Genomic DNA, 57,671 nt, shown 5'->3' on the forward strand with positions numbered 1-57,671 from the left:
TTGGACTTATTTTCGCAAGTTCTGGATTTACCTTTACTTTGATACTGATTAAAGAGGAGTGGTGCTGGCGTAACTCCGTTAATATGTCGCTTCGTATAAATTGTAAACGTTGAAGCCAAAGCGAAGTTGGACTTTCTATAAGCAAGCTCCCATTTTCAACATTTCCTATACGACAGCCACTGATGTTGTGTTGTTTTAAAACCCTTTGTAGTACTATATCCAATTTAGAAATCAATGATGTGCTCTGCTGAAAATTATTTTTCTTCAGTAATAATGAGATGGGTTTAGGTTGTTTTTTATGTGTTGTCATAACAGCCATCAATAGTGAATTAGGTTTATGAGTATAACGGTTATTTATAATAGGAATGAGATTAAACATAGCTTTTCTATAACAAGATCGACATTTATTTTCATCTGCATATCAACTGTCGCTTTATTGATGACCAGCGCTTGGTTATTACAGTCTCATTATCATCAGCAGTTAATACAGCATAAAATAAATTCACTGAACGAACGAAATGTCATTAAACAACAATATCTTCAATCTATGCAGTCTCAGACTAGCCTGCAACTCCAGTCATTAACTGAAAAAGTAGGTCAACTTCAAGCCCAAGGTATCAAATTAAATAGCTTAGGAGAACGTATTATTGAAAAATCAAACTTCCCTAAAGAAGAGTTTGAAGTTGAATTAAATGAAAATACTGAAGATGATATTCCACCAAGTACCCTCAATAATCCAGCTATAGTTGTGGCGCCAGAACTAACAATTTTAAATAAAAGTGTTTCACAGCTCGCATATCAGTATGAAAAGAGTCAAAATCTACTACAACAGCTTGAAATTACGTTAAACAACCTCCATCTAGTTGAAGAACTGTTTATTTCTGGTCGCCCAGTTCCTAATGAAGGCTCTTGGATTTCCTCGCCATTTGGTACTCGTTCTGACCCTTTTACTGGTCGTTTACGTCGTCATAAAGGCGTGGATATCGCAGGTTATACTGGTATGCCGATTAATGCTACCGCAGCAGGTGTGATAACAACATCTGAAGCGAGAACGGGTTATGGCTTTTTGGTCGAAATTAATCACGGTAGTGGTTTGAAGACTCGTTATGCACACGCATCATCATTGGTTGTTTCTGTAGGTGATGTTGTTGAAAAAGGCCAACAGATAGCCGTGATGGGAACAACTGGTCGCTCTACAGGGCCGCATGTCCATTACGAAGTTATTAAAGATGGCAGGCAAATAAATCCAAATTATTATATACAAAGATTACCAAGCTAAATTACAAATTTTATCCGACTTTTTACAATGAGAAAAGCAAATGATCACATCGATAATAACAAAAATAATAGGCAGTCGAAATGACCGTTATCTAAAAAACCTGCGCAAAGTTGTTAATGAAATTAACAAACTAGAACCTGAAATCCAGGCTCTTTCTGAGCAAGAACTCAAAGCGAAAACTGCTTACTTTAAAGAACGTCTTGCCAATGGTGAAACGATTGACGATATTTTAGTTGAAGCTTTTGCAGTAGTTAGAAGTGCATCTGAGCGTGTTTTTGGTATGCGTCATTTTGATGTGCAGTTAATTGGCGGCATGGTTTTAAATGAAAATAAAATCGCAGAGATGCGTACTGGTGAAGGTAAAACTTTAACAGCAACCTTACCGGCGTACTTAAATGCATTAACCGGTCAAGGTGTACATGTTATTACCGTGAATGATTATTTAGCACGTCGTGATGCAGAATGGAATGCACAACTATTTGAATACTTAGGTTTAACCATTGGTATCAACTTATCTGGCATGAGCGGAGAAGAAAAACGGGCTGCCTATGCTGCTGATATTACTTACGGCACTAACAATGAATTTGGTTTCGATTACCTACGTGACAACATGGCTTTCGAAGCTTCTCAACGTGTTATGCGTGGTGTACATTTTGCGATTGTCGATGAAGTTGACTCAATCTTAATTGATGAAGCAAGAACACCATTGATCATCTCAGGACCTACTGACGGTGATGCAACGCTTTATACTAAATTAAATTCTATTATCCCATTGTTAACAAAACAAGATAAAGAAGATACTGAAGAGTACATTGGTGAAGGTGATTTCACTGTCGATGAAAAAAGTAAGCAAGTATTACTAACTGAACGTGGTCAAGAAAAAGTTGAACGTATTCTACAAGAACGTGGTTTATTAGAAGAACATACTTCTTTATATGCTGCGTCAAGTATCAGTTTATTACATCATGTTAACGCGGCATTACGTGCTCATACATTATTTGAAAAAGACGTTGAGTACATTGTTACTGCTGAAGGTGAGGTTGTGATCGTTGACGAACATACTGGTCGTACAATGCCAGGTCGTCGTTGGTCTGAAGGTTTACATCAAGCTGTAGAAGCTAAAGAAGGTGTTAAAATTCAAAATGAAAATCAAACACTGGCTTCAATTACATTCCAGAACTACTTCCGTCTTTATGAAAAACTAGGTGGTATGACAGGTACTGCTGATACTGAAGCTTTTGAGTTCCAGTCTATTTATGGTCTAGAAACGATTGTTATTCCAACAAATCGTCCTATGGTACGTAAAGATGGTGGTGATTTAGTTTACTTAACTGAAATTGAAAAATACCAAGCAATTATCGAAGATATTAACACGCGATTAGAACGTCGTCAGCCAGTGTTAGTCGGTACCGTTTCTATTGAAAGCTCTGAATTGCTTTCAGAGTTAATGACTAAAGCAAAAATCAAACATAGCGTGTTAAATGCTAAGTTTCATGAAAAAGAAGCAGACATTATTGCTCATGCTGGTGCATTAGGTTCAGTGACTATTGCCACTAACATGGCTGGTCGTGGTACCGATATCGTACTAGGGGGTAACTTACAGAATCGTCTTGAAAAATTAGGTGATTTAACTGAAGCGCAAATTGCCGCTGAAACGGCTGCTTGGAAAGAAGATCAAGCCGCAGTATTAGCCGCTGGTGGTCTTTACATTGTTGGTACCGAACGTCATGAGTCTCGTCGTATAGATAACCAGCTACGTGGTCGTGCTGGTCGTCAAGGTGATGCTGGTGAAAGTCGTTTTTACCTTTCAATGGAAGATTCGTTAATGCGTATCTTTGCTTCAGAAAAAGTGTCTAATATGATGAAAAAATTAGGCATGGAAAATGGCGAAGCCATTGAGCATCCTTGGGTAACCCGTGCGATTGAAAACGCACAACGCAAAGTTGAAGGACGTAACTTTGACATGCGTAAATCTTTATTAGATTTTGATGATGTTGCTAATGACCAACGTAAAGTGGTTTACCAACAACGTAACGGTATAATGGATAGTGAAAACATCACTGAAAATATTGAACAAATTTGGGATGATGTATTCAACGCTTGTATCGATGGATATGTGCCATTGCATTCATTAACAGAACAATGGGATTTAGAAGGTTTAGAAAACCGTTTAAAACAAGATTTCTTAATCGAATTACCTGTTCAACAGTGGTTAGTTGATGATGTTAATTTACAAGAAGAAACTATTCGTGAAAACATACTTGAGCATGCAAAAGCCGTTTATCAAGACAAAAAAGAACAAGTAGGCGAGTCTATTATTGCTGGTTTTGAAAAGTCTGTCATGTTGCAAACAATTGATATGCTTTGGAAAGAGCATTTGTCTGCAATGGATCACCTACGCCAAGGTATTCATTTACGTGGTTACGCACAAAAAGATCCAAAACAAGAATACAAGCGTGAATCATATGAGTTGTTTATTGCGATGTTAGAAAACTTAAAAGCAGATGTCGTAGGTATTTTATCTAAAGTACAAATACAAAGTAGAGAAGAAGCTGAAGCGATTCAAGAAAAACGTCGTGAAGATGAAGCAAAAGCTAATATTCAATATCAACATGCACAAGTAAATGGTGATGGAGAAGCTGAAACTGAAGCAGAAGATGAGTCATCTGATACGTTTATTCGCCAAGATAAAAAAGTAGGGCGTAATGAGCCTTGTCCATGTGGCTCAGGTAAAAAGTTCAAGCAATGTCATGGTAAATTAGGCTAACATCTCGTTAAAGAAGTTTAATTCTCTTTAACAAATAAAAGGTGGTACTTCATTGAAGACCACCTTTTTTATTGTTTTAAAAATAAAAAAAGGAGTAACAATGCCAGAGCAAATAATTAGTATCGCTATCGTGCAAAATGAGCATAAAAAACTACTTATATCTCGTCGTCAAAAAGACCAGCATCTAGCCGGTAAATGGGAGTTTCCTGGTGGGAAAGTAGAGCAAGGTGAGGCGCTTGAAGTGGCAATGTTACGAGAGTTAAAGGAAGAGGTTGGTTTAACGGCAACAAAGTACAGTTTATTTGATTCGTTAAGTTTCCAATATGATGAATTGCATTTACATTTAAACTTTTATTTAGTTACTGCTTATCAAGGTGAAGCGACGTCTCTTGAAGGGCAACAAATTAAATGGGTATCTGCTGCTGAACTAAGTCAATATGATTTCCCTAAAGCTAATTTAACGGTGATTAATAAATTACTCTAATGCGTACAAATGATGCAAAACGAGGGATATTATTGTTTGTTTTACCCGTAAAACGATAAGTAATAACACTGCCGATAGCAGGAGGATTATTTCTTTTCTCATCACTAAATCCAGATCCTATCTTAAAGGTGACTCCCTCTTCATTTTTGACCAGTATCGCACCGAGTAAACCTTTATACTTTCCTTTTCCCGGTAAGTAAGCAATAACAGTAGCCTCTGCATCTTCAAATTTCTTCAGTTTCATTAAGTCTCTGCTTCGCTTTGTTTGATATAAAGCATCTTGGTGATGAAGCATTAAACCTTCACCTTTATCCATCACTACTTTGTTTAGCAAATCAAATAATGCCTCTGTATTGGGGATCTTTTGTTGTTCGATCATTTGTAAATAAGGGCTATTAGTGTCAGCGACTAGTGTTTGCATTTTATTAATACGTTGTTCAAAAGAGACAGTACTTTTAGGAAGATCAAAAATCATAAACTTAATCTGTTTCCAATGCATATTTTTATTATCTTGAGTACGCACAATGCCCGACACTTTTTCAAACTGCTGTCTTGTGATCCAGAGTTCCCCATCCATTTTGGTCGCTGGGAATGATTTAATAAACCATGTTGGCGCTGTAAATACATTACCCTGTTTGGAAATGAGTTGATGCCCATCCCAATAAGCACGAATGCCATCTAACTTTTCACTCACATAATATTGTGTAACATCGATATCTTGTCGATAATTGGTAGCAAGCTGAATGGGAGGAGGTTTAGCAATAGCGGCAGAAATCGACAGTATTAACATAGCAATGCAGTTAAACAAGTAGTAAGTAAATTGACTATTTTTCAGATGAGAAAAGACGATTTTTTGAAAAGCAAATAATGACGTCATAAAAAGCTCCTACACTTGGCAAAATATAAATATTTTTTTAATTCAAGTAATAAGTGTAGGAAGTTTTTAAAAAAGTGAGACTATTTAAATACAATAATGTTTGCTTACTAGCAAATTATTTACAGGTTCTATTGAGTAGATCGTATTTTAGTGTTGAATAAAACGCATCGATAAATCGATAGCATGTACGTGTTTAGTTAATGCGCCAACAGAAATATAATCAACACCCGTTTCTGCGTAACTTAATATCGTTGTATTATCGACATTACCTGATACTTCTAAATCAGCTTGCTGAGGGTTACTTTTATTAATGGCAACTGCTTCTAACATCATCGGAATACTAAAGTTATCTAACATCACACGTTGTGCACCTGCATTTAGCGCTTGGTTAAGCTCATCAATGCTTTCTACTTCAACTTCTACCCAACGCTCTGGATGCTGTTGATTAGCTGCTTCAATGGCTTGTTTGATACCACCACAGGCCATAATATGATTTTCTTTGATTAAATAAGCGTCATATAAACCGATACGATGATTAAAGCCACCACCGCAGGTCACTGCATATTTAGATGCATTACGTAAGCCCGGTAAGGTTTTTCGTGTGTCTAATAATTTACACTCAGTGGTTGCGATTAAATCTGAGTAATATTTGGTTGTTGTCGCAATACCTGAAAGCGTTTGAATAAAGTTTAACGCAGTACGTTCACCTGTTAACAATATTCTTGCAGGACCTTCAAGTGTAAATAAAGGGCTATTAACAGTGATACTATCACCATCTTTTACATGCCAAGTGATCGTCACTTCGCCGCCTAATTGATGAAATACTTCATCAGTCCATGCTTTACCACAGAAAACTGCATCGTCACGTGTAATAACCGTTGCTTTTGAACGTTTATCTTCTGGTATTAAATTAGCGGTGATATCACCTTCTGCAGCAGATAATCCATTTAAATCTTCATTTAAAGCTAAGGTAACACTTTGTGCAATTTCTTGTTCAATCATGGTAAATTTCCAGACAGCGGTAAAAAAAGCAAATATTACCTTAATGGTCTTTGAATACCAATGATCTAAATACTTAACTCTTATAAAATAAGATGCTCTGGGTCAGATTAAAAGATTTAATAAGCCTTAACACTAAAAGTAAAAATGAGAAGTGAAAATAAGATGCGTTTAATAATTGGTTTAACAGGGGGGATCGGGAGTGGAAAATCAACTGTCGCAAAAGAGTTTATTGCTTTAGGTATTGACGTCATTGACGCTGATAAAGTGGCTCGAGAAGTAGTAGAACCTGGACAACCAGCCTTAGCTAACATTGAACTTTATTTTGGTAAAGAGGTCGTAGATGCTAACGGTGAATTAGATAGAGCAAAGCTTAGAAATATCATCTTTAAATCTGATACAAAAAAGCAGTGGTTGAATGAATTGTTGCATCCTATTATCCGTGATACTTTGTTGAAACAACTTGAACAAGCACAAAGCAAATACGTGATATTAGAAGCGCCTTTGCTATTAGAAAATAACTTAACAAAGTATACTGATTACACATTGGTCGTTGATGTTACTGAGGCTTTACAAATCCAGCGTGCAACGCAACGAGACAGTAATTCAATAACCCAAATACAAGCTATTATGGATGCGCAAATCAGTAGAGAGCTTAGGCTACAACAAGCTGATTATATTATTGATAATAGCAGCACAGACCTTGTTGTATTGAAGCAGCAAGTTAAAATGTTACATTTACAGTTTTTATCTATACAAAAGTAAGCTTTTTGATTGTTTAGTGAAGACTCTTTAATGTAACCTTACTTTTTTATAAAATAAATAGACAGCCTTATGATCGCCTTTGAATACCCCTTAACAGAAAAGAGCCGTAGTTATCTACGTTTTGAATCTCTTTTTCTACAAATTAAACAAAGTATTTCACTAGATAATGAGAGTGATGCCGTTACTTATTTTAAGTCTTTATTTGAGCTAATTGAATTAAGTGATCGCAGTGATATTCGACATGATTTAATTAAAGACTTGCGTTCATTATTAGAAGAAATGCAATCATGGTTAAATAGTGAGCAAGCTGATACTGAAGCGATTAAAGTATTAATGGTAGAAATTAGTGAATTAATCAGTGCTTTATTAGTGATGTCTAAACAACTTAAATTTTTTAAAGATAGCCGTTTTTTAACCTCTTTAAAACAGCGATTTTTCATTCCAGGTGGATGTTGTAACTTTGACCTACCACAGTTCCATTTCTGGTTATCACAATCAATTGAATTAAAAAGAACAGACACTAAACAATGGTTTGAATACTTTACTGTTTTAGATCGTGCATTATCTTTATTTTTGAAAATGAAACGTCATCAAGGTATTAAATCGATACAGCAAGCTAAAAATGGTTTCTTCCAAGGTGAAGTAGAGCATGCGTTATTTATTATTTTGAGTGTTGATCCTGCTTTACAAGCTTACCCTATGATCTCTGGGCATAAACATCGCTACTCTGTCAGATTTATGAATGCGAATGCTGAAAATAGCCAAGCTGAGAATATTGAATTCGAACAGACTTTTTGCTAAAACGTCTGCAGATAATCAAAATGTTAAATATTGTTAAAGGTAAGGAAAATAAATGAAGGTTAATTGTCCAACTTGTCAAAAACAAGTTGTCTGGGATAAACAGAGTTTGTATCGCCCATTTTGTTGTAAACGTTGTCAGTTAATTGATTTAGGTGAATGGGCGGATGAAGAAAAACGCATCAAAGGTGAGTCTGTTAGCCCAGAAAATTTACCGCAAAATAAAACAATTTATTTTGAAGAAGATTAATATCTTAGTTGAAAGCGTTAACAAAAAAAATCGTATTAAAAATAAACATAAAACAGATAGACAAAAGAAGATAAAAATATAAGGAAGTATGATGCTATTAAGTGATTTTTTAACAAAATTAAATACACAACCAGAGACAATTGAATTTGCTGACACAATGGCAGTAATTGAAGCAAATTACACGTTTAGTGAAACAGCTTTCACTAATGGTCAACAAAATAATGCTGCAGGAGAAAACTCAGGTTCATGTAAGATTTTTTCGTTTGCACAATTAAATGGATTAACTGAACAACAAACGTTAGCTTGTTTTGGCATCTATTACCGTAATGATGTTTTAGGAAACCCTGATGCAAGCGATCATCAAAATATTCGTCAGTTTATGATTAATGGTTGGTCTGGTATTCGTTTTGATTCTGCACCTTTAGTTAGCAAATAATCGTTAACAAATAACCGGTAGTAATTATACGTTTAGGTAGGGTAGGTCATTCAGCTATGTTAGTAGATAGTATTAATAGATAGTATTAATAGATAGTATTAATAGATGATGTTAATAATACACTTGGATTCAGATCATAAGTAGAGATTGTTTTTATTACAGTCTCAAAACTGCATAACGTTATCTCACCTAAACGAATAAAATGTAGCCCGACACCTAAAACATCGGGTTTTTTATACGCTTTAAAAAAGTAATCTAACCGCCTGCTAACTTAACTTGGTAGCCTTGTTTTTCTAATACTGTTTTAATAATTTCACGTTGGTCTGTTTGTATCTCAATGACGAAGTCTTTTACTGTACCGCCACAACCAGTTCGCTTTTTAATTTCTTTAGCTAACGCTTTAATCGCTTTCTCATCTAGCTGTAAGCCTTTAATTAAAGTGACGCCTTTACCTTTACGACCTTTAGTCTCTCGATGCAAGCGGATAACGCCATCACTCTCAGGTGCTTTTTGTTTCTGTTTTGTCTTTTCTACTTTTCCACCATCTGTAGAGTAGACTAAATTTAATTCACCAAAATCCATAATTATTTCCACCAATTAATTTCTCATCTAGTTTATACCTGTTCCTATTGCAGATGTAAAACACAGCCAAAACTTCTTCTTAAATCGAGGTGCTGACCCGACTAAATTGATCTAAAACAAAGGACTTGTTTATACCTGTTGCTCGCACTGTTTATTGGTTGTTAATGATAATGGTTTGTATTAACTTGCTTGTTATAGCGTTAGCAGGTTCAAAGAATAAACGTATTTTTTGAACGAAAAATAGTAAGGGTCAATCATGATATTGTCAGAATTAAAAGTAGGTCAAACCGCCAGCATTATTAACATTAATGGCATTGAACCTGTGATGCGTAAAAAATTACTTAACCTTGGTTTTTTACCTAAAGCTAAAATACAACTATTACGTGTTGCACCGCTAGGAGACCCTATTGCAATTCGCTGTGCTAATAGCGCTATTGCTTTACGTAAAAGCATTGCTAAGCAAATCATAGTGGAGTGTTGATATGACCTTAAATATTGCAACGATTGGCAACCCAAATTCAGGTAAAACAACCTTATTTAATGCACTTACTGGTGGCCATCAACGTGTCGGTAACTGGAGTGGTGTTACCGTTGAGAAAAAGACCGGGCATTTTATTTTAGATAACGGGAAAAACGTTAAAATAATCGACTTACCGGGTATCTATAATCTTGATAACGATCAACTAGGTACTTCATTAGATGAACGTATCGCATTTGAATATATCATGCAAAATCAACCTGATATTGTAATGAACATTATCGATGCAAGTTGTTTAGAAAGAAGTTTATATTTAACGTTACAATTATTAGAACTGGGTTTACCTGTTGTGATGGTCTTAAATAAAATGGACTTAGCCGATAAACAACATTTAGTGATTAACGTAAACGCATTAAGTAAGCAGTTAGGTTGTCCTGTCATTTGCTTGTCAGCCCATGATCAACAAGCTGTAAATAAACTAATACGTACCTTCACTAGTCTAGATTTAGCCAATTTAAACAATCAACTTATACTTGATTATGGCAATGAATTACAACCAGTTATTAATGAAACCTCACAACTGCTTGATAAGTTAATACAATCATCCGATAAACTTGAAAAATCATTTAATAACCTAATACAGTTAAATAAAAAAGCCTTAGCGATAAAATGTATTGAAGGGGAGCAATCTATTCTCTCAGAGTTTAATGGTGAGGATAAGCACACCATTAATCATCTTAAAAACTCATTATCGATTGATCTGGATTTACAGATAGCAGACGTTCGCTACACTTTTATTTATGCATTAACGCAACAAGCGGTCAGAGAAAAACGCCACTTGAGTAAAACGTTATCTGAAAAAATCGATACCATTACCTTAAATCGTTATACGGGTATTCCTGTTTTTCTGTTAGTTATGTACTTGATGTTCATGTTTGCCATTAACATCGGTAGTGCTTTTATTGATTTTTTTGATATCGCATCGGGCGCTATTTTTGTAGATGAAACGGCCCATTGGTTAGGTGTTATTAATGCACCCGAATGGATTATTAATGTACTGGCTTATGGAGTCGGTAATGGCATTCAAACCGTAATGACATTCATACCTGTGATTGCTTGCTTATATCTATTTTTAGCCATGTTAGAAAGTTCTGGGTACCTTGCAAGGGCCGCTTTTGTGATTGACCGTTTAATGCAATTCATCGGTTTACCAGGAAAATCTTTTGTCCCTATGATTGTTGGTTTTGGGTGTACTGTACCAGCAGTGATGGCGGCAAGAACCTTAGAAAAAGAGCGTGAACGTTTGTTAACCGTAATTATGTCTCCCTTTATGTCATGTGGTGCACGTTTACCTGTCTATGCTTTATTTGCGAGTGCCTTTTTTCCTGAGCAAGGACAAAATATCGTCTTTTTATTGTATTTGATTGGTATTTTGGTCGCTGTATTGACTGGGTATGTATTGAGTAGAACCATCTTGCCTGGAAAAAGCGAAAATATGTTTTTAGAAATACCGGACTACGAAATTCCAACCATTAAAAACACCTTAATTAAAACTTGGCAAAAACTGAAAGGTTTTGTATTTGGAGCGGGTCAAACTATTGTTTTAGTCGTCACTATTTTAAATGTCGTTAACTCAGTAGGTATTGATGGTAGTTTTGGCCATCAAGATAGTGATAGCTCGTTACTAAGCCAAGGTGCTCAAATTATTACACCGATATTATCGCCATTGGGCATTAATAATGATAACTGGCCCGCAACGGTTGGTATAGTGACCGGTATTTTTGCTAAGGAAGCCGTTGTCGGTACGCTTAATAATCTATATTCAAGTATTAATAGTGAAGACGAAATAGAGATTACTTTATTGGGTAAACTTAACGCGGCGATAGCAACTATTCCTGAAAACTTAATGGGGATTGATATTGCCGATCCATTGGGTATCAGTGTTGGAGATCTGACTAATTTAGAAAGTGCAGCAGAAGAACAGGGCGTGGACTTAACTATCTACAGTAATATTAAACAAGCTTTCATTAGCCAAGAAGCTGCTTTTGCTTATTTATTGTTTATTCTTTTATACGCACCTTGTGCAGCTGCGATGGGGGCAATTGTCAGAGAAGTCGGAGTAAGTTGGGCTCGTTTTGTGGCGATATGGTCAACGGCTATTGCTTATATTGTGTCAGTTGCTTATTACCAAGTTGCGACTTTTTCACTTCACCCAATGAACAGTCTGGCTTACTTGCTATCAGGATTATTAATTATTATGACAGTGCTGTATAAGCTAAAGCATAGAGGTAATTTATTAGCAGGTGTGTCTATTAGCACTGAACATAAATTAATCTAGGAAAGCGGAAATGATATTAAAACGGTTATCAGCTTACATACAAAAACAACAACGTGTAGATGAAGTGACTTTATTAAAACAGTTCCATTTAAAGCAAAATGGTCTTGCCCCTATGATCGAGATTCTTATTCGTTCTGGACATGTACAAAAAACAGTAAGCAGTCGTGGTGAGCGATTAACGGCTCAAGTTTTTTATAGTTGGCAGGAGAATCAAGTCATACCGATGACTGTCTTATTATAGATTATTCGCTATAAGTTACTCGTTAGAGGTAAAAGATTATAAATTAAACCCTCATTAAATATTAGCTACTTATAGCCAATCAAATAGCTCATTAAATAAACTATTATTGGACCTTAAATCGCCTTATAGTTGAAAATTTCCTTAAACAACAAATACCTGATGCAATTACTTGCTCAGGTATTTTTTTAGTTCAAATTTGTGACTAGCATCGTCTACTCATAATATGTACAATCCACACCCAATTTATACCGAATCAGTCCAGTCGAGGCACCAATGAGTCAGAAAAAAGTAAACCTGTTAGATTTAAACCGTCAAGGTTTACAAGATTTTTTCACTGAAATGGGTGAGAAACCGTTTCGTACTAAGCAGGTCATGAAATGGATTTACCATTTTGGCTGTGAAGACTTTGATCAAATGACTGATCTCAACAAAGCACTACGTGAAAAGCTTAAGCAACGTGCAGAAATAGTAGCGCCTGAAGTTAAGGTTGAACAACGCAGTGAAGACGGCACCATAAAATGGGCGATGACGGTAGGTAACCAAGAAATTGAAACTGTTTACATCCCTGATAAAGAGCGTGCAACTTTATGTGTATCTTCACAAGTAGGTTGTGCCTTAGCGTGTGATTTTTGTTCAACAGCTCAACAAGGTTTTAACCGTAACCTAACCGTTTCTGAAATTATTGGCCAAGTATGGCGTGCTGCTAAAATCATTGGCGTGATGGGTGAAAGTGGAACGCGACCTATTACTAATGTGGTCATGATGGGAATGGGTGAACCTTTATTAAATCTAAATAATGTCGTTCCAGCAATGGAGTTAATGTTAGATGATTTAGGTTATGCACTGTCTAAACGTCGTGTAACGTTATCAACGTCAGGCGTTGTGCCTGCTTTAGATATCCTAGGTGATAAAATTGACGTGGCTTTAGCTATTTCATTACATGCTCCAAATGATGAACTACGCTCGAAAATGATGCCAATCAATGATAAATATAATATTGCTGATTTCTTAGCGGGCGTAAAACGTTATATTGGTAAATCAAATGCTAACCGTGGCAAAGTGACTATTGAGTATTTATTATTAGATCATGTTAATGATTCAACGGATCAAGCACATGAATTAGCACATCTATTAAAAGACACACCGTGTAAAATTAACTTAATACCCTTTAATCCGTTCCCTGGTAATGATTATACTAAACCAAGTAATAGTCGTGTAGACCGATTCAATAAAGTATTAATGGAATATGGTTATACCGTGATTGTACGTAAAACACGTGGTGATGATATTGATGCTGCTTGTGGTCAGTTGGTAGGGGATGTTATTGACCGTACAAAACGCACTATGAATAAACGTCAACATGGTGAAAATATTAGCGTTCAACAGAACTAATTAAGTTAAAACTTAAAACTGTTCTTGTGCTTTAAGAGTAAAATTCAAGAACAGTTAAAAAAAGCATGCATCAAGTATCAAGTTACTTCACAATAGGATACTTAAAGAAGTTTCCTGTACGGCTTTTAGTTTATGAGGAATGTATGCGTTTTATATTTGTAGCTTTAATATCTGTCTTTTTTATCTCAGCTTGTGTCTCAACCGAAACGACCACTACTGTTAATAGTCCTGGTGGCAAAAAAATGGCCTTCGATCCTGAAGGTGCTGCTGATACGCGCGTTAAGTTAGCGTTGCTTTATCTAGAAAACAAACAAATGCAGCAAGCAAAAGAAAACCTCGATACTGCATTAAAATACCAACCTGATAGCGCTAAAGTTCACCGTATATTTGCTTATTACTATGAAAAAGTGAATGAAAATGATAAAGCAGAGAAATTCTACAAAGAGTCCCTATCATTAGATCCTGACAACGGTGATACTAACCATAACTATGCGACTTTTTTATGTGGTCAAAGTGAATACGTTAAAGCTGAAGAATACTTCTTAAAAGCTATCTCTGCTCCGCACTATACGCGTGTTGCTAGGTCTTATGCTAATGCCGCTATTTGTGCTGAAAAAGCGAATCATAATGACAAAGCTATTTTCTATTATGGTTATGCTTTATCGCATAGCCCTAACAGTAATGAAATAAACTTATCATTAGCAAAGCTAAATATTACTGAAAAAAATTACCAAGCCGCCGTCCTTAATTTATTTGCTTTTCAAAAAGATTCAAAACCAACGGCTGAAAGTTTATGGCAATGGATTCGTTTGAGTTATGCTACAGGGAAGGAGAGTAGTTTATCTCGTTATTCGACTCAACTTTTACAAAAGTTCCCTGAATCAGAGCAAGCCTTAAATTACTTAACGAATAAATACTATGACTGAGCAAACTATGCCTATAACAGAACATGATATGCCTACAACGGAACATAAAATGACGCTTGACAAAGCCCTAAAAAAACATCGCTTAGCGGCTAATTTGTCCGTTGAGGAAATCGCACTAAAACTTAACTTAAAAACAACTGTTATTGAAGGTCTTGAAAATGATCTTGCACAATTGATTGAAGATGAAGTGCACCCAGTTATTTATTTACGAGGTTACTTAGCTAACTTTAGCAAAGCAGTACGTTTACCAAACCTTGAATCATTCCCAGAATATCAACAATTAAGTCGTCCTGGTAAATCAGTAAATACATTAAGTAACCCGTACATTTTGACTAATAAAAAACAATCATCGAATAAGTTTGCATGGTTTGTTTTATTACTTTTTGTTGGTTGTATTACGAGTACCATTTATTACTGGGAAAGCGTTTCTGCTTCATTATTTTCTCAGACGGTTGTTGATACTGAAAATATACATATGCGTTTACCGGAACCTGGTGAAAATAGTTTTATCGATACTTATGCTGAAGATAACGAGTTAGCGGCTGAGCAAGCGACAGAGAATTCATCAGTCGAAAGTCAGGTTGTTGATAGTGAAGAAGAACCGCTATCGACAGAAGAAACACCTGAAGCTGATGCAACACTATAATAACGGGTTAACACTTGCAGAGACTTATTAATTTAGCTTAAAATTAAATCGTTCCATGAAAATTTTAAGCTAAATTAAGCTAAATTAAGTTAAGCATTTTAATATAACGGTTAGTTGAAATAGTGAATGTTACCCGACTTATCAGAACGCTAGACCTGCTAGAACCTATATTCACTAAGGTTCTCGTTTTATTGAACGATTGATTTATCAAATAGCGTAATAACCTTTAACTTTTAAGAGTAAATATAATGAGCCATACCTCTTCGATTATACGCCGCGAGTCTAAACAGATCATGGTGGGCAATGTCCCTGTGGGTGGCGGTGCACCAATTACCGTTCAATCAATGACCAATACTTTAACCACAGATGTTGCGGCAACGGTTGCACAGATCAAACGTTTAGAAGCGGTTGGTGCCGATATGGTGCGTATTTCAGTACCGACAATGAATGCCGCAGAAGCATTTCGTGAAATTAAAAAACAATGCAACATTCCTCTCATTGCCGATATTCATTTTGATTACCGTATTGCGTTAAAAGTAGCAGAATACGGTGTAGATTGTTTACGTATTAACCCGGGTAATATCGGTAATGAACAACGAATTCGTAGTGTAGTTGATTGTGCTCGACACAATAATATACCCATTCGAATTGGCGTTAATGGCGGTTCATTAGAAGCTGATATTCAAGAAAAATATGGCGAACCAACGGCACAAGCGTTAGTTGATTCAGCATTACGACATGTGGATATATTAGACCGTTTAAACTTTGAACAATTTAAAGTCAGTGTAAAAGCATCCGATGCATTATTAGCCGTGGAATCTTATCAGTTATTAGCGAAACAAATTATTCAACCGTTACACTTAGGTATTACCGAAGCAGGGGGCTTACGCAGTGGTAGTGTTAAATCTGCTGTAGGGCTTGGTCTGTTATTATCACAAGGTATTGGTGATACATTACGTGTTTCATTAGCCGCTGATCCCGTTGAAGAAATTAAAGTCGGTTTTGATATCCTAAAATCACTGCGTATTCGTAGTCGAGGCATTAACTTTATTGCTTGCCCAACTTGTTCTCGTCAAGAGTTCGATGTCATTGCCACCGTTAACGCATTAGAAGAACGTCTTGAAGATGTTGTTATGCCAATGGATGTGTCGATTATTGGTTGTGTTGTTAATGGTCCAGGTGAAGCATTAGTGTCAGATATTGGTATTACTGGCGGTAAAAATAAAAGTGGATTTTATGAAGACGGTACTCGTCAACGAGATCGCTTCGATAACGACAACGTGATTGATCAATTAGAAGCAAAAATCCGTGCCCGCATCAGTCGTAGTGATGAAAGCCAAATTATTGTAAAAGGGTAACTTTTAGACTGATTTGAGTTTGAATGCTCAATGACTTAACTAAATGCAGTTTTAGATTGAGCGTCATTAAATGAAAGTTTAATGACGCATTAAAGTAGAAGTTAATGATTGCTTTAAGCTAAAACACTAAATAAGCCTAAATGTTTTTGATATTTGGGCTTTTTATTAGCCTTAAAACAAGCAAAGCTGAGTTGCATTGTTCCATCTAGCCACAAACTTCCTTATAATGAATCTCAATTTTATTATCAATACATCTCGAATGTATTTTTATTCATCGACAGAATTCGGAAATCATTGTGGCAAAGAAGATACAAGCTATTCGTGGTATGAACGATACCCTTCCTGAACAAACCCCTGTTTGGCAGAAATTAGAATCGTTAATTAGACAAACAGTCAGCAGTTACGGTTACTCTGAAATTCGTATGCCAATCGTAGAAAGCACGCATCTATTTAAACGTTCAATTGGTGAAGTGACTGATATCGTTGAAAAAGAAATGTACACTTTTGAAGATCGTAACGGTGATAGTTTAACCTTACGTCCTGAAGGTACTGCATCATGTGTACGTGCAGGTAACGAGCATGGTTTATTATATAACCAAGAACGTAGAATGTGGTACATCGGACCTATGTTCCGACATGAGCGTCCTCAAAAAGGGCGTTACCGCCAATTCCACCAAGTTGGGATTGAAACATTTGGTATTGCCAGTGCAGATATCGATGCAGAAGTTATTTTATTATCAGCTCGTTTGTGGAAAGCATTAGGCATTCAAGATCATGTTGAACTGCAATTGAATTCACTAGGTAGTAATGAAGAGCGTAATGCTTATAAAGCTAAGTTAGTTGAGTTTTTACAATTGCATGAAGATAAGTTAGATGATGACAGTAAACGTCGTATGTTAACTAATCCATTACGTGTTTTAGACAGTAAAAATGAAGCGGTTCAAGCAATCTTAGAAGATGCACCGAAACTATCTGATTATTTTGGTGACGAAACAGCTGCACACTTTGCAAAAGTTCAAGCTTATTTAGATGCTGCAGGCATTAAATATGTGATTAATGAACGCATCGTTCGTGGTTTAGATTATTACAATCGTACCGTATTTGAGTGGGTAACATCGAGCTTAGGTTCACAGGGTACTATTTGTGCTGGTGGGCGTTATGATGGTTTGGTTGAACAACTTGGTGGTAAAGCAACACCTGCTGTTGGTTTCGCAATGGGCTTAGAGCGTATTATTTTAATGCTTGAAACCTTAGAATTGAACGACGATGTTAAAGGGGATGTTGATATTTACAGTATTTTAGTTGGTGAAGGAACAGATATCGCAGGATTTAAAGCATCAGAACTGATTCGTGACCAACTACCGCATTTGAAAATGATGCATCACTGTGGTGCTGGTAACTTTAAAAAACAAATGAAACGTGCCGATAAAAGTGGCGCTTCAGTTGCCTTAATTATAGGTGAAAGTGAGTTAGAGAGTGGCTGTGTCACAATTAAAGACTTACATGGGAATTCAGAGCAACAAACCGTTGCAATTGACAGCTTAGTTAAGGTATTACCTACCTACTTTGCATAAGCATATTCATCAAAAAACAGATTAAGTAAGGAACACACGTGGTTGATATTATTGAAGGTTACGAAACAGAAGAACAACAAGTTGATGCAATTAAGAAATGGTGGGGTGAAAACGGAACCATGCTTATCGTGGGAGCTGTTATTGGTCTAGCTGGTTTATGGGGATGGCGTTACTACGGTGAAACCGTATCGACTAACCAAGAGAAAGCATCAACGGAATTTGCACAAGTATTGGTTAAATATGATGCTAAAGGCGAAGATCATAGCAGTGCAGAAATGCAAACATTCATTGCAGACAATAAAGGGAATAGTTACGCAACACTAGGTTCTTTGCTATTAGCAAAAGAAGCGGTTGAAGCGGGTGACTTTGCCTTAGCAAAAACACAATTAACTGATCTACTAGCAAGCAATGAGTATGCACCTTTAAACCCTGTTATAGAGTTACGTTTAGCACGTGTGAATACAGAATTAGGTGATTATGATGCTGCATTATCAACGTTAAACAACATTACAGATGAAGGCTTTTTAGTCAAAGCTAATCAAAGTAAAGGGATTGTTTATTTAAAACAAGGTAATGTTGAATCTGCACGTGGTGCATTTCAAGACGCAGTTGACGCAAGTGAAGGTCGTGTTGACCCAATCTTACAATTACAGTTAGATGATTTAGCCGTTGCTAAAGCAGATATTGCTCCAGCACCTAAATTAGATGCTGCGCAATAAACTGAGATAATATAATGATTAAATGGGTTAAAAATATAACTGTCATTGCTAGCAGCGCGTTAATATTAAGCGGTTGTTCTATTTTCAGCAGTGAAGAAGATGTTGTTAAAATGGCTGAGCTACCTGAATTTCAAGCAACGTACAAACCAGTCATTGCTTGGTCAACGAGCATTGGTAGTGGCGTGGATAAATACTATTCACAACTTCAACCTGCCGTTGATGAAAAAGCCGTTTATGTTGCAGCTCGTGATGGAGAAGTGAAAGCACTTTCTGTTAAAAAGGGTAATAAGCTATGGTCAATTGATCTAGGCGATCATAAATCTAATACAGCTAACCGCTCAGCACGTTTATCTGGTGGTATTGGTTTAGGTATTGATACCCTTTATATCGGCACTGAAAATGCTCAAGTGTTTGCATTAGATGCAGAAAAAGGTGATATCAAATGGCTCAGTAACGTCTCTGGTGAAGTGATTGCTCAACCTGTTTACGATAATGGCTTCGTTATTATTCATACTTCTCGTGGTGAATTAACTGCTTTAGATAGCAAAACAGGTGAAGAAGTTTGGACACTAGCAAACGCACAACCAAAATTAACATTACGCGGCAGTGCGACACCAAGCATTTCTCAAGGTGGTGTTATTTACGGTCGAGCTGATGGTTATGTTTCTGCTGCTTTATTAGAATCTGGTCGACCACTATGGCAGATCCCTGTTGCGAGACCTTACGGTGCAACGGAATTAGATCGTTTAGCCGATGCAGATATGAAGCCTATTGTTGTTAACGGTACTGTTTATGCTTTAGCTTACAATGGTAACTTAGTCGCTATCGACTTGCTAAAAGGCGAATTATTATGGACGAAAAAGTACGCTGGTTACAATGATATTAGTGTGTCAGGACGTGATATTTTCTTAACGGACTACCGTGGTTACGTCTTTGCCATAAATCGTAATGATGGTGAACAGCGCTGGGTTAACAAAGAGTTAGCTTACCGCAATGTAACTGGTGTGACCGTTGCAAATGATTTCATCGTTGTGGGTGATGCTGAAGGTTACTTGCACTGGATTGATCGTGAATCTGGTCAGTTTGTTGCACAACAAGATCTAGACTCTGATGGTTTATATATTGAACCTATTGCAACTTCTACTCACCTTTATTTACAAACACGCAGTGGTGATTTAATTGCCATTGAAAAACCGATATTAAATGTAGAATAATTTAATACGTTTTTACGCTATACTGTAGCCCCTTGCTGTGCATGGGGCTTTTTTAGTTTTAAAGGATATACAAAATATATGTTACCAGTCATCGCTTTAGTAGGTCGCCCTAATGTAGGTAAATCTACTCTTTTCAATCGTTTAACTCGCACCCGAGATGCGATCGTTGCCGATTTCCCCGGTTTAACGCGTGACCGTAAATATGGTCAAGCTAAAGTTGAAGAACTTGAATTTATCGTTATTGATACCGGTGGTATTGAAGGCGATGAAAAAGGCATTGATGCATTAATGGCTGAACAATCATTGATTGCAATAGAAGAAGCCGATGCGGTGCTATTTTTAGTTGATGCGCGTGCCGGATTAACAGTTGCAGATGAAGCTATTGCATCGCATTTACGCAAGCAAAACAAAAAAGTAATGGTCGTTGCCAACAAAACGGATGGTATTGATGCTGACTCAATGTGTGGTGAGTTTTATGCTCTTGCACTAGGTGAAGTTTTCCATATCGCCGCTGCTCACGGTAAAGGTGTGCGTCAAATGATTGATGCGGCACTAGAAGAATTCCAAGAAGAAAACCCTGTTACAGACGAAGTGGACGAATATGAATTCGCATTAGATCATGATGACGAAGACGAAGATAAAATCGCACAAGAGCAAGCGCGTTTAGCGGCTTTACCGATTAAACTTGCACTTATTGGTCGTCCGAACGTAGGTAAATCAACACTGACAAATCGTATTTTAGGTGAAGAACGTGTATTAGTATTTGATATGCCAGGCACGACACGTGACAGTGTTTATATTCCAATGGAACGTGATGGTCGTGAATATATTTTAATTGATACAGCCGGTGTTCGTAAACGTAAAAAAGTAAATGAAACGGTTGAGAAATTCTCAGTAATCAAAACGTTAAAAGCGATTGAAGACTCAAACGTGGTGTTATTAATTATTGATGCACGCGATGGTATTGCAGATCAAGACTTAAGCTTACTAGGTTATACCCTAAACTCAGGTCGTTCATTGGTTATTGCAGTGAACAAATGGGATGGCATGACTGAGTATGATAAAGAACGTGTTAAAACAGAATTGGATCGCCGTTTAGGCTTTATCGATTTTGCAAAAATTCACTTTATCTCGGCATTACACGGTACAGGTGTTGGTCATTTATTTGAATCAGTAGATGAAGCTTACACCTCATCAACTAAACGTATCTCAACAGCAATGTTGACGCGTATTATGGGAATGGCGACAGATGACCATGAGCCACCAATGGTTGGTGCTCGTCGTGTGAAATTACGTTATGCACATGCGGGTGGTTACAATCCACCATTAATCGTTATTCACGGTAATCAAGTTAAAAAATTAGCTGATTCTTATAAACGTTACTTAATGAACTACTTCCGCCGTACATTAGAGATCATGGGGACGCCGATCCGCATCGAGTTTAGAGAAGGTACTAACCCATTTGAAGGACGTCGTAACAAATTAACGCCGCATCAAATGTATAAACGCCAACGTTTACTACGTAACTACGCTAATAGTAAAAACAAAAAATAATATGTCATTGCTTTGCACTGATTGCCAATCAGAATTACAACGCAGTGGGGAATTAAAACGCCACTGTGCTCATTGTGATAGTGATTTCATGCTTCATGTGGATTGTGCTGAATGTCATCAGCCATTACAACGCTTAAAAGCGTGCGGAGCAGTGAGTTTTTGGTGTGACCAGTGCAATGAGTTGAAAAGTAAGTCTACGGCTGTTTATAGCCTTGTTAAGCAGGATGTTAGATAGAATATTAGACGACTTATGACCTTCTACTGGCGAGTTAATAGTATTACTAACAAAAAAGGAGTGATTTATCACTCCTTTTTTGTGTCTTACTGATAGTCATTTTAAATGTCTAATTTTTTGTACTTCGCTCTGTTGTACTTTCTTTTATAGAAATAAGCTCATTAGCTTCACTTTATTTTATGAAGCTGTACTTTTAGCTGGGATGATTTCAAATACTCTAATGACTTGTTGAACACCTTCAACATTACTGGTTACCTCGGTCGCAAAATCAGACATCTCTTGTGTTACTTGACCAATTAAAAATACCTCTCCATTCTCCGTAACCACTTTAATCTTTAAAGGATTAATTTTGTCATGGCTCGTTAATTTACTTTTTACCTTAGCGGTTAACCAACTATCTTTAGTTTTTTGAATAAGACCAATCGGCTGGTTAATACGTAATTGATTATAAACACCAACTACACCCGGTACATTATTTAACTCGTTTTCAATCTCATTACTATTGGCTTGTGTATCGACTTGGCCTACTAATAATAAGTAACTATTATTAGCGATGATATTAATACGAATATTGTCGTTATAAGCTTTTGAAGCAATCACCGCATCAATCGCTTTTTCAGACAGGTCATCATCTTTTACTAATTGCGAAATACTACGTTCGTCACTACTTACCGCTACCGCAGTGCCTGCGGCTACAATAAGGCCTCCTGCACAACCTTGCAACATAAAGGCAGCTAATAAAATTGAAAATAGATAAGGCTTGAATGTCATAATTTATCCTAATACTGTGGAAATAATTGTTGATCGATGAGGTCACTTAAACAGTTTACTACTAACATGTGAATCTCTTCAATTCGTGCCCCTTTATCACTTGGCGCTCGAATCTCAATGTCATCCGCACCTAATAAGCCGGCAATTTCACCACCATCAACACCGGTCATCGCAATAATATGAATATTCTTACTTAATGCGGTTTCTACTGCTTTTACCATATTACGGCTATTACCACCGTGACTGATAGTAATTAATACATCACCCGGCTGTGCTAATGCTGAAATTTGACGAGCATAAATTTGATCAAAATGGCTATCACTAGCAATTGCTGACACTAATGATGAATCGGAAGTGATCGCAATAGCAGGTAAAGCAGGGCGGTCTGTTTCATACTTATTTAATAAATGTGAAGCAAAAATTTGTGCTAGCCCAGCAGCACCACCATTACCGCAAATAAGTAGCTTGTGGCCGTTGATTAAACAATCTTTAAGTAAAAGAGCGGCGGCTTCTATTTGCTCTGGCAGTGCTTCTGCTGCAACAATCTTAGTTTGAATGCTCTCTGCAAAGTGAGCTTGAATTTTTTCGTTAATCATGTGGCTTATTACTCTTGAAATGCATCTTGTATCCATTGTGGCTGTGTTGTTTTTTCGTTGATTGCAACGACATCAAAACGGCAATAGGGCTCATTATCTAATTGTGATAAATAATGCTTTGCCGTTTTAATTAATTTTTTTTGTTTTTGTAGTGTAACTGATGCTGTTGCACCACCATAGTCTTGATTCTTGCGGTATCTTACTTCAATAAACACTAAAGTGTCATTATCAGACATGATTAAATCTATTTCACCATACCGACAATAAAAATTTTGACAGACAAGCAACAAACCCTGCGCCTTTAAAAACGCTAAAGCTTGTTGCTCATATTGAACACCAATAGAATTACTGGCTTGAAATAGGCGAGGTAGCTTCAACTAAATTACCATCTTGAAAGGTTGCCCAACTTAGCTTACTTTTGATCGTATTACGTGCATCTAATGTTATTTCTCCGACTAACCCTTGGAATTTATAACCTTCAACCACTTCTAAAAGTTTTAACTGTTCAATTAAGCTGTAACTGTCATTACCTAATGCAAATAAACGCAATGTACTAAGACGTTGTTGTGGCCATACTGCTTGCACTTTTTCATTCATTTTGGTTTTATCTTCGAGTAAAAAAGCAACATCAGAGAAAGTAATACCCGTTAACTCTTTATCCTGTGTATTAGTAAAGTCTTTTACATGACTACGTGAGCTTGCATATAAAGGAATTTCTTTTGCAAATGGACTAATAGCAACTGACATAAATGGTTTAATGAACATTAATTGTTTACGTTTACTAATGATATAAATAGCATCAACATCGGCACGACTTCTTACTTCTTGCTCTAACTTTCTGCCTAACACCGTTTGCATTTGATGGTTACGTTCTTTACTTTTGTCCGTTTGTAACGCTTCAGCAAGAAATTTTCCATAATCAGTATCTTTAGAGAAAAAGTGTGTTTCAGCAGGATACAGTTCAAAACCATTACCCGACGCTTGTTGTGAACGACTTAGCTCTTTCCAACGCGCTTCAAAAGCAGCGGATGTTCTTCGCCCAAAGTCTGAGTTAGGTGCAAATATTAAAGGTTTTGTGTGTTTGTCTTGGAAAATCATTTCAGCCGCTTGTTCAGCTTCACCCTCTGGTGAAAGTGGGAAAGCATAATGAATTGATGACGTTGCACTACCATCTTTAGTCGGGAAACTATTTAACGCTAACACAGGAATATCTCCCACTAACGGTAAAAATGCTTTTAAATTAGGTTTCAATAAAGGACCAATAACAAAGTCTATTTTCTGATTATGAAGTTGATCTGCAATTTCTTGCATGGTCATCGTATTCGTATCAAGGAATAAGATGTGAGGTGGGGCAGTAATAAAATCTCTATCTATTATTCTGTTGCTAGCGACTGGGCTATCGTCTTGTACATCACCATCAATAGTAATAAAGCTTGAGTTACTTGAACCATTCGCTTGTTCTGCTTGTAACTGTTTCTTTGCTTCTGCTTGGTTATAAAACGCATAACTAATACCGTATTGTATTGCTTGAGCTGGTTTTTTGAATCTACCCGTTAAAGGTAACAATACTGCAATTTTAGAAGGCTGGTATGGTGTTGCCTCTGCAAGGTTAAGTAATTGTGATGGCATGTATTTTAATGCAGGGTGACTTGGGTAAAGTAATTTCCAAGCATCCACACCACGTATCAACTGATTAGTGCGTAATTGATAACGGTGATAAACACTCGCAAGTGCATACCAACCTTGTTTAAAGTTATCGGCACCAGGTGTTGAAGATACTTTTTCAAAACTATTTAACACGCTTGAATCTAACATGTTCAACTGTGTTAACAGTAGGTCATTGTATTGTTGTCTTTGCTCATCACTTTTTAATAAAGGCGTTAATATAAATAAAGTATCAACGGCTGCTTTAGGTTCTTTTTTACGAACATGTAGATCTGTCTTTAATTTTAGATAATGCAACTTAGCTTGATCAGACAACACACTCATATCAATACTTTTAACAGAAACCATAGTCTTATCTAATTGGTTTTGGGCGTATTGGTTATCAGCTATTAATAAAATAAGATGATTTTTTTGTTGAGCATTTAACGTTTTGTTTTGTAAGTATTCAATCACTGAATCTGCTAGAACATATTTACTTTCCTTAGTGAGCGCTTGTACCGCTGCTAATTGCCATTCAGTATTTTTAGGCTCTTTCACGACTTCTGCTTGTTGTAATAAATATTCAGCTGTTTCATAAAAGTCAGTAAAAAGAGTCGGAGCATTTTTCTTATCTTGTCCTAACCCAGAACAAGCGGAAATAAGCAGAATGCTCATCGCCATGAAAGAAAGATGTACAGCTCGTTTAGATATATTTGCAATGGTCAATTTTTTGTCCTTTTTAATCAAACTAATTCAAGATAAGTTTTCAGATAGGTATCAAGATACCTATAGTGTAATATTGCAGACCTAGTTAAACAATCCTTAACACTTTAATAGAGTCAAATATGTCTGAAAAAAATCAATTAAATAACGAAGTAAGTGCAAAATTGTATATTGTCGCCACTCCTTTGGGCAATATCGGTGATATTACTTACCGTGCCGTCGAAATATTAAAAAACGTCGATTTAATTGCAGCAGAAGATACTCGCCATAGTGGTAAATTATTAAGCTACTATCAAATCAGCAAACCAACTTTTCCTCTTCATGACCATAATGAGCGTCAACGTGGCAGTGTATTGATTGAAAAAATCAAAGCTGGTCAATCTGTTGCACTGATCTCAGACGCGGGAACGCCATTAATTAGTGACCCCGGTTATCATTTAGTTAATGAATGTCGTGAAGCGGGCGTTGATGTTGTTCCTGTACCAGGTGCTTGTGCAGCAATTACCGCACTTTCAGCTGCTGGTTTACCATCAGACCGTTTTTCTTTCGAAGGGTTCTTACCAGTGAAAGAAAAAGCTAAAACAGAAAAATTGACTGCATTAGCACAAGAAACACAAACCATGATTTTTTACGAGTCACCTCGTCGTATGCAAGATACGGTAAAACATATAATTAATATCATGGGTGCGGACAGAAAGTTAGTCGTTGCGCGTGAGCTCACTAAATTATTTGAATCATATTACGTATTACCAGCTGGCGAAATGTTGGAGTGGTTAGAACAAGACACAAACCATTGCCGTGGTGAATTTGTATTAATGGTGGGAGGGGCAAGTAAAAATGAAAACGCTTTATCAGTAGAAGCGATTAAAACACTGACATTATTGAAAAAAGAGTTACCCCTTAAGAAAGCCGCAGCGATAACTGCTGAAATACATCACCTTAAGAAAAACGATTTATATAAATGGGGCTTAGAGAACTTATAATTCTTTTCTCGTATCACTGCAAAGCGCTTGTTATCTATAATGGTTTCCGTATAATCCGCCGCGGAGTTGGCTAGATCGTCGCCGCTTTTATTGTTTAGGTAGCTTGCTATCTAGGGAGTAAGAGGGGAGGAAAGTCCGGGCTTCAGAGGGCAGGGTGCCAGGTAACGCCTGGGTAGCGCGAGCTAACGACAAGTGCAGCAGAGAGGAGACCGCCTGCTAATTTATTAGTAGGTAAGGGTGAAAGGGTGCGGTAAGAGCGCACCGGCTAGTGGGTAATCATTAGTGCAAGGTAAACTCCACCCGAAGCAAAACCAAATAGGCTTCCTGAGGCATGGCCCATGCTGGAAGCGGGTAGGTTGCTTGAGCCTGTGAGTGATTGCAGGCCTAGACGAATGACGATTCACGACAGAACCCGGCTTATCGGCCAACTCCAACCATACCAAAACTGTTTTTTAATCAGTCACTTAAGGCTTCTCTCTAAAGGAGGAGCCTTATAGTGTTTCACAATCAAGTTCACAATCAAGTTCACAATCAAGTTCACAATCAAGTTCACAATAAACTGCCAAAATACTTAGAACTTCGTGGTTCTACATACTGTTTTCGTATTCGAATGCCTACTAAATTATCTAACCACCTAATTAGAAAAGAAGTTAGATTATGTTTATTAACTAATTCATCCTATAAAGTACTAGGATATTATGGTCAATTTGAGCCTTTGATTAATAAACTAAAGTTATTAAGGTTTTCTTATGTTGATTTTGAGCATAAATTGAAAGTCGCAGAAGGTATTATTAACGAGTCTTTTGTTGGCGCTCTGCTTATACTTAAATAAGACTGTTCGGTAAATAATATAGTTATACCAATCACACTAATTGAGTTATCTATTTTACTTATTAAAATAACTTATTTCTTCGTTGTAAATTTCGTAAAGGGAACAACCATTTAGCTCAACTTTCGCCTTGAACTAAGTCATTTTTCCTGCGCAAAATTTAGATCACTTATTTAATGTAATCGGTATTATTTAACATAAAGAGTATTTCCACATCCGTACCTATTATTTGAATAATTTAGATTCCAGACTTTGTATGTGTAATAGAAAGTATGAATACTTTAAAATTAATCACACAAATGCCAACTAGTTTTAACCCTATTAAGTTCAGAATATGTGTCGAGCAAATTATAAATAAATAAAAAGTGTATCTATGGCAATGCCTTAACCGAAAATCAGGTTAATTTAAAAATCAAATAATTGATTTAAATAATTAGATTTTTTAAGGAATTATGTCTATTTTTATTATTAGCTATATTAATGGAGTTTTTTGATAATGAAAATATTTACACGAAAGAAGATCCAACACCAATTAAATTTTGCAGTATCACTTTTAATATTACTCACACTCACTATTATTGGTCTTGTGAATTACAATTCAACATTAAATTTAATGCGTGAAGAAACAGAAAAAACAATTAGCTCTAATTTATTCAGTAGCGCCAATTTGGTATCCCCTTCATATGACTTGAATATTAAAGTCGTCAAAGCGCTCGTTTATTCTCTTCGTAAAGAAATCGAATCAGATTTATCCATTTCAAGCCAGGATTCAACCATTCTCTTTGGAGAAAATTTACCTAATTTGAATTTTAAAAATAACCTATTAGCAGGCAAGTTTGAATTAATTGATAAGTTGACCCAAGAATATGATTTACCGATAACTATATTTCAGAAAACTGAAAATAATGATTTTTTGCGTGTATCCACTTCATTGAAGAATGATAAAGGTGAACGAGCATATGGCACTCTACTAGGAAAAGAAAAACATCCGGGTTATCAGACTTTAATGTCAGGTGATAGTTATTTTGGTATGGCTAATCTTTTTGGAACAAATTATGTGACAGCTTATGTTCCTTTAAGCATTAGTTCAGAGAATGTAAATGTCATTTTATTTGTAGGGTTAAAAGTAGATAGTACTTTGGCTTCGCTAAATGATGCTATGAATAAATTCTCACAAGATAGCTTAGGGGATATGTATCTGTTCGATGCTAAAAATTCATTACTTAGTGACTCAGGTGAGCCTGAAAACTTAAAAGAAATTCAAGCGCAAATTAACACCCAAAGCGACGGTGAATTGCATATCGGAGGAGATAATATTTATTACAAGCATCTTAAAGGGTTTAATTGGACTTTAGTCATGGTAGTGAATGATGAAGAAATGGCTATGATTCCTAACCAACTCGGTATGAATACTGCTGTAATAGGTGGGATTGCAATTGTAAGTATTATTATCGTCTTATCATTATTAACTACTTATATTTTTAAAGATTTTAAGCAAGCATTTAAGACACTAAAACTAGTTGGTGGTGGACAAGTGAGTAATCTTCATTTGGTATATGATGAACACTCACAAAAAGAAACGGATGTATTAATTCATAATGTTGACTTAATGTCGCAAAAAATAAAAGAATTAGTACAAGATGTACAAACGATTGCAGAAAAGACAGATTTTACTGCTTCAACTGTACTTAAACGCTCTACAGATCAGATTAATGCTAATCAGAGTGTTGAAGATCGTATGCACTCTGTAGCAACGGCAATTGAAGAATTAACAGCTTCATTTGCTGATGTTGTAGAGCGTACTGCGGTTGCCGCATCTGCTACAACAAGTGTTAGTGGGGCATCGAAAAATGCATTTAATACAATAACAAGTCTATCTACTTATATTTCAACAACGAAAGGGAGTATCGATAACTCTGTTAAAGTTATTGCTAAGTTGTCAGATAGCGCAACTAAAATTACAACGGTTGTAGAACATATTAATGCCATTGCTGAACAAACTAATCTATTAGCCCTTAATGCTGCAATTGAAGCTGCACGAGCAGGTGAGCAAGGACGTGGTTTTGCTGTTGTAGCAGATGAAGTCAGACAACTAGCACAGCGTACACAAGAAAATATAGTTGATATTCAAAAAGTTATTAAAGAATTACAATTACAAGCTCAAAATACAGTTGATAGCATGGGGCATGTAACAAACGCTATTGTAGACGTTGAATCAGATGCAGCTAAAACACTTGAACAGTTTAGTTCTGTGAATACTGAAATAGAAGGTATAAGTGAGCAATTAACTTCTATTGCGACAGCTGCAGAGGAGCAGAGCTCAGTGACTAATGAAATTGCATCTATGCAAAATAATGTGAAAGATTTTATGAGTATTGCAGTTGGTATCTCATCAGAAGTTCATAATTCTGCAGCAGAAATTAAAGAAAATTCAGATAATTTAATTTTAACAGCAGGTAGGTTCAAATAGTACATTAGGATTTTGTACAACAAATTGTGTTACATTTGGATCGGTATTTTTATTTGATGCCACTCTTAACACTTATATATCAACTAACTTATTACTGCGAGAGTTAGCTTATCGGCTAACTCCAACCATTTTAAAAGCCGCTATCTAATTATTTAGATAGCGGCTTTTTCATTTCTATACGTTTAATTCACTATTAAATCACTTGATGATTACAGGGCATTACAGAAGTGCGCGAATGAGGATATACGGCAGAGCCTAGTTTATCGTTCAGCTCCAACCATTTTAAGAACTGCTATCTAATACCAATCTAAGTAATTATCTAGTCATTTATGCTTCTTAAAATGAATGCTAGTTTCGTTGTTGATTTTGTAATGAGAATAACGAGTTACTGCAATCAACGCCTTGCTATCATCCATTTCCCCTAACGCCTAAATAGACCATTTATTTATCCAGATTAGTATAAGTAATTAGGTAGCGGTTTTTTCGTTTCTATAGGTTCAGGTTTTCATTTAAAGAGAGTGAATTCATACATTTTGCACTTTTATATTTTACTAATACAAAGAATAACTCACATATTCAGGTTAAAAAACTATCGAGTTTATGTTTTTCAACTACTCTATTTGGAGTAATTTCAAGTTAAGTTAAGTTACTTATTTTTAATCGAATCAATAATAAGAAAAACAGGATGTTATGAAAGTATTAAACCATTATTCAATCAAAGTTAGGTTAATCATATTAGCAATTTTAGGATTAGTGGGGATGTTAGCTGTTACAGCACAATCATTAATACAAACGAATGATATTTTATTATCTGAGAAACAACGCCAAACAAAGCATCTAGTTGAAGCTGCACATAGCCTTATTGAAGCGAGTCATAAAAAGTTTATAGACGGCAAAATTTCAGAAGAACAAGCTAAAGCTGAAGCTATTTCAACAGTGATGGAAATACGTTACGACGATGGCAACTATTTTTGGATAAACGATGAAAATGTGGTGATGGTTGCACATGCAGCAAAGCCTACACTTAATGGCAAAAACCTATCTAAATTAGCGGATCCTAAGGGTAAGCTTTTATTTGTTGAGTTTGTAAATCTAGTTAAAAAAACACCTGAAGGAGGTATAGTTGATTACCTATGGGAAAAACCAGGTAGTGAAAAACCAATTCAAAAAATCTCTTACGTTAAAGGTTTTACGCCATGGAAATGGGTTATCGGTACAGGTATTTATATCGATGATGTAGAAAGCTTAATGTGGAGTTCGGTGAAGGGCTTAATTATTGAATTTATTGTGATTACTTTACTTATTATTATTCTCTCATTCTTCATTGCACGAAGTGTAATTATTCCGATTAAAATAACTATTGATGCACTTTCTGATCTCGTAGAAGGGGAGGGGGATTTAACACGACGCTTACCTGTTAATGGTAAAGATGAAATGTCTGAATTATCGCACTTATTCAATCAGTTTATTACAAAAATTCAAGGCGTGGTTGAGAAAGTGCAAGAATCAGCAGAATTAATTAAAGTTTCATCACTTAATCTCTCTGATTTAGCACAGGAGTCATTGATAAGTAATCAACAACAAAATGCCGAAACAGCACAAATAGCAACAGCTTCAAATGAAATGTTAAGTACAATTAATGAAATAGCGAACAGTGCTCAAACGGCCTCTAATTTAGCTGAAGGCGCGAGTGATGAAGCTAAAATAACTAAATCTATCTTCAACAAATCAGTTAATTCAGTACAAGTGTTATCCGGTGAAATAAAAGGGGCAACAACTGTTATTACTGATTTAAATAATGAATGTGCTTCGATTGATTCCGTTTTATCAGTAATTGAAGCTATTGCAGAACAAACCAACTTATTAGCCTTAAATGCAGCCATCGAAGCTGCTCGAGCAGGTGACGAAGGAAGAGGTTTTGCTGTTGTTGCAGATGAAGTACGAACACTCGCGGGTAGAACACAAGTGGCAACACTTGAAATTAATGAGATTATTTTACAGTTACAAACTAAAGCAACTGAAGCTGTGACTGCTATGTCTAAAAGTGCCGAAATTGCAGGGGATACTGTCACTCAATCTAAAGAGGCCAGTGATTCTCTTGATTCTATCGCCGATGCTATCATGTCAATTTCAGATGTTAACCACCATATTTCAACCGCTTCAAATGAACAATCAACAGTGACGCGTGAAATTGATGAAAGAGTAACGGCTGTTGCTCAGTTAGCACAAGAGTCTACAGATCGATCTGTAGAAACAAATAAAGGCAGTGATGAAGTAAGTAAATTAGGACTTCAATTAACTGACTTGATTAAAACTTTTAAAGTTTAAACTTTAGCTAACATTATAGAGAAAAGACCTATTATATTATTGAATATAATAGGTCTTTTTTATGGTGGAAAGTTAGCGCACGTCTGAAGCTATTAACCTTTTATATATCGGTTAATTATGGTGACTATTTACATTGTTATACCGATTACATTAAATAAGTTATCTAAATTTTGCGCAGGAAAAATGACTTAGTTTAAGGCGTAAATTGAGCCTTTCTAAGATTCACTTCCTTAAAACAGCTAACTGCGTACCAGTAATTGATGAACCATCAAGTGACTCCCATGTTGCTGGTGGATCAAAATAAGAGACTAAATGGTTGCCTTTATTATCACTTAAAATCGCGCGTGGCCCAGCAAATGCCGATTTTGCTTTTGCTTCATTGGTTGTATCTACTTTGCACTCCCAAGTGATGTTACCTTTTGCAGTAGTAAACATCGCGACTTGATTTCCTGCTGATACACGCACTTAATTTGGTAATTTATCTTGAGAGAAAGTACCTGCATATGACTGTGTTGTTATTGCCATTAAAGCAGATGCTGCTGTTATTTTTAGTGCTTTTAATATGTATTGAGTTTTCATTGTCGCTTTCCTATTAATTGATTTCGAATGTGAAAAGCAGTTAGTTTGCTACTGTTAATAGGTACTACAATTGGCAATGTATTTTGGATGCAAAAAGATTAAATAAATTTCAATTATTTTTTGCATCTGATTTATTACAAATAAAAAGACGATTTTTTCGGTTGTATTGTACTAATAAAAAAGCGAATAATAGAAAAATGATTGCAAAAGAGGGAACAAAAGCTTGTTCCAATATTTCTCTATATTTTTTAGCCCAAAATAAGGCAAAAAAGACGTGACTGGTGAAAATAAGATATAACCAAAAAACAATTCTTTTTGCCCATAATTTTCCCATAAAGGCATAAGCGGTTAGGTTTCCTAGTAATATCGATAAGGTTAAAATAGCCGTTGGTATAATAAAGTGACGTCCTATAACAAAAGTCTGAATGACACCCAATATTAGTAAACAAGTTATAAAAGCGGTTACCCATTCTAAACTATTTCGGTAACTAAACTTTGCTGGTAAACAAACTGACATGGCGAGGACCCTTAAAAATTTAGTGCTAACCGTTGTTTACACCTTGATTCTACATAGTAACATTTAACAGTAATCTGAATAAATAGCTGAGTTTTCCAATACTACAATGAAAAGTTTTTTATGTTTTAATAACTTACATTTTTTAGTCAGTTACATTAAGGTTGAAGAGTAGGTTTTTAAATAAAATGTTTAAGCATAAGACACTAAAGAAATAAGCTTCTCTGTAAAAATTTTAGTGTCTTGTTGAAGTGGTTAAGGTAATTGTTAAGGTAATTGTTGAAGTGCTTTTTGGGGGAAGCATTGAAACAGTTCAATACCAATGCCCCCCTGAATTAAGATTTTAATCTGTTAGGGGCATCGGCATCTTATTTGTGGGCTTAGCTTAGCTTAAAGCGATTTACCATGTCTGCTAGGCGTGTATTAGCAGCGGATAAACTCTCTGTACTTGCTGAGGTTAATTGTCCGTTTTGTGTCAACTCATGCACCATATCCTGAATCGATGCCATGTTGTAACTGATTTGCTCTGCCACTTGGCTTTGTTCTGACGATGCGGTTGCAATATGAGAACTTAACTCGTTGATCTCGATAATCGAACCTGCCATTGAGTCTAATCCTGTGCCTACACTGATAGTATTATCCGTTGTGTTTTGACAACTTTCTTTGGTTGTATTCATGGCATTAACGGCTAATGCAGCATCATCTGTTAGCTTGGTTAATAGCTCATTAATTTCAGCGGTGCTTTCTTGTGTTCTTGCTGCAAGTGAACGAACTTCATCGGCTACGACGGCAAAGCCTCGACCTTGTTCGCCAGCTCGTGCTGCTTCAATCGCTGCATTCAACGCTAACAAGTTTGTTTGATCTGCAATTGCACCAATCACACTTAACACTGTAACAATTTCCTGTGTATTTTCATGCATGGTATTAATACGTTGAGAAGCCACTTCCACTTCATTCACTAAAGCTTGTACGCTTTCAGAAGATGAAGCGACCAATTGTTTTGAGATCAACGCTTCATCGCTGGCTTGTTGTGTACTCAGCGAGGTTTGCTTAGCATTTTCTGCAACCGTATTTGCAGAAGCGCTCATTTCGGTAATCGCTGCGACAGCTTGCTGTGTTTCGCCTGCATGAACGTTAAGTGCTTGATCGTTAGAAGCTGATACTTTATGAAGTTGCTCAATGCCATGTGAAATTTCAGCTGATGAAGTTAAAATTTCAGACATCATTGTTTGTAGCTGACTAATAAAGGTATTTACTCCCTGTGCAATATCGGCAAGATCGTCATTACCTTCAACATTTAATCGCTGAGTCAAATCTGCATCACCTTTGGCTAAATCAGCAATACGGTGTTTTAAAGATATAATTGGCGAATAAATTTTTGCGAGAGTGAGTATTAATAAAATAATAGTTAATATGATTAAGCTACTAGCCGTCACAATAGAAGACATTAGTTGTTCCTCTAAAAATGCGTAAGCAATCGATTTATCAATATCAATAACCACATGCCACTGTTTACCACCAAGTAATTCAATGTTGGAGTAAACAACTTGTTGCTCATTGCCGTCTTTTTGATAATTAAATTCACCTGAACCATTGTTTAATACTTGTTGCTCAAGTTTTTTATTGGCAATACGCGCACCAAATTTTTCATTACCAGAGGTGCTAATTAACCCTCCTTGTCCATCATAAAGGGAGATCACCGCTCCTTCAAAATGAACTTTTTTGATAAAAGGGTCAACCGCTTCTAGAAAAATATCACCGCCGATAACACCATTGTTTTCAACGTCTAAAAAACTAAACATATATTTGTCAGAAATACCTTTATCGAAATAAATATCGGTAATCATTAAACGGTTAGCCGCTTTAGCGTCTTGATACCATTCTTCTTGAGTTGCATCATAATCAGCAAATTGACCACCATTACCCATGGTTATCCCTGCTTTATCTGCAAAATTCACAGCATCTAAAGGGGTTGATGCAACTAGCAGTTTTGCTATTTCTATTTTCTTTGATGAATCGTCACTGTTCAATAGCACTTTGGCACTGTTAACCACTTTTTTATTGCTATCAAGCCAGGTGTTTATATTGTTTTTGATGGAGTCTAAAGCGTCGGTCGCTTGGTCATGGACAGAATTTTCGCTTTCTTCGCGGGTATTTGAGTATGAAACCCAGTTTGATACTAATAATGATAATGCAACGAACAACGTTGCAGAAAGCATTATGCGTTGTTTAAAACCGATAGAATGAATCACATATATTCCTTTAAGTGAATGTGTTGCTTTGTAAATTAATGTTCTTTGAATTGAGTGTAGAACAAAAAACTAACATGTAAAATTGAAACAATAGAGTCTAAAATTATAACTATAAAGATATTATAAATTACCCTTAATGAGTATTTATTTTTAAACTTCTTATTGTGTATAAGAAAATTTTTTTAATGCCTCTTATATACCAATATCTTATTTTATTTTTGTTAGAGCACTCGTATAGTAGTGGTTTATTGATTAATTTTATTTTGAATTATCAATGTTATTGAATAGAACATGTCTTTTTTTAGATGAGATATCATGTCTATTGAATTGAGTATAGCTATGTTTCGAGAAGGTAATTAATAACTCATTACTTCATACCCTATGACATTGATAAAACCATTAATAAGTCTCACCACACTGTATTCAGTCCTTTATCAAACTCTTTACTCAATTCTTTATTTTATATATTACCTGATTCACTTGTTGCACATTTTATCCTCGTCAACTGTTCGAATAACGCTCACTTTATGTTGGTTATTATGTCGTTTCAATACTAAAAGTTGTTTATTTTTCACAAAAATTTATGGGTTTTATTCTTACGTATTTTGGTGAATATAGGTTTAAATAATTTTTTTGTTTATTTATTGTCATTTTATTTTTAACCTCTCACTGCACTATTGTTGGCCTTATAAGTATTATTTTAGGAGGTTAATTAGTGGGTGTTTGTTAGTGATTATATTCAGTTAAATTGTTTTTATTGAACTTTATCAACACTTTGATCTCTACTTTAACGTTCAATTTAATATTGAACAAAGAAGTTAAAGTGTGACTTGTCATTTCTAAAAGTATGATTAATGTGATGCTCTTTACTTTTGAGCGGACTAATTGTTGCTAAATATCTTAGTTTATTCAATTCTTAGCGCCGCGTTTTAAACCGTGTAATAACAAGTTTTATTTAAATAATGGGAGGACGGTGTAATACCAGCTCTTACTGGAAAATAATCAAAGGAATATTTATGAAATTGAATACGAAACTTAGATATACAACAACACTTGTTGCAGCTGCATTATCTGTGGCTGCTATCCCAGCTGTGAATGCGGCATCAGTCAGTATTGTTAATGCTGGGTTTGAAGATAGCTTTAAAAGTGGTTGGGTAGATACTGATCCTTCTGCTATTTCTAGCGATGAACGTAGTGGTTCTAAAGCTGCTAAGATCACAGGTGATGGTGGTAAATTTGAGCAGGATGTTACTGTTAAAGCAAATACCGATTATGTCTTAACGGCTTACATTGCTGGTTATGGTAAAATCGGAGCATCGGTTGATGGCACTCGTTATACAAGAACAGGCGGTGGCAATGATTATGAGCAAGTTTCTGTGTCTTTTAACTCTGGCTCTTCTACTTCAATTACTATTTTCGGTAATTACTACAACGAGGAAGGGCGTTTTGATGATTTCGCACTTGAAAGTAAAGGTACTACTGAAACTGAAACCGAAACAGTAGCAGGTGATACATGTACAGGAAACAGTGCTTTAGTTATCTCTTCTACATCTGATGATGGCACTAACGACGGTCATGGCCCTGAAAATACCATTGATAAAGATACCGCTGATGATTCTCGCTGGTCTTCAAAAGGTGATGGAAAAACAATTACTTATGATTTAGGAGCAAAGGCTTCAGTCAAGGAACTTGCTGTAAAATGGTATAAAGGTAGTGAACGAAGTTCATATTTCGATATTCATACATCGACTAATAATAGCAACTGGACTTCAGTATTATCTGGTGGGATTTCTTCTGGTGGAGATTCAAGCTATGAGACGATTGATGTTACAGATACTGAAGCGCGTTATGTTCGAGTGACAGGTAATGGTAATTCTGAAGGCTCTACTTGGAATAGTATTGTTGAAACAAAAATTTTAGGCTGTACCGATGGATCAACTGCTGACACTGACACCGATGATACAAGTGGTTCTGATTCTTCTGATAATGTGACCGTAGCGCCTGGTGATGCTGAATATCCTTCTGATTTAATGAGTAACTATAATCAATGGAAAATTACTTACCCTGATGGTGTAGAAGACAAAACACTTTTAAAAGCTAGCAATGAATATTTCTATGTTAACGACGAAGGCAATGGCATTGTATTTAGAGCACCAGTGAGATCAAATAACGGGACTACACCAAACTCTGACTATATCCGTTCTGAACTTCGTGAACGTACTACAGATGGTAAATCAGATATTTACTGGACGACTAGCGGTACTCATGTTGCTTACTCTAAACAAGCGATTACGCATTTACCACTTGTAAAAGACCATTTAGTCGCGACTCAAATCCATGGTAACAAAGATGATGGTATTGATGATTCTATGGTATTAAGGCTAGAAGGTGAGCACTTATTCTTAAGCTTTAATGGCGGTAAGTTAAGATCTAATCTAACAATTAAAGAGGATTATAAGTTAGGTACCATTCATGAAGTTATTTTTGAAGTGGTTAATGATAAACATTACGTTTATTACAGTGAAGACGGTGGTTTAAACGCGGCTTATACTGCAGGTAATGCTAGTAAATACTTAGTGAAAGATGGTTCTAGTGATTATGTGATGGACCTTAATTATGATAAATCATACTTTAAAATTGGTAACTACACTCAAACGAACGCAGATGAAGAAAGTAGTTCTACTGACGATGAAGATAACTATGGTGAAGTTGTTGTTTACGATTTCTGGGTTAACCACGAATAAAGTTAACTTCATCTCTATTTAGGTTAGTCGACGTGATTGTACGGCTGGTTAAATTAGAAAATAGTTATTTTAAAGCAGACCAATGGTCTGCTTTTTTATGGCTGAAAGGTTATTCATTTTATTTCTTTGAAGATAAAGTGGATATTTATAAGCTCCCAATGTTGGCTGAATTTTAACATAACTTGTTTATGTTCTATTGCTGCCTTGTTGTGCTTTGGGCTTTTTCATTTTAAGTTAAATGACAGATTTTAATCTGAAGTAACTGTATTTTTACCATTCTTTTTAGAAACATATAAAAAGGTATCCACTCTTTTAAATATTGAGTCCTTACTATCCTGGCTAGTGACTTCTGTTAACCCTATGCTCAATGTTAATGTAGGTTTGTTATTTGTATTAAGGCTTAAGTCGATATTTTTTCTGATATGTTCAATGGCTTGTTTACTATTTTCCAAGTTTGTACTTGGGAAGATAATAATAAATTCTTCTCCACCTATTCTAAATAACATATCGCCATCTCTTATGTTCGACTTTAATGCGTTGGCTATATTCTTTAAAACGGTATCCCCAAAACTATGTCCGTAATTGTCATTTATCTTTTTAAAATCATCAGCATCAAAAATAGCGAGAGAAAAAGTAGTACCGTACCTTTTATACTGAGATATCAATTTTTCTATACTTTCATCGTAAGCTTTTCGATTCTTAATGCCTGTTAAAAAGTCGGTGTAGGATAGACTTTTATTGATGTTAATTTGTTTGTGTAAATTGTTTAACGTTTTATTATAACTACCAATTAAATCACTAATATCTTTGATTGAAGAAGTCTCATTTTCTATCATTTTATTATCTTTAATCATATTTGTGATGGCGCTGATTTTTGATGTTATCTCTCTTTTTTTATAATATTCAAACAAAGTTAAAACAAGCAAGATCAGGATACTTATAAATAAAAAGGTATTTAGGTTTGCTCTTAAATCACTGTCTAATGGTGCTAAAGGAAAGGATGTTTTAATAAATAATAAGGTATCGCTTTTTTCACCAAATAAAGAGCCAGTAGAAGAGTAGAAGTTTAGCGTGTTTTTCTTCTTATCTGTAAAGCTGATTAATTTTTCATTTAATGGAATAAGTTTTACTAGTGTTTTATTTAAGCTTATTTTTCTAGTGTCTGAGGTTGCTAATTTTTCTATTTCTTTATTTTTTAATGCTAGGTTTATATCAGAAAGAAACCTTTGTGTAAGGGCTTTAGTATATTCATTATGCTCAGCCTTAGACTTAAAATCTTTAGATTTTATATTAATATCTTGGATAAAAAACTCAGTCGCCAAGTATAAGTTTGTTTGGCTAGTTTCAGTGAGTAAATAATGTAACTGTTTGTTTATCTCTTTACTGTAATCCAAAGAGAAGCCTATCTGTAGAATATACTTGCCATCATCTGAGACCTTAATTAAATACCTTTTTAACCTTGAATCAAGGTCCAGTTTAGGTGAAGAAATATCTAGTTTAATGGTTTTATTGAATATTTTATCAAAGAGCTCTTTGACACTTTTAAATTGCCCTAAGTTAAGACCTATTTCTTTTTCGTAGGATGCTTTTTCAATAATATAGTCTTGGTTTATCATGAAAATGTCATACTTTCCAAAATTCACATTTCTATTTAACTCATCTTCCATTTTTTTTAAATTTAAATGTTCTTTTTGATTGTTATATAGTGTTGATAATTGCTCTAGTTTGTCGATGTTTTGACCTTCAGCTTGGATAAATTGATATTCGAGCTTATCGAATATAGATCTGAATTTTTCTCTCATCTCTAATGATTTAGTGTAATTTGAATTTTTGAAGTTTACTGACGTTATTTTATTGGAGGCGGTATATTGATAGTATAAACCAGAGAAAACAATGATAAAAAGGCTGGCAAAAAAGAAGGCATTAAATGCCTTTAAGCTTATTTTTTTATTCAAAAAATCATATATCCGCATAAATTATCAAAATAGAACTAGTTATCATTATTATTGCTTCATCTTTATAAAAGTTAATAATTTGATACTACATGAATACTTAACAAAATAAAGTCTTCATGTTCGTTCTGTATCCCATCCTAGATGCTTTATAAATAAGCCTTTATGTCATTTTTAGGTGATTTTTTTGTCTATCTGCTTGTCTGTCTATCTGCCAATATTAAAAAATTAACCTACTTTATTTTTATGGGTTTTATTTAAACTTGTTATTAATTGTGCCATTTACTTTGCAAGTCTCATGCTTAATTTTAGTGTTTTAATCGATGTAGTTAACACTGGATTAATTATTCGATATCGTGGCGTTACTTCTAATTAAGGTCATATTAGTCCTTTATAAAATGAACTTTTTATATTTATTTTTCTATTTTCATATTTATATTCAGTAGGTTAAGTTTATTTTGTTGACGGGTTTTATTATTTAAAAAAATAACGATTGTCGAAGCTGAAACTCGATCTATAATGCGCCTGATTTTACTACTGTAAAAGTGTAGATAGGCTAATTGAAAGTTATCAATCAGGATAACGACATTGTGATGAAAGGGTTTAAAAATGAGTGATGTGTTGAGCATTGTTTTATTAATATTAGCAGGTGCTATATTTGCTATGTCTGAAATTTCAATTGCTGCGGCTAGGAAAATAAAGCTGCGAGTAATGGCTGATGAAGGTAGTAATAAAGCGTTGGAAGTGATTGAACTGCAACAGCAACCGGGTAATTTTTTTGCAATGATGCAGATTGCATTAAATGGTATTTCTATTCTTGGCGGTATTATCGGTGAGCAAGCGTTAACTCCTTATATTCGTAATATGATCAGTGTCTTTTATCAAGGCCCATTATTAGGCGAAGTGAGCTTTGTGCTTTCTTTTGTTTGTTTAACCTCTTTGTTTATTTTGTTTGCTGATTTATTACCTAAACGCTTAGCTATTATTATGCCAGAGGCGGTTGCTATACGTATCGTGTCACTGATGCGCTGGATAACCTTTTTGTTAATGCCTGCTGTATTTTTGTTTAATGGTTTAACCAATATAATGTTACGTTTATTCCATATTCCTACTGAGCGCACTGAGTTGGTGACCACCGAAGATATTATCGCCATGATGGATGCTGGTGCGGAAGATGGCAGTCTGCAAAAGCAAGAATATCAACTAATTGGTAACGTATTCGATTTAGAAGTCAGTACCATTGGCAGTGTGATGACACCACGAGATCAGATTATCTTTTTTGATTTAGATGACAGTAGTGACGAGATCAGTAAAAAGATTATCGAGCAACCTCATAATGATTTTTTAGTGTGTGATGGTGGCTTGGATAAAATACGCGGCAGCATTGAATCGAAAGAGATTTTGCGTTTAGTACTGAAAGGCGAGTTAGCACAAATACACCCAACAAAAGTCGACAAAGACCTTTTTTATCTTCCAGAAACATTAACGTTATCTGAAGCGTTAAATGCTTTTAAAGTGGCTGCGCAACCTTTTGCTGTGATCGTCAATGAATACGCCACGGTAGTAGGGCTTGTAACCGTTAAAGATTTGTTGAGTAGCTTTATGGGGGAGTTAATTACCCATCAAGACGAAGAACAAATAGTGCAAAGGGATGATTCGTCTTGGTTGATTGAAGGTTTAACGCCAATTAATGATGTGATGCGTTGTTTATCGATTGAGGAGTTCCCTAACCGTAATCAATATGAAACCATCGCGGGCTTTATGATTTACACTTTAAAGCGTTTACCTAAGCGTACTGATAATTTTATTCATCAAGGTTATAAGTTTGAAGTCTTGGACCTTGAAGGGGTACGTGTAGAGCAAATTTTAGTGACTAAATTAAAATAGTTACGCCCAAGTAGCTTAACCCAAAGAGCTAATTGTTATTCAATTAACTAAACAGCTTAACTCAAAGAACTAATTGCTATTCAATTAATCCAGCCACTTTATGGTCGTGGTTGGATTAATTGATGAGTTATTAATACCAAAATTTTTAATAGCTCTTGTAAATACTTCTGCCTTGTTATCTTTTCGTTTCTTTTTTGACCTTTATTTCTCCCTTCTAATCGATAAAAGTGTATAGGTAGCTTGTCTGTACAATTTTTTTGATTAATAACGCGAAAATTATTATCTAGACGTAATCCCTTTATTGCCTAATAATCCGCCCGAAATTTATGCCAGACTGTACTTTCAGTTTTCTGGAACACTATTACTCCTACATTACAGAGAGATCTAAATTTGCAACATTCAACTGATATGGACCGCATTCGCGCGGAATACAATGTTCGTTACTGGAGCCAAGGTTTTTATGGTATTAACGACCAAGGTGAAGTGTACGTATCGCCGCGCAGTGGGTGTGATCATCAGGTGGCATTAAGTGACATTGCAGCGCAATTAGCAGAACGTAATTTAAGCATGCCTGCTTTAGTGCGCTTCCCTCAAATATTACACCAGCGTGTGCATAATATTTGTGATGCTTTCAATCAAGCGATTCAAGAAGTGGATTACGATAACCGCTATTTATTGGTTTACCCAATTAAAGTGAATCAACAAAAAGAAGTGGTTGATGAAATTTTAGAAAGCCAAGCTGGATTAGAGCATAAGCAATTAGGTCTTGAAGCGGGCAGTAAACCAGAACTATTAGCTGTATTAGCATTAGCGCAAAAAGCGAGTTCAGTGATTGTATGTAATGGTTACAAAGACAGAGAATATATTCGTTTAGCGTTAATTGGTGAGAAGTTAGGGCACAACGTTTTAATTGTTTTAGAAAAGTTATCTGAACTTGATTTAGTGTTAGAAGAAGCACGCTCATTAGGTGTTAAACCTCGTATGGGTTTACGTATTCGCTTAGCATCACAGGGGGCTGGTAAATGGCAGTCAAGTGGTGGTGAGAAATCTAAATTTGGTTTAGCAGCATCTCAAGTATTAACGGTTGTTGAGCGTTTAAAAGCAGAAAACCAATTAGATACATTACAACTTGTACATTTTCACTTAGGTTCACAAATGGCCAACATTCGTGACGTCCGTAATGGGGTTAGTGAAGCAGCACGTTTTTACTGTGAATTACGAGCGATGGGTGTGCCATTAGATTATTTAGATGTGGGCGGTGGTTTGGCTGTCGATTATGACGGCACACGTAGCCAATCTCATAACTCAATGAACTATAGCTTAGCGGAATACGCTCGTAATATTGTGATTACGATCAGTGACATTTGTAATTTATATGAACAACCTAAACCGGTGATTATTTCTGAGTCTGGTCGTTCATTAACAGCGCATCATGCGGTATTGATCACCAATGTTATTGGCGCAGAAACCTATAAGCCAGAACAGTTTGATGCACCTGCTGAGCAAGGTTCTTTATTGCTACAAAATATGTGGAACAACTGGGAGTTATTGTCTGGTGGAAGTGATGACCGTGCATTAATTGAGATTTATAACGATACGCAAAGTGACATAGTAGAAGTACACAATCAATTTGCGACGGGTGTGTTAAATCTTCAAGAACGTGCTTGGGGTGAGCAAGTTGCTTTACGTATTTATTATGAATTGAGCTTACAAATGAGCACTAAAAATCGTTTCCATCGTCCGATTTTAGATGACTTAAATGAGCGTTTAGCGGATAAGTTTTTTGTTAACTTCTCACTATTTCAATCATTACCTGATGCGTGGGGCATTGATCAAGTATTCCCAATTTTACCGTTGTCTGATTTACACAGAGCAGGTGAGCGTCGTGCCGTACTGTTAGATATTACTTGTGACTCTGATGGTGTTATCGACCAATACGTTGATGGACAAGGTATTGAAACAACATTACCTGTGCCTGCATGGTCTGCTGATAAACCTTACTTAATGGGGTTCTTCTTAGTCGGTGCTTATCAAGAAATTTTAGGTGATATGCACAACTTATTTGGTGATACGCACAGTGTGGTGGTGAATGTACAAGAAGATGGTAGCTGGAAGATCGATTCATTAAACGAAGGCGATACCGTTGAAGATGTAATGAAGTATGTGCATATTGATGTGGAAGCGATTCGTGATAACTACCGTGCTTTAGCGTCATCACGCGTGTCTGTTGAAGAACAGCAAGCTATTTTAGATGAATTAGAGCAAGGTTTAGCGGGTTACACTTACTTAGAGGGCTTTTAAATGTCAGCTTCATCTAATGATCACCCTAACGGTGCGTTTAGTGATTTATTCACTAAAGAGGATTTCTCTTTATATTCTAATGCGATGACGTTTATGCGTCGTCCTTTAGTAAAGAATCCGTTAGCGAAAGAACCTTTGGCTGAAAATGCAGATGTGGTTGTACTTGGTGTGCCATTTGATATGGCAACATCAGGTCGGTCTGGTGCTCGAATGGGGCCTGATGCAGTACGTCGTGCCTCGGTTAATTTGTCATGGGAAAGTAAAAAATTCCCATGGGAGTTTAAACTGTTCGAACATACTAATGTGATTGATGCTGGCGACTTAGTATTTGATTGTGGCGATGCTGAAGACATGACACAGCGTCTTGAAGCCGCGGCGGATCAAATATTAAGCAGTGGTAAAATGTTGCTCAGTTTAGGAGGGGATCATTTTGTCACGCTACCTTTATTACGTGCTTATGCAAAGCACCATGGTGAAATGGCATTAATTCATTTTGATGCTCACACTGATACTTATAATAACGGCAGTCGTTATGACCATGGCACTATGTTTTACCATGCCCCTAATGAAGGATTAATTGATCCTAAATCATCGGTTCAAATTGGTATTCGTACTGAATATAAAAAGCAAGGTCATGGCTTTAATGTGATTAATGCAATGGAAGCGAACGATTTATCGGTTGAGCAAATAGTGTCGCAGGTAAAAGCGATTGTGGGTGATAAACCTGTTTATTTAACCTTTGATATTGATTGCTTAGATCCTGCTTTTGCACCGGGTACGGGTACGCCTGTATGCGGTGGTATTAGCTCGGATAAAGCATTAAAAATCATTCGTGCACTGCAAGGCATTAACTTGGTGGGAATGGATGTAGTTGAAGTATCACCTGCTTACGACCAAAGTGAGATCACTGCGCTTGCTGCCGCAACCATTGCGTTAGAGTTGTTGTATGTTTGGACAGCGAACAAGTTATCTGCTGTTTAATTATCTACCGATTATCCGTGGTTTATAGCAGTGTTTCTATATAAGACTTCTGTCTAGAAATACTATAGAGGCGATATAGGAGTGATATTGAAATGCTTCTATATAAAACATTGCTTGCTGAGTTTTGTACCTTAAATGGTAACTGGTATATATTTATGCCCGAGCTTCTAAATTAGAAGTTCGGGTCAATAACGTGTTAATCAGTATTTTCTTTATTAACTAAGACATTAACTAATACAGCTGTCTCATTAAATATGTTTATAAAGCTCTTTTATAAGCAATTTATTTATAAGAAACCTATTTATAAGTAACCCATTAAAAATTATTATCTAACAGGGCTTTTAACACTCTACGACGAGATATTACACCCACCACTTTATTGTTTTCATTGATAACAGGGTAGGTTTTAGGTTGAGGGCCAACCATCTTTTCTGCCAGTGAGAAAATCGTTTGATCTGCCTTAACACTCAACACTTCTTTACGCATGATATCTTGAACTAAACCGATACGTTGGTTGTGATAAGCAAATTGAGTCGTGACATGTAAGCATTCCTGTTCAGAAATCCAACCAAGTAGCGTGTTATCTGAGGCAATGACGGGTCCGCCTAAGGCTTCTTTTTTGATGAGCTCTATTGATGCGGTGATGACAGGCATGTCTTCATATATCTTCGCAAAATTAACATCCATATAATTTTTTACGATCATCTCTTTCATTTACAAAACTCCTTTTTATATTATTGTATGAAGAATAGTGCTTATTAATAAACTATGCAACATAACAGTTTTTGGAACGTGTTTAAGTATCTCGGTATTGGTTTTATATCTATTAACTGTCATTTTTACTCTTGAATGCAGGCTTTAGAATTCAAGATTAAAATTAACTTTTGATACAATTAGAGTACGCTAATTGTATCGCTTGATTACTTGCTCTTTATGTTTTCTGGCTGATATTTTTATTTTTTTCTTGTTAAAAAATCATTCACTGATCTATTCTTTTTACCTTAAGTCGATATAAAGAATACTTTTCTCTAATTTATATCAGCAATAAATCTGATATTAGTTATGTCTTCAATTTATGATAAATAATTGAATTAAAAAGAGGGCTGCTAAGGTCTTTTAATAATAACGATATCCAGTAAGTTTATTTAATTATACTTAATTTATGAAGACCAATACATGACCTTTAGCTACCTGACCACCACGGCAACGACGCGTTTTAGTTTCTTTTTTTGGTTACTATTATGCATTGTTGCGTCTATGGGGCTAGGGCAGCTTAAGTTTGCAGTAGATTATACGAGTTATTTCTCTGAAGATGATCAGAGATTTAATCGCTTTCGAACATTTCAGCGTGACTTTGCTCAAGATGATCAACTGGTGATTATTATTGAGTCCAAACAAGATAATAATATTAAAAAACATTTGCCGTTTATTAAAGACCTTACTTCTGCTTTATCTGATCTGTCTTTTATTAAAAAAGTGGGTGGTTTTAAAGAAAGTTACTTTAATCCATTATCTAGCGCATTACCGGTAGGAGGTAAACAAAACCCTGCATTAACAGAGTTTGTTGCAACGGATAATAGTGCCGTGTTATTAACTCTTTCCTTTAATCAGCACGATGCAGTCTCTGATTTTTTAACTCAATTAAATAGCGCGAGGGATTTAATTAATCGTCAAATGACGCAATACGATCCTAAATTAGAGGTTTACTACTCAGGAGAGCTCGCACTTAATTGGCAATATGCTGAGGTATTGAAACATGATTTGATCTGGTTCTTACCCGGATTAATACTTTTACTCTGTATTATGTTGTGGCTAGTGATACCAGAAAAGTGGTGGATAGTTGGCATTGCAAGTTCATCATTTGTGGTTTTGATTTGTACGCTGGGTTTAGCTGCATGGGGGCATTTTACTATTGCCGCTATTAGTGCTTTTGTCCCTGTCATTATTATTGTATTAAATGTGGCTTATGCAATGCACTTGTATTTTGATTGGCGTAACGCATACGCTAATATCTACGGTAATACATCCTCTGATAGTGTGCTTAATTGCGATCCTAAACAAGCTGCTTTAACCGCCTTAATAACGTCGATGAAACGTAATTTTAAACCTTTATTTTGGGGAAGCATAACCACTGCTTTTGGTTTTATTCTATTAAGGTTTAGCCCATCCCCTCCCATCCAAGACTTTGGTGCAATGGTTGCTTTTGCTGTACTGATTAGCTTTCTTGTTAACTATTCTGTTTTAATTACCTTTGCTCGTTTAGCTCATTATAAAGTAATTTCAATTATTAATTTATCGCATTTTTGCGGACATTTATATCGGTTAGGTTGGTATTATCGACGGGCTGTGTTGATTATTGTTGGTACATTGACGTTGCTGGCTGCAATTAGTTTAAGTCAATTACGCTTTGATGATGATGCGGCTAATTATTTTCCTACTGATAATGTATTTAGTGTGTCTAAGCAAGTAATGGAAACAAAGTTTAATGGGATAAATAATATAAATTTTGTTGTTGATACTAATACTGAATTAGGTATTACTGAGTCATCCTATATTAAAAAAATTAATCAATTTAGTCGTTTCTTAACAAAGCAAGATGAAGTTATTAAAGTACATAGTATCGTTGATTGGCTTAAATGGTATGGGGTAGGGCAACATCAGTTTAAGCAAATATTAACCGGTAATACGATACAAACGTTAGGTATTGAAAGGCTGGTTAATGTAGACAGCAGCGCTAGTTTACTTCGAGTTAATCTTGTGCCAATGAAAGCCAGTGAACTTATTGATTTTGAAGATAAAGTCTTAAGTTATTTAACATCAAATAATTTACATACATTGATTTCTCCTCCGCTTAGTCAACAGCTTGTGTTTGCTCATTTAAGTCGTGAAAATTCATGGACCATGTTGAGTTCATTTATAGCTGCATTATTACTGCTTTTGACCTTGTTAATATTTCTAAAACGCTCGTTTAAATTAGCTTTGTTAGGGTTATTGGCGAACATGCTTCCGCTTGTGTTGGTTTTTGGATTTTGGCAATTCATTGGAGGCAGTTTAAGTTTAGGGTGTGCTGTGGTGATGGGGATGATTTTAGGCATTATTATTGATGATAGTTTACATTTATTATTAAAAGTGAGTGAGAGTGAGTCAAGTGAAATAGATTCTACACTTAATGGATTTCGGGAGGTAATGCCTGCTATTACTTTTACTAGTATTTTATTAGTTTTAGGGTTTTCTTTAGGTCTTAATTCAGATTTTTTCCCTATTATTGAATTAAGTTTTCTCTCTTTGTTAACTATTTTTATTGCTTGGTTGTTTGACTTCATTGTATTGCCCGTTTGTTATCGTTTGGCAATGCGAGGAGAACGTTAATGCATAATCAATCTTCCCGTTGTTTTCCACTACCTAAAATAAGTCAGGCCGCATTAGACAAATATATACTATCTGATAATGCTAATGGAAAAAGAATAGAGAAATGGATAGCCTTGCATGCTAAGAATGTTAAAACATGGAAGATAACTGATCAATATGCACTGGCACATCTTATTCCTTTAATATTGTGCGGTGAGCAATCGGCTCAGCTTGTATTTAATCAAGAAATTAATCGTTTATTTAGTGAAAACCAAGACGATAATCAAACGATGATTAAAAGCTTACTTGAAGTGGAAGCTGATGAGCATCGGCATGATCAAGCTTTACAAGCAATACTTAATGCGCTACCTGCCATTGAAAATAAGCGTCATATTCAACGTCAAGCACAACGTTTTTATGCTCAACTTGGACGTGGAGAAGACCGTTGTCAGCATTTTATTAAAATTGCCACTTTAGACGCTTGTGTAACGCAAGTAATGCATGAGTTTGAACATTGCTTATTAGGCGTCAATCATCCATTTTCTAATCTTTGTGGACTTATTAAAAAAGATGAAGCTAAGCATGTTTATGTCGCGAGGCATCATGCTCAAGCTTTAGGTGCCACCTCTGCAATGTTTAGGAAAGAGCAACACTCGGTAAGTCATTTATTACATCAGTTACTCGATACTCAAGTTGAGCATTTTCACTTTTTGGGTGTAGATTTAAATAAAATATTCACAAATTTGGAGAGAAAATGGCAGTAACTTTTGCCCCGTACAACCTAAATTTACTCGCAATTAGCGCTGTATTACCGCCACAACATGTTACTAATCAACAGTTAATTAGCGCATTAGAAACATTGTGTGGAAAATCTGCGGCCAGAAAAGCAAGTATAATTGCTAAACGATTAGGTATTAAAGAACGCCATTTAGTACGTGATTTAACTAAACCTTTAAGCGAATGTTTACCTTCGAGTATTGATATGAGTTTAACTGCATTAAATGATGCATTAACACAATCGAATATTTCCGTCGAATCAATCAGTTACCTACTTAGCCATACTTGTACTCCTCATACTCAAGTACCTCCTAATGCTGCTTGGGTTGCTGATCAAATGGGCTTAATCAGCCCTTATCTTGAATTACGTCAAGCTTGCACAGGCTTTGCTAATGCGTTGCAAATAGCTAGTGCGTTTAGTGCCACCGATTCTCGACCTATTGCTATTGTAGGATGTGAGACTGGGTCTGTATATTTTGATATTAATGAACAGTTTATTACTACCTCTCAAATGGTTAATTATATGCAAATGGGGGATGGGTGTGGGGCTGTGATTGTTCAAACTGCTACAGACCCAAGACAACTTATAAGCGATATTTATATTGGACAGATTGGGCATAATAAACAACCAGGCTTTTATCTAGATGGTGGTTCAAATACAGTTGGAACAGGTAACATGGCTCGCTTTCATCATAATACTCAGGCCGTTAAAGATAATGGTGAACAACTATTTGAATTAGGCTTAAAAGCAGTATTATCTCGTGGTTATCAGCTTGATGACTTTCGCTATATTTTACCGCACCAAGCCAATGGTCATATTGATTTGATGATGGCTAAGAAGTTAGATGTACACCCTGATAGGATCGTTAATGATGCACAAGTTCTTGGGAATTTAGGGTCAGCTGCAATATGGGTTAGCTTAGCAAGATTAGTTAATTCAAAAAAATTAAATGCAGGTGATAAAGTATTGGTGTTAGGTGCTGAAGCGACTAAATACCTTTATGGTGGTTTTGTTTATACTCATTAATTTATACGTCCGTTACGATTCAATGTTAAAAATTCAGCAAGCGGTGAAGTGAACAGATTCTAGGCAAAAAGAGGAAGATCTAACGGATTAAATCGACACTTTCTAACAACGAAGGTGTTTACTTCGCAGTTTGCCCTTTGGGTCGTTAGCTTGAAAGCCAACTCTGCGTTGCCACCTTCGGTAAGGACTCGCCATTGTCATCATGTTATACCGATTACATTAAATAAGTGATCTAAATTTTACGCAGGAAAAATGACTTAGTTTAAGGCGTAAATTGAGCTAAATGGTTGTTCCATTTACGAAATTTACAACAAAGAAATAAGTTATTTTAACAAGTAAAATAGATCAGTTAATTAGTGTGATTGGTATTACGCCTTGGTTTAGAGTTCAAACTAACGAATGAACAATGAATGGTAATGAGTATAGACATAATAGATTTTGAATGACTCCTTGTCCTCTTGATATTTAATTAATAGGCTTAACGCTCGCCCAATGAAGTTGTAAATAATTTCCTTTCAATTTAGTAAATCATCATGGTATTTCTTTTGATATAACCAAAAATTATTATCATGATAATTAATCATAATTTTATATTTTCAGTGGCGAGCGTATCTTATGGCTTATGGAAATGATTAAACACTTCTCATCATGCCAATTTACATTAAATATAGAATTTAAATTTTGCGTCGATAAGACATCAATTTAAGGTGTAAATTGATGCTGCATTTACAAAAATTACAACTAATTAGTGGTTTTTTTAGCTAAAAAAGTAGACTTGAAATTTATTGTAATGGGTTTTGAAGAAGAACAATTCCAGACTATGAACTATTTAAGTTCCAATGGCTTTTTTAAAGGTAAATATAATGACTGACTCACTATTTCAACCAATCCAATTAGGTAAATTTTCATTAAAAAATCGTATTGTGATGCCACCAATGACCCGCTCTCGTGCAACTCAACCTGGTAATGAAGCGAATGACATTATGGCTGAGTATTATTCACAAAGAGCTGGTGCAGGACTTATTGTGAGTGAAGGCACACAAATCTCTGCATTAGGTCAAGGCTATGCTTGGACACCTGGTATTTACAGTGAAGAACAAATTGCGGGTTGGAAAAAAGTAACCGATGCAGTACATGCAAAGGGCGGTGTGATGTTTGCTCAGCTTTGGCATGTTGGTCGTGTGTCACATTCAGACAATACGGGTGGAGTACAGCCTATCTCTTCTTCTGCTTTGAAAGCAGATAACGTTAAAGTTTTTGTTGATAATGGAGTGGGTGCACCAGGCTTTGTTGATGTGGCCACTCCTCGTCAAATGACTAAAGCGGACATAAATAATGTTATTGAAGAATATCGTCAAGCCGCACTCAATGCGATAGAAGCCGGTTTTGATGGTATTGAATTACATGCTGCCAATGGTTATTTAATTAATCAATTTATTGACTCTAATGCCAATAATCGCACCGATGAATACGGTGGAAGTATTGAAAATCGTTTACGCTTTCTTGGCGAAGTGGTTGCTGCAATGGTTGAAGCAATCGGTGCAGGCCGTGTTGGTGTACGTTTAGCACCGTTTACTTCATTAAATGGGACGGTTGATGAAACGCCTGTTGAAACTTACAGCGCAGCTGCGGCATTATTGAATACACACAATGTTGTGTATATTCATATTGCAGAAGTGGATTGGGATGATGCGCCAGAAACGCCATTATTATTCAAAGAAAATGTACGTGCAGCTTATCACGGTATTTTAATTTATGCTGGTCGTTATGATGCTGAAAAAGGTGAGCAGGCATTACGAAGTGGTTTGGCAGATATGATTGGTTTTGGACGTCCTTTTGTGTCTAATCCAGATTTACCAAATCGTATTAAACATGGTTATCCATTAGCAAATCATCATCCCGATACATTATTCGGTGGCACTGAAAAAGGCTTAACCGATTACCCAGAGTATGATCAATAGCTTTTTATAACGACTACCTGATAACGATTACCTAATAACGACTATGTAACTTCTAGATAGTCGTTACTAGCCTTATTTTCATCTCTACTTAACTTATTTGTAATCTATTTATAGTCCATTCGCTATTCACTTCTTCATTTCCTTTAAGTTGTTGCTAACTTATTTTTATTAATTATTACTTTCTATATCCCTATTTGAATAGTTTTTTAACTTGTTGATTTTATATCAATAAAAAGTTGGATTTAATATATTGTATAAAATATAATGCGAGTGATTATCATTTACTTTAAGGTGTGAAATAGAATTATATGGATATTAGATTAACGAAAGCTTTTGTACTGTGTTCTGTTGCTGCTTTAACAGCTGCTTGTAATGACACAACGACTGAAGAAGCAGTAGTAGTGAGTGGGCAATTAAATGTGCCTGTTTCAGGGGTAAATTATCAAACTGATACGCTTTCTGGTACGACTGATGAATTAGGTTCATTTGAATATCGAAATGGCGAGAGTATTACCTTTAGTTTAGGTGAATATAGTCTTTCAGCTGTTGAAGCTAGCGATCAAATAACGTTGGCTTCTTTAGTAGGAGAAGAAAGGTTTCAAGAAACTCAAACGGTTAAATTATTAAAAGCGATGATCGCGCTTGATGATGACGACGATGTTTATAACGGACTAACATTGGATACGACAGGGTTAAATGAGGCGAGTGCTGAGTTTGCTAGTATTTCTGATATTGAATACTCAGAGATTACCAATGGATTAGGGGACGCTAAAGTTTATGCTTATTTGAAATGGATGAACGTTGATAACACAATCATGATGTCTGCTGGCAACCACCATACTCTAGGGTTATCGGCTGAAGGAAAGCCTTTTAGTTTCGGTGAAAACTATGCGGGTATTGTTTATGCGGAATCGCCTAGCCGTTATTGTGGTAGTGAGTTACGCAATAAATTAGGTCGTGAATCTGACCAAGATCTTGAGCCTGGTACTGAGCTTGATGAAGAAGGTAGAGATACTTTAACCGATGAAGAAAATGAATGTTATATCGAAGGTAATATTGTACGCCAATACGGCCTTTATAATGCAAATCCTGGTTGGATGACGTTAACCGATGACACTTTAACGTTCAATAGTGTTTCTACTGATCAAGTTGATGGTGCGTTAGTGACTAGCGAAGGGAGATTGTTTGTTTTCGGTCCCAATTATAGCGGTGAGTTAGGTACTGGCAATGAAAGTCCTGTTACAACACCTATTGAAGTGATTTTACCCGATGAAGAATTGGCTGTTTATGCAACGTCAGGGACATCCAGTAGTTATGTTGTTACACGTTCAGGAAAAGTCTATTCAGCGGGCGATAACGGCAACCTACAATTAGGTCGTTCAGAGGAGTCATCTGACGATCAAAATACGTTTGGTTTAGTACTTATTCCAGAAGACGAAGCGATTGTTGATGTTGCAGTACGTGATCATCATGTTTATGCCTTGACTGAAAATGGTGATATCTACTCTTGGGGAAATAACTCAAGTAATGGTGAGCTTGGTGACGGTAGTGTTAGTGTGGATCGTTCGACCCCATTAAAAATATTAGAAGGTAAAGATATTATTGCTGTTGAAGCGGGAGCTGATTTTGGCTTAGCGGTAGATAATGCGGGTACAGTTTATGGTTGGGGCTACAACGGTTATGGTGCATTAGCACAAGGTACACCGAGAGTGAGTGGCACTATTTATAAAATATCTGATATTGAAAATATATTAATACCTGAAGTGATTGTTAACTTGTCGACAGGATCTGATGCTATGGGAAGTGACCGAATTATAGGTTTCCAAGGTGGAAGTCGTAATGCGCAGGCGATTAGCTTAAATGGTGATGTTTACTCTTGGGGTGATATGGGAACAGGTTATTTTGGTAATGGTTATGAGGTTGATGAATCAGGTATCGAACGTCAAATCTCTATTCAACCAGTCAAAGTCGCTGATTTAGATGCACCTTTTATTGTTTCAATAAGTGCAAATACCTCTAGCCACTTTGCAGTAAGTGAAGATAATATTGTTTATACTTGGGGCTCTGGTAGTGATGGTCGATTAGGTGTTTCACAAGATATTTGCGCAGAAGACTCGCTTAGCTTGTACAGCGAAGAAGCCTCATCATCTGTTTGCTATACACCGATTGAAGTGTCAGTAACGCCTTAACTATTAACTATGAAGTATAAAACATAAAAGTACTAAAGGTGGAAAGCGAAAGTTTGCTACCTTTTGGGCTATATTTCTAAATTATTAAGACCTATCAGTCATTTTTTATTGATAGGTCTTTTTTGCTAATAGGCTTTTTAATAGTACTTTTTTATCGTTGTTATTTTTCATTCTTAGTTATTCATTCTTTATTTAAAATTGCAGCAGTACATAGAATTCTCTACACTTTCCTACGTTATGACTAAATCCCTAACCGCTCTTAATAAATAAGCTTAAATAGGAAGTAAAATGTACAACATGGACTTATTTTCCGATCTTGAAGACTCGCCTATTAATATCATCAATTACGATGGTGTTGTTGAGTATCATGGATTGTTAATTCCTTTTGAAGAAGCCAATGATTATTTTGATGCGCTGCTTAACACCATCCAATGGAAGCATGACCAAGCGAATATATTAGGTGAAGTGATTGTGACTAAGAGAAAAGTGGCTTGGTATGCTAATGAATCTTTTAATTATACTTATTCCAACATGACGAAAGTGGCCTTACCTTGGACACCTGAGTTGTTAGCGTTAAAAAAGAGGGTAGAAGAAGCAACCGGACATCAGTTTAATTCCTGCTTATTAAACCTCTATAGTAATGGTGAAGAGGGGATGGCTTGGCACCATGATGGTGAAACAGACTTACAAAAGAATGGGGCGATTGCTTCATTAAGCTTTGGTGCAGAACGTAAGTTTTCTTTTAAGCATAAGGTGAGCCAAGAAACTACTTCATTGTTTTTACAACATGGTAGTTTATTAGTGATGAAGGGTGAAACACAAACCCATTGGTTACATCGATTACCACCCACTAAGAAAGTCACTACAGCGCGTATTAATTTAACGTTTCGTACTATCGATCAAAACTATTAAGCTATTAGCAGGTAAATAAAAGGTAACTAACAGATATTATCCAAGCTTTATTATCGTACTAGACCACTACAATCAGTTAAATTAAAAACACCAAACGTATTAGGTTCGGTGTTTTTCATTACTTTTAATGAGAGCTTAATCAGGCTTTATTTAACCTTAATTTCACCTTCACTTAAGCTTTTTAATAAATATTAAAGCTCTTTGTATTTATCAAATACAATATGCGAATAAGCATTCACAGGTTTTTTAGTAATAACGGGTGCTGATTCACTATTAAGTAAAATATCCACTGTGCGATCAAAAGCAATCGGATCTAAGTAACCCATTTCTGGACCTGAACCCAATAGTTTTGCCACTTCAGTCATCATACGCGTTTGATGATGTTCTGTTTGTGCGCCCGTATCATCGTATTCTAATACGATCATTGCGGCTTCTTTAGGATGTTCTGCTGCCCATTTCCAACCTTTCAATGAAGCTTTTAAGAATTTAGCGTAGTTTTCTACTTTTTTAGCGTCTTTTAAATCTTCTTCTAAAACGTATAAACCATCTTCTAAGGTTGCTACGCCTTCTTCTTCGTATTTAAACAGTACTAGCTCTTCTGGTGTTAAACCACCGTCCATGATTTGTCCATATTCGTTATAGGTCATGGTTGAAACACAATCTGCTTGTCCTTGGAAGATGGGGTCAACATTAAAGCCTTGTTTAAGTACGGTTACGCCATCGTCACCACCGGTTGTCGGGTAACCAAGTTGAGACATCCAGCTTAAGAATGGGTATTCATTACCAAAGAACCAAACACCTAATGTTTTGCCTTTAAAGTCAGCGGCAGTTTTAATACCACTTGATTTTAAACAGGTTAACATCATGCCCGATTTTGCATAAACCTGTGCAATATTAACCATTGGAAGACCTTTCTCCCTAGTGGCTAAAGCAGAAGGTAGCCAGTCGACAATCAAATCGGCACCACCACCAGCTAACACTTGAGCGGGCGCAATATCTGGGCCTCCTGGTTTAATCGTTAAGTCTAGTCCTTCGTCCTTGTAAAAGCCTTTTTCTAATGCCGTGTAATAACCTGCAAATTGCGCCTGAGTAACCCATTTAAGTTGCAATGTGAGTTTGTCCGCTGCGCTAGCGCTGAAGCTTGATGCCAATAAAGCGGCACCTGTTGCGAGTGTGATTAGCGTTCTTTTCATAGTGTATTCCCTTTTCTATTAATAGGATAACATTAACGACTGTTATTACCTTCTCGGTACGAGGGGTGCCAAAACAGTAATGATTTTTCTAATAAGGCAAGTGCCCCATAACTTAATGAACCCGCGATAGCGGCCACCACAATCGTGGCCCATACTAAGTCCATATTCATTCGACCAACTTCAGTCGAAATTCTGAATCCCATGCCCACAATTGGCGTGCCAAAAAACTCGGCTACAATGGCGCCTATTAATGCCAAAGCAGAATTAAGCTTTAAAGCATTAAAAATAAACGGTAGGGCATGGGGTAATTGATTTTTAAAGAATATTTGTGATTTTTTAGCGGCATAGGTATGCATTAAATCTTTATGTAATGCATCGGTTGACTGTAAGCCTGTGAGTGTATTAATAAACATAGGAAAGAAGGTCATTACGACGATCACGGCGGCTTTAGATTGCCAGTCAAAACCAAACCACATCACCATGATCGGTGCGATCCCAACAATTGGAATAGCTGACATAAAGTTACCTAAAGGCATTAAAGCATCTCGTAAAGCTTGGTTTCTGACCGCCCATTGTGCAACGATAAATCCCGATGAACATCCGATGATATAACCTGCTAATACCGCCTTTAAGTATGTCTGTTTAAAATCAGCCCATAACATTGGAATATTATTAATTAAGGCATTAAAAATGTTACTTGGTGCGGGCATTAAAATAGGTGAAACAGCATAGCCTTTGATAACGCTTTCCCAAGTTAGTAGTAGCATAAAAGCAAATAAGCTTGGAATAAGTACTTTA

49 protein-coding genes and 1 other RNA gene (2 of these 50 cut by a window edge) are annotated in these 57,671 nt (G+C 36.0%); 35 read left to right on the forward strand and 15 right to left on the reverse strand.

Features of this window, described 5'->3' with window-relative positions; translation table 11 throughout:
- A protein-coding gene (locus V6255_RS03550) for a DciA family protein (RefSeq protein ID WP_341626905.1) crosses the window boundary here: on the reverse strand, positions 1-379 show its 5' portion. It extends 155 nt beyond the left edge of the window; only the first 379 of its 534 coding nucleotides appear in the window; it begins with the start codon at positions 377-379; the stop codon falls past the left edge of the window.
- A 60-nt stretch (positions 380-439) separates the two neighbouring features.
- Between V6255_RS03550 and V6255_RS03555 the strand changes: the two genes are divergently transcribed.
- From V6255_RS03555 to mutT, 3 genes are all read left to right on the forward strand, one after another.
- Complete coding sequence (locus V6255_RS03555; protein WP_341626906.1) at positions 440-1,279, forward strand: M23 family metallopeptidase; 840 nt, start codon at positions 440-442, stop codon at positions 1,277-1,279.
- Between the two features lie 40 nt (positions 1,280-1,319).
- Positions 1,320-4,046 (forward strand): preprotein translocase subunit SecA, encoded by a 2,727-nt coding sequence (secA, locus tag V6255_RS03560; RefSeq protein ID WP_341626907.1) that lies wholly within the window; start codon positions 1,320-1,322, stop codon positions 4,044-4,046.
- A 100-nt stretch (positions 4,047-4,146) separates the two neighbouring features.
- Positions 4,147-4,530, forward strand: a complete 384-nt coding sequence (gene mutT, locus V6255_RS03565) for an 8-oxo-dGTP diphosphatase MutT (protein WP_341626908.1) — start codon at positions 4,147-4,149, stop codon at positions 4,528-4,530.
- Here the strand turns inward: mutT and V6255_RS03570 are convergent.
- Positions 4,514-5,407 carry a DNA ligase gene (locus V6255_RS03570; RefSeq protein WP_341626909.1) on the reverse strand — a complete coding sequence of 298 codons (894 nt, stop codon included), beginning with the start codon at positions 5,405-5,407 and terminating at the stop codon, positions 4,514-4,516. The two genes, mutT and V6255_RS03570, sit on opposite strands and share 17 nt — an antisense overlap.
- 147 nt (positions 5,408-5,554) lie before the next feature.
- Positions 5,555-6,409: a carboxylating nicotinate-nucleotide diphosphorylase gene (gene nadC / locus V6255_RS03575; RefSeq protein ID WP_341626910.1), complete on the reverse strand. Its 855-nt coding sequence runs from the start codon at positions 6,407-6,409 to the stop codon at positions 5,555-5,557.
- A gap of 162 nt (positions 6,410-6,571) precedes the next feature.
- Between nadC and coaE the strand changes: the two genes are divergently transcribed.
- From coaE to V6255_RS03595, 4 genes are all read left to right on the forward strand, one after another.
- On the forward strand, positions 6,572-7,171 hold the full coding sequence (coaE, locus tag V6255_RS03580; protein WP_341626911.1) for a dephospho-CoA kinase: 600 nt from the start codon (positions 6,572-6,574) through the stop codon (positions 7,169-7,171).
- Positions 7,172-7,240: 69 nt separating this feature from the next.
- Complete coding sequence (gene zapD / locus V6255_RS03585) at positions 7,241-7,972, forward strand: cell division protein ZapD (protein WP_341626912.1); 732 nt, start codon at positions 7,241-7,243, stop codon at positions 7,970-7,972.
- Between the two features lie 52 nt (positions 7,973-8,024).
- On the forward strand, positions 8,025-8,219 hold the full coding sequence (gene yacG / locus V6255_RS03590) for a DNA gyrase inhibitor YacG (RefSeq protein WP_028869794.1): 195 nt from the start codon (positions 8,025-8,027) through the stop codon (positions 8,217-8,219).
- A gap of 91 nt (positions 8,220-8,310) precedes the next feature.
- Entirely contained in the window at positions 8,311-8,655 is a 345-nt protein-coding gene (locus tag V6255_RS03595; RefSeq protein ID WP_341626913.1) for a HopJ type III effector protein, read from the forward strand.
- 255 nt (positions 8,656-8,910) lie between these two features.
- On the opposite strand, the gene yciH is transcribed toward V6255_RS03595, so the two are convergent.
- Positions 8,911-9,237 carry a stress response translation initiation inhibitor YciH gene (yciH, locus tag V6255_RS03600; RefSeq protein WP_160061032.1) on the reverse strand — a complete coding sequence of 109 codons (327 nt, stop codon included), beginning with the start codon at positions 9,235-9,237 and terminating at the stop codon, positions 8,911-8,913.
- 256 nt (positions 9,238-9,493) lie between these two features.
- Here yciH and V6255_RS03605 point away from each other — a divergent pair, with 256 nt between their 5' ends.
- From V6255_RS03605 to V6255_RS03660, 12 genes are all read left to right on the forward strand, one after another.
- Positions 9,494-9,718, forward strand: coding sequence for a FeoA family protein (locus tag V6255_RS03605; RefSeq protein ID WP_137297324.1), 225 nt, complete (start codon positions 9,494-9,496; stop codon positions 9,716-9,718).
- A gap of 1 nt (position 9,719) precedes the next feature.
- Positions 9,720-12,053, forward strand: a complete 2,334-nt coding sequence (feoB, locus tag V6255_RS03610) for a Fe(2+) transporter permease subunit FeoB (RefSeq protein ID WP_341626914.1) — start codon at positions 9,720-9,722, stop codon at positions 12,051-12,053.
- A 10-nt stretch (positions 12,054-12,063) separates the two neighbouring features.
- The gene (locus V6255_RS03615; protein ID WP_341626915.1) at positions 12,064-12,294 is read left to right on the forward strand and encodes a FeoC-like transcriptional regulator; all 231 of its coding nucleotides are present in this window, start codon (positions 12,064-12,066) and stop codon (positions 12,292-12,294) included.
- 273 nt (positions 12,295-12,567) lie between these two features.
- Entirely contained in the window at positions 12,568-13,686 is a 1,119-nt protein-coding gene (locus V6255_RS03620; protein ID WP_341626916.1) for a bifunctional tRNA (adenosine(37)-C2)-methyltransferase TrmG/ribosomal RNA large subunit methyltransferase RlmN, read from the forward strand.
- Positions 13,687-13,829: 143 nt separating this feature from the next.
- The gene (pilW, locus tag V6255_RS03625) at positions 13,830-14,612 is read left to right on the forward strand and encodes a type IV pilus biogenesis/stability protein PilW (RefSeq protein ID WP_341626917.1); all 783 of its coding nucleotides are present in this window, start codon (positions 13,830-13,832) and stop codon (positions 14,610-14,612) included.
- The gene (locus V6255_RS03630; protein WP_341626918.1) at positions 14,605-15,258 is read left to right on the forward strand and encodes a helix-turn-helix domain-containing protein; all 654 of its coding nucleotides are present in this window, start codon (positions 14,605-14,607) and stop codon (positions 15,256-15,258) included. Before pilW ends, V6255_RS03630 begins: the two co-directional genes overlap by 8 nt.
- 248 nt (positions 15,259-15,506) lie before the next feature.
- Complete coding sequence (ispG, locus tag V6255_RS03635) at positions 15,507-16,616, forward strand: flavodoxin-dependent (E)-4-hydroxy-3-methylbut-2-enyl-diphosphate synthase (RefSeq protein WP_137297330.1); 1,110 nt, start codon at positions 15,507-15,509, stop codon at positions 16,614-16,616.
- 296 nt (positions 16,617-16,912) lie between these two features.
- A complete protein-coding gene (gene hisS, locus V6255_RS03640; RefSeq protein ID WP_341626919.1) occupies positions 16,913-18,190 on the forward strand; it encodes a histidine--tRNA ligase in 1,278 nt (425 codons plus the stop codon).
- 38 nt (positions 18,191-18,228) lie between these two features.
- Positions 18,229-18,909: a tetratricopeptide repeat protein gene (locus V6255_RS03645; protein ID WP_341626920.1), complete on the forward strand. Its 681-nt coding sequence runs from the start codon at positions 18,229-18,231 to the stop codon at positions 18,907-18,909.
- A gap of 14 nt (positions 18,910-18,923) precedes the next feature.
- A complete protein-coding gene (bamB, locus tag V6255_RS03650; protein ID WP_341626921.1) occupies positions 18,924-20,123 on the forward strand; it encodes an outer membrane protein assembly factor BamB in 1,200 nt (399 codons plus the stop codon).
- A 78-nt stretch (positions 20,124-20,201) separates the two neighbouring features.
- Positions 20,202-21,677 carry a ribosome biogenesis GTPase Der gene (der, locus tag V6255_RS03655; protein ID WP_137297334.1) on the forward strand — a complete coding sequence of 492 codons (1,476 nt, stop codon included), beginning with the start codon at positions 20,202-20,204 and terminating at the stop codon, positions 21,675-21,677.
- A 1-nt stretch (position 21,678) separates the two neighbouring features.
- Complete coding sequence (locus V6255_RS03660; RefSeq protein ID WP_341626922.1) at positions 21,679-21,912, forward strand: zinc ribbon domain-containing protein; 234 nt, start codon at positions 21,679-21,681, stop codon at positions 21,910-21,912.
- A 177-nt stretch (positions 21,913-22,089) separates the two neighbouring features.
- On the opposite strand, the gene V6255_RS03665 is transcribed toward V6255_RS03660, so the two are convergent.
- Genes V6255_RS03665 through V6255_RS03680 form a run of 4 tightly spaced genes read right to left on the reverse strand, consistent with a single transcriptional unit; the run spans position 22,090 to position 25,649 of the window.
- Positions 22,090-22,683 (reverse strand): BON domain-containing protein, encoded by a 594-nt coding sequence (locus V6255_RS03665; protein WP_341626923.1) that lies wholly within the window; start codon positions 22,681-22,683, stop codon positions 22,090-22,092.
- An 8-nt stretch (positions 22,684-22,691) separates the two neighbouring features.
- Positions 22,692-23,276 (reverse strand): D-sedoheptulose-7-phosphate isomerase, encoded by a 585-nt coding sequence (locus V6255_RS03670; RefSeq protein WP_160062440.1) that lies wholly within the window; start codon positions 23,274-23,276, stop codon positions 22,692-22,694.
- Positions 23,277-23,287: 11 nt separating this feature from the next.
- A complete protein-coding gene (locus tag V6255_RS03675; protein ID WP_341626924.1) occupies positions 23,288-23,656 on the reverse strand; it encodes a YraN family protein in 369 nt (122 codons plus the stop codon).
- The gene (locus tag V6255_RS03680; protein WP_341626925.1) at positions 23,625-25,649 is read right to left on the reverse strand and encodes a penicillin-binding protein activator; all 2,025 of its coding nucleotides are present in this window, start codon (positions 25,647-25,649) and stop codon (positions 23,625-23,627) included. The genes V6255_RS03675 and V6255_RS03680 overlap by 32 nt, the downstream gene beginning before the upstream one ends.
- 119 nt (positions 25,650-25,768) lie before the next feature.
- Here V6255_RS03680 and rsmI point away from each other — a divergent pair, with 119 nt between their 5' ends.
- The 5 genes from rsmI to V6255_RS03705 all read left to right on the forward strand — a co-directional run bounded on the left by rsmI (position 25,769) and on the right by V6255_RS03705 (position 32,256).
- Positions 25,769-26,629, forward strand: a complete 861-nt coding sequence (gene rsmI, locus V6255_RS03685; protein WP_341626926.1) for a 16S rRNA (cytidine(1402)-2'-O)-methyltransferase — start codon at positions 25,769-25,771, stop codon at positions 26,627-26,629.
- 62 nt (positions 26,630-26,691) lie between these two features.
- Positions 26,692-27,065, forward strand: an RNA gene (gene rnpB / locus V6255_RS03690) — RNase P RNA component class A.
- Positions 27,066-27,125: 60 nt separating this feature from the next.
- Positions 27,126-27,461, forward strand: coding sequence for a DUF6538 domain-containing protein (locus V6255_RS03695; protein ID WP_341626927.1), 336 nt, complete (start codon positions 27,126-27,128; stop codon positions 27,459-27,461).
- A 493-nt stretch (positions 27,462-27,954) separates the two neighbouring features.
- Positions 27,955-29,928, forward strand: a complete 1,974-nt coding sequence (locus V6255_RS03700) for a methyl-accepting chemotaxis protein (protein ID WP_341626928.1) — start codon at positions 27,955-27,957, stop codon at positions 29,926-29,928.
- 690 nt (positions 29,929-30,618) lie between these two features.
- Positions 30,619-32,256 carry a methyl-accepting chemotaxis protein gene (locus tag V6255_RS03705; RefSeq protein ID WP_341626929.1) on the forward strand — a complete coding sequence of 546 codons (1,638 nt, stop codon included), beginning with the start codon at positions 30,619-30,621 and terminating at the stop codon, positions 32,254-32,256.
- Positions 32,257-32,478: 222 nt separating this feature from the next.
- Here the strand turns inward: V6255_RS03705 and V6255_RS03710 are convergent, their stop codons facing one another.
- The 3 genes from V6255_RS03710 to V6255_RS03720 all read right to left on the reverse strand — a co-directional run bounded on the left by V6255_RS03710 (position 32,479) and on the right by V6255_RS03720 (position 35,601).
- Positions 32,479-32,691: a hypothetical protein gene (locus V6255_RS03710; RefSeq protein WP_425355899.1), complete on the reverse strand. Its 213-nt coding sequence runs from the start codon at positions 32,689-32,691 to the stop codon at positions 32,479-32,481.
- 253 nt (positions 32,692-32,944) lie between these two features.
- Entirely contained in the window at positions 32,945-33,352 is a 408-nt protein-coding gene (locus V6255_RS03715; protein WP_341626931.1) for a hypothetical protein, read from the reverse strand.
- 377 nt (positions 33,353-33,729) lie between these two features.
- A complete protein-coding gene (locus tag V6255_RS03720) occupies positions 33,730-35,601 on the reverse strand; it encodes a methyl-accepting chemotaxis protein (RefSeq protein WP_341626932.1) in 1,872 nt (623 codons plus the stop codon).
- Positions 35,602-36,617: 1,016 nt separating this feature from the next.
- Between V6255_RS03720 and V6255_RS03725 the strand changes: the two genes are divergently transcribed.
- Positions 36,618-38,345 carry a polysaccharide lyase family 7 protein gene (locus tag V6255_RS03725; RefSeq protein WP_341626933.1) on the forward strand — a complete coding sequence of 576 codons (1,728 nt, stop codon included), beginning with the start codon at positions 36,618-36,620 and terminating at the stop codon, positions 38,343-38,345.
- A gap of 32 nt (positions 38,346-38,377) precedes the next feature.
- Positions 38,378-38,521, forward strand: coding sequence for a hypothetical protein (locus V6255_RS03730; RefSeq protein WP_341626934.1), 144 nt, complete (start codon positions 38,378-38,380; stop codon positions 38,519-38,521).
- Positions 38,522-38,593: 72 nt separating this feature from the next.
- Here V6255_RS03730 and V6255_RS03735 read toward each other — a convergent pair whose 3' ends face one another.
- Positions 38,594-40,300, reverse strand: a complete 1,707-nt coding sequence (locus V6255_RS03735) for a GGDEF domain-containing protein (protein ID WP_341626935.1) — start codon at positions 40,298-40,300, stop codon at positions 38,594-38,596.
- Between the two features lie 606 nt (positions 40,301-40,906).
- On the opposite strand from V6255_RS03735, the gene V6255_RS03740 reads away from it, so the two are divergent.
- The 3 genes from V6255_RS03740 to speB all read left to right on the forward strand — a co-directional run bounded on the left by V6255_RS03740 (position 40,907) and on the right by speB (position 45,466).
- Positions 40,907-42,184 (forward strand): hemolysin family protein, encoded by a 1,278-nt coding sequence (locus V6255_RS03740; protein ID WP_341626936.1) that lies wholly within the window; start codon positions 40,907-40,909, stop codon positions 42,182-42,184.
- 408 nt (positions 42,185-42,592) lie between these two features.
- Entirely contained in the window at positions 42,593-44,485 is a 1,893-nt protein-coding gene (gene speA / locus V6255_RS03745) for a biosynthetic arginine decarboxylase (protein WP_425355902.1), read from the forward strand.
- A complete protein-coding gene (gene speB / locus V6255_RS03750) occupies positions 44,486-45,466 on the forward strand; it encodes an agmatinase (RefSeq protein ID WP_341626938.1) in 981 nt (326 codons plus the stop codon).
- 315 nt (positions 45,467-45,781) lie between these two features.
- Here speB and V6255_RS03755 read toward each other — a convergent pair whose 3' ends face one another.
- The gene (locus V6255_RS03755) at positions 45,782-46,180 is read right to left on the reverse strand and encodes a CBS domain-containing protein (protein WP_025565629.1); all 399 of its coding nucleotides are present in this window, start codon (positions 46,178-46,180) and stop codon (positions 45,782-45,784) included.
- 462 nt (positions 46,181-46,642) lie between these two features.
- Here V6255_RS03755 and V6255_RS03760 point away from each other — a divergent pair, with 462 nt between their 5' ends.
- The 6 genes from V6255_RS03760 to V6255_RS03785 all read left to right on the forward strand — a co-directional run bounded on the left by V6255_RS03760 (position 46,643) and on the right by V6255_RS03785 (position 55,680).
- On the forward strand, positions 46,643-48,835 hold the full coding sequence (locus V6255_RS03760; protein ID WP_341626939.1) for an efflux RND transporter permease subunit: 2,193 nt from the start codon (positions 46,643-46,645) through the stop codon (positions 48,833-48,835).
- Positions 48,835-49,578 (forward strand): hypothetical protein, encoded by a 744-nt coding sequence (locus V6255_RS03765; protein WP_341626940.1) that lies wholly within the window; start codon positions 48,835-48,837, stop codon positions 49,576-49,578. The genes V6255_RS03760 and V6255_RS03765 overlap by 1 nt, the downstream gene beginning before the upstream one ends.
- A complete protein-coding gene (locus tag V6255_RS03770) occupies positions 49,569-50,618 on the forward strand; it encodes a 3-oxoacyl-ACP synthase III family protein (protein WP_341626941.1) in 1,050 nt (349 codons plus the stop codon). Before V6255_RS03765 ends, V6255_RS03770 begins: the two co-directional genes overlap by 10 nt.
- An 863-nt stretch (positions 50,619-51,481) precedes the next feature.
- Positions 51,482-52,579: an alkene reductase gene (locus V6255_RS03775; protein ID WP_341626942.1), complete on the forward strand. Its 1,098-nt coding sequence runs from the start codon at positions 51,482-51,484 to the stop codon at positions 52,577-52,579.
- 308 nt (positions 52,580-52,887) lie between these two features.
- Entirely contained in the window at positions 52,888-54,768 is a 1,881-nt protein-coding gene (locus V6255_RS03780; RefSeq protein ID WP_341626943.1) for a hypothetical protein, read from the forward strand.
- Between the two features lie 288 nt (positions 54,769-55,056).
- Positions 55,057-55,680 carry an alpha-ketoglutarate-dependent dioxygenase AlkB gene (locus V6255_RS03785; RefSeq protein ID WP_341626944.1) on the forward strand — a complete coding sequence of 208 codons (624 nt, stop codon included), beginning with the start codon at positions 55,057-55,059 and terminating at the stop codon, positions 55,678-55,680.
- A gap of 191 nt (positions 55,681-55,871) precedes the next feature.
- Here V6255_RS03785 and V6255_RS03790 read toward each other — a convergent pair whose 3' ends face one another.
- Both V6255_RS03790 and V6255_RS03795 read right to left on the reverse strand, forming a co-directional pair.
- Positions 55,872-56,873 carry an ABC transporter substrate-binding protein gene (locus tag V6255_RS03790; RefSeq protein WP_341626945.1) on the reverse strand — a complete coding sequence of 334 codons (1,002 nt, stop codon included), beginning with the start codon at positions 56,871-56,873 and terminating at the stop codon, positions 55,872-55,874.
- 32 nt (positions 56,874-56,905) lie between these two features.
- A protein-coding gene (locus V6255_RS03795) for an ABC transporter permease (protein ID WP_341626946.1) crosses the window boundary here: on the reverse strand, positions 56,906-57,671 show its 3' portion. 188 nt of this gene lie beyond the right edge of the window; only the last 766 of its 954 coding nucleotides appear in the window; the start codon falls outside the window, past its right edge; its stop codon occupies positions 56,906-56,908.

This window comes from Psychromonas arctica, from assembly GCF_038155225.1.
GTDB classification, from domain to species: domain Bacteria; phylum Pseudomonadota; class Gammaproteobacteria; order Enterobacterales; family Psychromonadaceae; genus Psychromonas; species Psychromonas arctica_B.

Coding starts and splice junctions, on each gene's coding strand:
- V6255_RS03555 (WP_341626906.1), top strand. CDS start 440: ATGACCAGCGCTTGGTTATTACAGTCTCATTATCATCAGCAGTTAATA.
- secA (WP_341626907.1), top strand. CDS start 1,320: ATGATCACATCGATAATAACAAAAATAATAGGCAGTCGAAATGACCGT.
- mutT (WP_341626908.1), top strand. CDS start 4,147: ATGCCAGAGCAAATAATTAGTATCGCTATCGTGCAAAATGAGCATAAA.
- V6255_RS03570 (WP_341626909.1), bottom strand. CDS start 5,407: ATGACGTCATTATTTGCTTTTCAAAAAATCGTCTTTTCTCATCTGAAA.
- nadC (WP_341626910.1), bottom strand. CDS start 6,409: ATGATTGAACAAGAAATTGCACAAAGTGTTACCTTAGCTTTAAATGAA.
- coaE (WP_341626911.1), top strand. CDS start 6,572: ATGCGTTTAATAATTGGTTTAACAGGGGGGATCGGGAGTGGAAAATCA.
- zapD (WP_341626912.1), top strand. CDS start 7,241: ATGATCGCCTTTGAATACCCCTTAACAGAAAAGAGCCGTAGTTATCTA.
- yacG (WP_028869794.1), top strand. CDS start 8,025: ATGAAGGTTAATTGTCCAACTTGTCAAAAACAAGTTGTCTGGGATAAA.
- V6255_RS03595 (WP_341626913.1), top strand. CDS start 8,311: ATGCTATTAAGTGATTTTTTAACAAAATTAAATACACAACCAGAGACA.
- yciH (WP_160061032.1), bottom strand. CDS start 9,237: ATGGATTTTGGTGAATTAAATTTAGTCTACTCTACAGATGGTGGAAAA.
- V6255_RS03605 (WP_137297324.1), top strand. CDS start 9,494: ATGATATTGTCAGAATTAAAAGTAGGTCAAACCGCCAGCATTATTAAC.
- feoB (WP_341626914.1), top strand. CDS start 9,720: ATGACCTTAAATATTGCAACGATTGGCAACCCAAATTCAGGTAAAACA.
- V6255_RS03615 (WP_341626915.1), top strand. CDS start 12,064: ATGATATTAAAACGGTTATCAGCTTACATACAAAAACAACAACGTGTA.
- V6255_RS03620 (WP_341626916.1), top strand. CDS start 12,568: ATGAGTCAGAAAAAAGTAAACCTGTTAGATTTAAACCGTCAAGGTTTA.
- pilW (WP_341626917.1), top strand. CDS start 13,830: ATGCGTTTTATATTTGTAGCTTTAATATCTGTCTTTTTTATCTCAGCT.
- V6255_RS03630 (WP_341626918.1), top strand. CDS start 14,605: ATGACTGAGCAAACTATGCCTATAACAGAACATGATATGCCTACAACG.
- ispG (WP_137297330.1), top strand. CDS start 15,507: ATGAGCCATACCTCTTCGATTATACGCCGCGAGTCTAAACAGATCATG.
- bamB (WP_341626921.1), top strand. CDS start 18,924: ATGATTAAATGGGTTAAAAATATAACTGTCATTGCTAGCAGCGCGTTA.
- der (WP_137297334.1), top strand. CDS start 20,202: ATGTTACCAGTCATCGCTTTAGTAGGTCGCCCTAATGTAGGTAAATCT.
- V6255_RS03660 (WP_341626922.1), top strand. CDS start 21,679: ATGTCATTGCTTTGCACTGATTGCCAATCAGAATTACAACGCAGTGGG.
- V6255_RS03665 (WP_341626923.1), bottom strand. CDS start 22,683: ATGACATTCAAGCCTTATCTATTTTCAATTTTATTAGCTGCCTTTATG.
- rsmI (WP_341626926.1), top strand. CDS start 25,769: ATGTCTGAAAAAAATCAATTAAATAACGAAGTAAGTGCAAAATTGTAT.
- V6255_RS03700 (WP_341626928.1), top strand. CDS start 27,955: ATGAAAATATTTACACGAAAGAAGATCCAACACCAATTAAATTTTGCA.
- V6255_RS03705 (WP_341626929.1), top strand. CDS start 30,619: ATGAAAGTATTAAACCATTATTCAATCAAAGTTAGGTTAATCATATTA.
- V6255_RS03710 (WP_425355899.1), bottom strand. CDS start 32,691: ATGTTTACTACTGCAAAAGGTAACATCACTTGGGAGTGCAAAGTAGAT.
- V6255_RS03715 (WP_341626931.1), bottom strand. CDS start 33,352: ATGTCAGTTTGTTTACCAGCAAAGTTTAGTTACCGAAATAGTTTAGAA.
- V6255_RS03725 (WP_341626933.1), top strand. CDS start 36,618: ATGAAATTGAATACGAAACTTAGATATACAACAACACTTGTTGCAGCT.
- V6255_RS03740 (WP_341626936.1), top strand. CDS start 40,907: ATGAGTGATGTGTTGAGCATTGTTTTATTAATATTAGCAGGTGCTATA.
- speA (WP_425355902.1), top strand. CDS start 42,593: ATGGACCGCATTCGCGCGGAATACAATGTTCGTTACTGGAGCCAAGGT.
- speB (WP_341626938.1), top strand. CDS start 44,486: ATGTCAGCTTCATCTAATGATCACCCTAACGGTGCGTTTAGTGATTTA.
- V6255_RS03755 (WP_025565629.1), bottom strand. CDS start 46,180: ATGAAAGAGATGATCGTAAAAAATTATATGGATGTTAATTTTGCGAAG.
- V6255_RS03760 (WP_341626939.1), top strand. CDS start 46,643: ATGACCTTTAGCTACCTGACCACCACGGCAACGACGCGTTTTAGTTTC.
- V6255_RS03765 (WP_341626940.1), top strand. CDS start 48,835: ATGCATAATCAATCTTCCCGTTGTTTTCCACTACCTAAAATAAGTCAG.
- V6255_RS03770 (WP_341626941.1), top strand. CDS start 49,569: ATGGCAGTAACTTTTGCCCCGTACAACCTAAATTTACTCGCAATTAGC.
- V6255_RS03775 (WP_341626942.1), top strand. CDS start 51,482: ATGACTGACTCACTATTTCAACCAATCCAATTAGGTAAATTTTCATTA.
- V6255_RS03780 (WP_341626943.1), top strand. CDS start 52,888: ATGGATATTAGATTAACGAAAGCTTTTGTACTGTGTTCTGTTGCTGCT.
- V6255_RS03785 (WP_341626944.1), top strand. CDS start 55,057: ATGTACAACATGGACTTATTTTCCGATCTTGAAGACTCGCCTATTAAT.
- V6255_RS03790 (WP_341626945.1), bottom strand. CDS start 56,873: ATGAAAAGAACGCTAATCACACTCGCAACAGGTGCCGCTTTATTGGCA.